This is a genomic window from Pseudomonas khorasanensis, from assembly GCF_014268505.2.
Taxonomy (GTDB): domain Bacteria; phylum Pseudomonadota; class Gammaproteobacteria; order Pseudomonadales; family Pseudomonadaceae; genus Aquipseudomonas; species Aquipseudomonas khorasanensis.
Map to the genome: position 1 here is coordinate 1 of NZ_JABWQP020000019.1, position 55,776 is coordinate 55,776.

General features: G+C 59.9%; 54 protein-coding genes, 2 tRNA genes and 3 pseudogenes (1 of these 59 only partly in view). 25 read left to right on the top strand and 34 right to left on the bottom strand.

Going from position 1 to position 55,776, the window contains the following annotated elements; translation table 11 throughout:
• Positions 1–95: 95 nt before the first annotated feature.
• From HU727_RS24375 to HU727_RS24385, 3 genes are read left to right on the top strand one after another with little or no spacing between them, the layout of a single operon-like run.
• Entirely contained in the window at positions 96–755 is a 660-nt protein-coding gene (locus HU727_RS24375; RefSeq protein ID WP_186534377.1) for a paraquat-inducible protein A, read from the top strand.
• Positions 742–1,365 carry a paraquat-inducible protein A gene (locus HU727_RS24380; protein WP_186534376.1) on the top strand — a complete coding sequence of 208 codons (624 nt, stop codon included), beginning with the start codon at positions 742–744 and terminating at the stop codon, positions 1,363–1,365. The genes HU727_RS24375 and HU727_RS24380 overlap by 14 nt, the downstream gene beginning before the upstream one ends.
• Positions 1,358–3,661 carry a PqiB family protein gene (locus tag HU727_RS24385; RefSeq protein ID WP_186534375.1) on the top strand — a complete coding sequence of 768 codons (2,304 nt, stop codon included), beginning with the start codon at positions 1,358–1,360 and terminating at the stop codon, positions 3,659–3,661. Before HU727_RS24380 ends, HU727_RS24385 begins: the two co-directional genes overlap by 8 nt.
• Positions 3,662–3,850: 189 nt before the next feature.
• Here the strand turns inward: HU727_RS24385 and mksF are convergent, their stop codons facing one another.
• Genes mksF through mksB form a run of 3 tightly spaced genes read right to left on the bottom strand, consistent with a single transcriptional unit; the run spans position 3,851 to position 8,659 of the window.
• Entirely contained in the window at positions 3,851–6,691 is a 2,841-nt protein-coding gene (mksF, locus tag HU727_RS24390) for an Mks condensin complex protein MksF (RefSeq protein WP_186534374.1), read from the bottom strand.
• Complete coding sequence (mksE, locus tag HU727_RS24395) at positions 6,688–7,389, bottom strand: Mks condensin complex protein MksE (RefSeq protein WP_102356814.1); 702 nt, start codon at positions 7,387–7,389, stop codon at positions 6,688–6,690. The genes mksF and mksE overlap by 4 nt, the downstream gene beginning before the upstream one ends.
• Positions 7,379–8,659 carry an Mks condensin complex protein MksB gene (gene mksB, locus HU727_RS24400; protein WP_186534373.1) on the bottom strand — a complete coding sequence of 427 codons (1,281 nt, stop codon included), beginning with the start codon at positions 8,657–8,659 and terminating at the stop codon, positions 7,379–7,381. The genes mksE and mksB overlap by 11 nt, the downstream gene beginning before the upstream one ends.
• A 230-nt stretch (positions 8,660–8,889) precedes the next feature.
• Between mksB and HU727_RS24405 the strand changes: the two genes are divergently transcribed.
• Together HU727_RS24405 and rimI are read left to right on the top strand one after the other, a co-directional pair.
• Positions 8,890–9,642 (top strand): SPOR domain-containing protein, encoded by a 753-nt coding sequence (locus tag HU727_RS24405; RefSeq protein WP_186534378.1) that lies wholly within the window; start codon positions 8,890–8,892, stop codon positions 9,640–9,642.
• Positions 9,635–10,087: a ribosomal protein S18-alanine N-acetyltransferase gene (gene rimI, locus HU727_RS24410; protein WP_076564123.1), complete on the top strand. Its 453-nt coding sequence runs from the start codon at positions 9,635–9,637 to the stop codon at positions 10,085–10,087. The genes HU727_RS24405 and rimI overlap by 8 nt, the downstream gene beginning before the upstream one ends.
• 125 nt (positions 10,088–10,212) lie before the next feature.
• Here rimI and HU727_RS24415 read toward each other — a convergent pair whose 3' ends face one another.
• Positions 10,213–10,614: a serine kinase/phosphatase gene (locus tag HU727_RS24415; protein WP_186534372.1), complete on the bottom strand. Its 402-nt coding sequence runs from the start codon at positions 10,612–10,614 to the stop codon at positions 10,213–10,215.
• Positions 10,615–10,754: 140 nt separating this feature from the next.
• Between HU727_RS24415 and can the strand changes: the two genes are divergently transcribed.
• A complete protein-coding gene (gene can, locus HU727_RS24420; RefSeq protein WP_186534371.1) occupies positions 10,755–11,399 on the top strand; it encodes a carbonate dehydratase in 645 nt (214 codons plus the stop codon).
• Between the two features lie 21 nt (positions 11,400–11,420).
• Here can and HU727_RS24425 read toward each other — a convergent pair whose 3' ends face one another.
• The 3 genes from HU727_RS24425 to HU727_RS24435 form a co-directional block, all read right to left on the bottom strand.
• Positions 11,421–11,945, bottom strand: a complete 525-nt coding sequence (locus tag HU727_RS24425; RefSeq protein WP_186534370.1) for an SET domain-containing protein — start codon at positions 11,943–11,945, stop codon at positions 11,421–11,423.
• Positions 11,946–12,121: 176 nt separating this feature from the next.
• Entirely contained in the window at positions 12,122–13,294 is a 1,173-nt protein-coding gene (locus HU727_RS24430; protein ID WP_186534369.1) for a hypothetical protein, read from the bottom strand.
• Between the two features lie 196 nt (positions 13,295–13,490).
• Positions 13,491–14,909, bottom strand: a complete 1,419-nt coding sequence (locus HU727_RS24435; RefSeq protein WP_186534368.1) for a short-chain fatty acid transporter — start codon at positions 14,907–14,909, stop codon at positions 13,491–13,493.
• A gap of 349 nt (positions 14,910–15,258) precedes the next feature.
• On the opposite strand from HU727_RS24435, the gene HU727_RS24440 reads away from it, so the two are divergent.
• The 5 genes and pseudogenes from HU727_RS24440 to HU727_RS24455 all read left to right on the top strand — a co-directional run bounded on the left by HU727_RS24440 (position 15,259) and on the right by HU727_RS24455 (position 19,474).
• A complete protein-coding gene (locus HU727_RS24440; protein WP_186534367.1) occupies positions 15,259–16,572 on the top strand; it encodes an MFS transporter in 1,314 nt (437 codons plus the stop codon).
• Between the two features lie 199 nt (positions 16,573–16,771).
• Positions 16,772–17,410 (top strand): annotated as a pseudogene (locus HU727_RS26205) (PAS domain-containing protein); the annotation flags it as partial.
• 150 nt (positions 17,411–17,560) lie between these two features.
• A pseudogene (locus HU727_RS26210) lies at positions 17,561–17,998 on the top strand (methyl-accepting chemotaxis protein); the annotation flags it as partial.
• 170 nt (positions 17,999–18,168) lie between these two features.
• Positions 18,169–18,768, top strand: coding sequence for a flavin reductase family protein (locus HU727_RS24450; RefSeq protein ID WP_186534365.1), 600 nt, complete (start codon positions 18,169–18,171; stop codon positions 18,766–18,768).
• A gap of 73 nt (positions 18,769–18,841) precedes the next feature.
• Complete coding sequence (locus tag HU727_RS24455) at positions 18,842–19,474, top strand: LysE family translocator (RefSeq protein ID WP_186534364.1); 633 nt, start codon at positions 18,842–18,844, stop codon at positions 19,472–19,474.
• 10 nt (positions 19,475–19,484) lie between these two features.
• Here the strand turns inward: HU727_RS24455 and HU727_RS25810 are convergent.
• Together HU727_RS25810 and ggt are read right to left on the bottom strand one after the other, a co-directional pair.
• A pseudogene (locus HU727_RS25810) lies at positions 19,485–19,598 on the bottom strand (transcriptional regulator); the annotation flags it as partial.
• An 84-nt stretch (positions 19,599–19,682) separates the two neighbouring features.
• On the bottom strand, positions 19,683–21,515 hold the full coding sequence (gene ggt, locus HU727_RS24460) for a gamma-glutamyltransferase (RefSeq protein ID WP_186534363.1): 1,833 nt from the start codon (positions 21,513–21,515) through the stop codon (positions 19,683–19,685).
• Positions 21,516–22,065: 550 nt separating this feature from the next.
• On the opposite strand from ggt, the gene HU727_RS24465 reads away from it, so the two are divergent.
• Together HU727_RS24465 and HU727_RS24470 are read left to right on the top strand one after the other, a co-directional pair.
• Positions 22,066–22,371 (top strand): type II toxin-antitoxin system RelE/ParE family toxin, encoded by a 306-nt coding sequence (locus HU727_RS24465; RefSeq protein ID WP_186530550.1) that lies wholly within the window; start codon positions 22,066–22,068, stop codon positions 22,369–22,371.
• A 12-nt stretch (positions 22,372–22,383) separates the two neighbouring features.
• Positions 22,384–22,722 carry a helix-turn-helix domain-containing transcriptional regulator gene (locus HU727_RS24470; protein WP_186530548.1) on the top strand — a complete coding sequence of 113 codons (339 nt, stop codon included), beginning with the start codon at positions 22,384–22,386 and terminating at the stop codon, positions 22,720–22,722.
• A 185-nt stretch (positions 22,723–22,907) separates the two neighbouring features.
• Here the strand turns inward: HU727_RS24470 and HU727_RS24475 are convergent.
• Together HU727_RS24475 and HU727_RS24480 are read right to left on the bottom strand one after the other, a co-directional pair.
• Positions 22,908–22,984: transfer RNA gene (locus HU727_RS24475), tRNA-Met, on the bottom strand.
• 115 nt (positions 22,985–23,099) lie between these two features.
• A complete protein-coding gene (locus HU727_RS24480) occupies positions 23,100–25,157 on the bottom strand; it encodes a methyl-accepting chemotaxis protein (RefSeq protein WP_186530546.1) in 2,058 nt (685 codons plus the stop codon).
• A 332-nt stretch (positions 25,158–25,489) separates the two neighbouring features.
• Between HU727_RS24480 and HU727_RS24485 the strand changes: the two genes are divergently transcribed.
• Complete coding sequence (locus tag HU727_RS24485; RefSeq protein ID WP_186530545.1) at positions 25,490–26,707, top strand: MFS transporter; 1,218 nt, start codon at positions 25,490–25,492, stop codon at positions 26,705–26,707.
• A gap of 88 nt (positions 26,708–26,795) precedes the next feature.
• On the opposite strand, the gene ychF is transcribed toward HU727_RS24485, so the two are convergent.
• The 8 genes from ychF to HU727_RS24525 all read right to left on the bottom strand — a co-directional run bounded on the left by ychF (position 26,796) and on the right by HU727_RS24525 (position 33,718).
• Entirely contained in the window at positions 26,796–27,896 is a 1,101-nt protein-coding gene (gene ychF / locus HU727_RS24490) for a redox-regulated ATPase YchF (protein ID WP_186530543.1), read from the bottom strand.
• Positions 27,897–27,918: 22 nt separating this feature from the next.
• Positions 27,919–28,503: an aminoacyl-tRNA hydrolase gene (pth, locus tag HU727_RS24495; RefSeq protein ID WP_186530541.1), complete on the bottom strand. Its 585-nt coding sequence runs from the start codon at positions 28,501–28,503 to the stop codon at positions 27,919–27,921.
• Positions 28,504–28,674: 171 nt separating this feature from the next.
• The gene (locus tag HU727_RS24500; protein WP_186530539.1) at positions 28,675–29,277 is read right to left on the bottom strand and encodes a 50S ribosomal protein L25/general stress protein Ctc; all 603 of its coding nucleotides are present in this window, start codon (positions 29,275–29,277) and stop codon (positions 28,675–28,677) included.
• 141 nt (positions 29,278–29,418) lie between these two features.
• On the bottom strand, positions 29,419–30,360 hold the full coding sequence (locus tag HU727_RS24505; RefSeq protein ID WP_003171603.1) for a ribose-phosphate pyrophosphokinase: 942 nt from the start codon (positions 30,358–30,360) through the stop codon (positions 29,419–29,421).
• 45 nt (positions 30,361–30,405) lie between these two features.
• Positions 30,406–30,480 (bottom strand) — tRNA-Gln (locus tag HU727_RS24510).
• A 37-nt stretch (positions 30,481–30,517) separates the two neighbouring features.
• Positions 30,518–31,369: a 4-(cytidine 5'-diphospho)-2-C-methyl-D-erythritol kinase gene (ispE, locus tag HU727_RS24515; protein ID WP_186530537.1), complete on the bottom strand. Its 852-nt coding sequence runs from the start codon at positions 31,367–31,369 to the stop codon at positions 30,518–30,520.
• Between the two features lie 3 nt (positions 31,370–31,372).
• Positions 31,373–31,990, bottom strand: a complete 618-nt coding sequence (gene lolB / locus HU727_RS24520) for a lipoprotein insertase outer membrane protein LolB (RefSeq protein ID WP_186530535.1) — start codon at positions 31,988–31,990, stop codon at positions 31,373–31,375.
• A gap of 3 nt (positions 31,991–31,993) precedes the next feature.
• Positions 31,994–33,718 carry a tetratricopeptide repeat protein gene (locus HU727_RS24525; RefSeq protein WP_186530533.1) on the bottom strand — a complete coding sequence of 575 codons (1,725 nt, stop codon included), beginning with the start codon at positions 33,716–33,718 and terminating at the stop codon, positions 31,994–31,996.
• A 182-nt stretch (positions 33,719–33,900) separates the two neighbouring features.
• On the opposite strand from HU727_RS24525, the gene hemA reads away from it, so the two are divergent.
• The 6 genes from hemA to HU727_RS24555 all read left to right on the top strand — a co-directional run bounded on the left by hemA (position 33,901) and on the right by HU727_RS24555 (position 39,263).
• Complete coding sequence (gene hemA / locus HU727_RS24530; protein ID WP_016773209.1) at positions 33,901–35,187, top strand: glutamyl-tRNA reductase; 1,287 nt, start codon at positions 33,901–33,903, stop codon at positions 35,185–35,187.
• Positions 35,184–36,266 carry a peptide chain release factor 1 gene (gene prfA / locus HU727_RS24535; protein WP_186530531.1) on the top strand — a complete coding sequence of 361 codons (1,083 nt, stop codon included), beginning with the start codon at positions 35,184–35,186 and terminating at the stop codon, positions 36,264–36,266. Before hemA ends, prfA begins: the two co-directional genes overlap by 4 nt.
• A gap of 4 nt (positions 36,267–36,270) precedes the next feature.
• Positions 36,271–37,101 carry a peptide chain release factor N(5)-glutamine methyltransferase gene (gene prmC, locus HU727_RS24540; RefSeq protein WP_186530529.1) on the top strand — a complete coding sequence of 277 codons (831 nt, stop codon included), beginning with the start codon at positions 36,271–36,273 and terminating at the stop codon, positions 37,099–37,101.
• On the top strand, positions 37,095–37,850 hold the full coding sequence (locus tag HU727_RS24545; RefSeq protein WP_186530527.1) for a molybdopterin-synthase adenylyltransferase MoeB: 756 nt from the start codon (positions 37,095–37,097) through the stop codon (positions 37,848–37,850). The genes prmC and HU727_RS24545 overlap by 7 nt, the downstream gene beginning before the upstream one ends.
• Positions 37,843–38,634: a glutamate racemase gene (gene murI / locus HU727_RS24550; protein ID WP_186530525.1), complete on the top strand. Its 792-nt coding sequence runs from the start codon at positions 37,843–37,845 to the stop codon at positions 38,632–38,634. The genes HU727_RS24545 and murI overlap by 8 nt, the downstream gene beginning before the upstream one ends.
• Before the next feature lie 110 nt (positions 38,635–38,744).
• The gene (locus HU727_RS24555) at positions 38,745–39,263 is read left to right on the top strand and encodes an acyloxyacyl hydrolase (RefSeq protein WP_186530523.1); all 519 of its coding nucleotides are present in this window, start codon (positions 38,745–38,747) and stop codon (positions 39,261–39,263) included.
• A gap of 135 nt (positions 39,264–39,398) precedes the next feature.
• Here the strand turns inward: HU727_RS24555 and HU727_RS24560 are convergent, their stop codons facing one another.
• The 12 genes from HU727_RS24560 to HU727_RS24615 form a co-directional block, all read right to left on the bottom strand.
• On the bottom strand, positions 39,399–39,704 hold the full coding sequence (locus HU727_RS24560; protein ID WP_186530521.1) for a YkgJ family cysteine cluster protein: 306 nt from the start codon (positions 39,702–39,704) through the stop codon (positions 39,399–39,401).
• Between the two features lie 51 nt (positions 39,705–39,755).
• Positions 39,756–40,247, bottom strand: coding sequence for a DUF2878 domain-containing protein (locus HU727_RS24565; protein WP_186530520.1), 492 nt, complete (start codon positions 40,245–40,247; stop codon positions 39,756–39,758).
• Positions 40,240–41,505, bottom strand: coding sequence for an SAM-dependent methyltransferase (locus tag HU727_RS24570; RefSeq protein ID WP_186530518.1), 1,266 nt, complete (start codon positions 41,503–41,505; stop codon positions 40,240–40,242). The genes HU727_RS24565 and HU727_RS24570 overlap by 8 nt, the downstream gene beginning before the upstream one ends.
• Positions 41,492–42,307 carry a DUF1365 domain-containing protein gene (locus HU727_RS24575; RefSeq protein ID WP_186530516.1) on the bottom strand — a complete coding sequence of 272 codons (816 nt, stop codon included), beginning with the start codon at positions 42,305–42,307 and terminating at the stop codon, positions 41,492–41,494. The genes HU727_RS24570 and HU727_RS24575 overlap by 14 nt, the downstream gene beginning before the upstream one ends.
• Entirely contained in the window at positions 42,304–43,551 is a 1,248-nt protein-coding gene (locus HU727_RS24580) for an NAD(P)/FAD-dependent oxidoreductase (protein ID WP_186530514.1), read from the bottom strand. Before HU727_RS24580 ends, HU727_RS24575 begins: the two co-directional genes overlap by 4 nt.
• Positions 43,548–44,330: an SDR family NAD(P)-dependent oxidoreductase gene (locus tag HU727_RS24585; RefSeq protein ID WP_186530512.1), complete on the bottom strand. Its 783-nt coding sequence runs from the start codon at positions 44,328–44,330 to the stop codon at positions 43,548–43,550. The genes HU727_RS24580 and HU727_RS24585 overlap by 4 nt, the downstream gene beginning before the upstream one ends.
• Entirely contained in the window at positions 44,327–44,749 is a 423-nt protein-coding gene (locus HU727_RS24590; protein WP_186530510.1) for a nuclear transport factor 2 family protein, read from the bottom strand. Before HU727_RS24590 ends, HU727_RS24585 begins: the two co-directional genes overlap by 4 nt.
• Positions 44,742–46,187, bottom strand: a complete 1,446-nt coding sequence (phrB, locus tag HU727_RS24595) for a deoxyribodipyrimidine photo-lyase (RefSeq protein WP_186530509.1) — start codon at positions 46,185–46,187, stop codon at positions 44,742–44,744. The genes HU727_RS24590 and phrB overlap by 8 nt, the downstream gene beginning before the upstream one ends.
• A gap of 16 nt (positions 46,188–46,203) precedes the next feature.
• The gene (locus HU727_RS24600; protein WP_186530507.1) at positions 46,204–47,145 is read right to left on the bottom strand and encodes a MerR family transcriptional regulator; all 942 of its coding nucleotides are present in this window, start codon (positions 47,143–47,145) and stop codon (positions 46,204–46,206) included.
• Positions 47,145–48,107, bottom strand: a complete 963-nt coding sequence (locus HU727_RS24605; protein ID WP_186530505.1) for a YbgA family protein — start codon at positions 48,105–48,107, stop codon at positions 47,145–47,147. The genes HU727_RS24600 and HU727_RS24605 overlap by 1 nt, the downstream gene beginning before the upstream one ends.
• 215 nt (positions 48,108–48,322) lie before the next feature.
• A complete protein-coding gene (locus tag HU727_RS24610; RefSeq protein WP_186530503.1) occupies positions 48,323–48,538 on the bottom strand; it encodes a TIGR02450 family Trp-rich protein in 216 nt (71 codons plus the stop codon).
• Entirely contained in the window at positions 48,535–49,521 is a 987-nt protein-coding gene (locus HU727_RS24615) for an NAD(P)/FAD-dependent oxidoreductase (RefSeq protein WP_186530501.1), read from the bottom strand. Before HU727_RS24615 ends, HU727_RS24610 begins: the two co-directional genes overlap by 4 nt.
• 197 nt (positions 49,522–49,718) lie before the next feature.
• Here HU727_RS24615 and HU727_RS24620 point away from each other — a divergent pair, with 197 nt between their 5' ends.
• Both HU727_RS24620 and hemH read left to right on the top strand, forming a co-directional pair.
• Positions 49,719–50,621, top strand: a complete 903-nt coding sequence (locus HU727_RS24620; RefSeq protein ID WP_186530499.1) for a TIGR01777 family oxidoreductase — start codon at positions 49,719–49,721, stop codon at positions 50,619–50,621.
• A 13-nt stretch (positions 50,622–50,634) separates the two neighbouring features.
• Positions 50,635–51,660: a ferrochelatase gene (gene hemH, locus HU727_RS24625; protein ID WP_186530497.1), complete on the top strand. Its 1,026-nt coding sequence runs from the start codon at positions 50,635–50,637 to the stop codon at positions 51,658–51,660.
• 122 nt (positions 51,661–51,782) lie between these two features.
• On the opposite strand, the gene HU727_RS24630 is transcribed toward hemH, so the two are convergent.
• Positions 51,783–53,057: a uracil-xanthine permease family protein gene (locus HU727_RS24630; protein WP_186530496.1), complete on the bottom strand. Its 1,275-nt coding sequence runs from the start codon at positions 53,055–53,057 to the stop codon at positions 51,783–51,785.
• Positions 53,058–53,059: 2 nt separating this feature from the next.
• Complete coding sequence (upp, locus tag HU727_RS24635) at positions 53,060–53,698, bottom strand: uracil phosphoribosyltransferase (RefSeq protein WP_090286199.1); 639 nt, start codon at positions 53,696–53,698, stop codon at positions 53,060–53,062.
• A gap of 166 nt (positions 53,699–53,864) precedes the next feature.
• Here upp and HU727_RS24640 point away from each other — a divergent pair, with 166 nt between their 5' ends.
• From HU727_RS24640 to HU727_RS24650, 3 genes are all read left to right on the top strand, one after another.
• Positions 53,865–54,422 carry a hypoxanthine-guanine phosphoribosyltransferase gene (locus tag HU727_RS24640; RefSeq protein ID WP_016773231.1) on the top strand — a complete coding sequence of 186 codons (558 nt, stop codon included), beginning with the start codon at positions 53,865–53,867 and terminating at the stop codon, positions 54,420–54,422.
• 179 nt (positions 54,423–54,601) lie between these two features.
• A complete protein-coding gene (locus HU727_RS24645) occupies positions 54,602–55,081 on the top strand; it encodes a hypothetical protein (RefSeq protein WP_186530494.1) in 480 nt (159 codons plus the stop codon).
• A gap of 63 nt (positions 55,082–55,144) precedes the next feature.
• Positions 55,145–55,432 carry a PA4642 family protein gene (locus tag HU727_RS24650; RefSeq protein WP_186530492.1) on the top strand — a complete coding sequence of 96 codons (288 nt, stop codon included), beginning with the start codon at positions 55,145–55,147 and terminating at the stop codon, positions 55,430–55,432.
• A 185-nt stretch (positions 55,433–55,617) separates the two neighbouring features.
• On the opposite strand, the gene mqo is transcribed toward HU727_RS24650, so the two are convergent.
• On the bottom strand, positions 55,618–55,776 hold the final stretch of the coding sequence (mqo, locus tag HU727_RS24655; RefSeq protein WP_186530490.1) for a malate dehydrogenase (quinone). Its footprint extends 1,350 nt past the window's final position; only the last 159 of its 1,509 coding nucleotides appear in the window; its start codon lies beyond the right edge, outside the window; the stop codon is at positions 55,618–55,620.

Below are 55,776 nucleotides of genomic sequence, written 5' to 3' on the forward strand. Positions count from 1 at the left end.
GAGAAAGTATTACTCGCCGCTGCGAACAAAATTGCACAGTTATTTTTGAATCAGAACACTAGAATAGCCCGATCTTATTTGGAGTCAGAGCCTGTATGTCAGAATCGGTTGACGCCCCCGGGCTGTCAGATTTACCGCTCGAAGACCTGGTCGCCTGTCACGAGTGCGACTTGCTGATGCGCAAGCCGACACTTGCCCATGGCGAGAAAGCTCTGTGTCCACGCTGCGGTTACGAGCTTTACGCCCACCGCCATAACGTAGTGCAGCGCAGCCTGGCCTTGGTAATCGCGGCGTTATTGCTGTATGTGCCTGCAAACTTTTTACCCATCATGCAACTCAACATCCTCGGGCAATCTTCGCAGGATACAGTCTGGAGTGGCGTTGTCGGTCTGTTCAATACGGACATGCAAGGTGTGTCAATTGTCGTATTCCTTTGCAGCATGGCCATACCGTTGCTCAAGTTGCTGTGCCAGTTGTTTGTATTACTGACGATTCGCTTCAATGTCGGCCGCAGTTACGGTTTGCTGCTCTATCGCATTTACCACCACCTCAGAGACTGGGGAATGCTCGAGGTTTACCTGATGGGCGTCCTCGTCGCGATTGTCAAACTGGCGGATATGGCAGCAATCGCCATTGGCCTTGGGCTGGCATGCTTCATCGGCTTGTTGTTAGTACAAGTCTGGCTGGAAGTCGTGATGTCACCGCATCAGATCTGGCAGGCATTATCAGGAGAGGATGCCCATGCGGGCGATTGATGCGGGCATTCTGGTGTGCACCGAATGCCATGAGTTGAACAGGCGGGAAGCAGACGTCGACGAGCAAACCTGCACCCGCTGCGGTGCGCAGGTTCACGCTCGCCGGCCCAATAGCCTGACGCGAACCTGGGCGCTGCTGATCACGGCGGCCATCATCTATATCCCGGCCAATGTGTTGCCGATCATGACGGTCAGTTCTTTGGGCCAGGGGGATCCGAGCACCATCATGTCCGGCGTAATTCAACTGGTGCAGCACGGGATGATTCCGATCGCCGCCGTGGTGTTCATCGCCAGTATTCTTGTGCCGACTTTCAAACTGGTCGGCATCGCGCTGCTGCTGTTTTCGGTGCAACGACGGCAGCCTCTTTCGGCTCGTCAACGCATCTGGATGTACCGCTTCATCGAGTTCATCGGACGCTGGTCGATGCTCGATATATTTGTGATCGCCATTCTCGTGGCGGTCGTCAACTTCGGCCGGCTTGCCAGTGTCGAAGCCAATCTTGGTGCCATCGCCTTCGCCACTGTGGTGATTCTGACGATGCTCGCCGCAGTAACTTTCGATCCCCGGCTGATTTGGGATAACACGGAGTCGGATGACGACCATGACTGATTTGCCCGTAGCGAAAACCCGACCGGCCTCGAACTGGTCCGCCATCTGGGTGCTTCCATTGATAGCGCTGATCATCGGGGGCTGGCTCGGCTGGCGTGCCTACTCCGAAACCGGCATCGAAATTCAGGTGCGTTTCGAAAGTGGCGAAGGCATCCAGGCCAACAAGACTGAAGTCGTCTACAAAGGCATGTCGGTCGGTAAGGTCAAAACCCTGAAGCTTGACGATGAAGGCAACTCCAAAGGAGTGATTGCCACCATCGAAATGAACAAGGACGTCGAACAGTACCTGAAGACCAGCACGCGCTTCTGGCTGGTCAAGCCGAGCGTAACCCTGGCGGGTATTACCGGTCTGGAAACGCTGGTGTCGGGCAACTACGTTGCGATCAGTCCCGGTGAAGGGGAGCCTGTTCGCAAGTTCAAGGCATTGGCCGAAGAGCCACCGCTGTCTGACGCCAAGCCCGGCCTGCACCTGACCATCAAGGCTGATCGCCTTGGCTCGTTGAATCGCGGCAGCCCGGTGTTCTATAAGCAGATCAAGGTTGGCCAGGTCAAAAGCTATCTGCTTTCGGAAGATCAGAGCACCGTTGAGCTCAAGGTTTTCATCGAACCGACGTACGCCAAACTGGTGCGCAAACACACGCGTTTCTGGAACGCCAGCGGCATCAGCATCGACGCCAACCTGTCCGGTGTGAAGGTGCGCAGCGAATCCCTGGCCAGCATCGTTGCCGGCGGTATTGCGTTCGCGACTCCAGAAAACCGCAAAGACAGTCCTGCGACCGATCCGAGCCTGCCGTTCCGTCTGTATGAGGACTTCGACGCCGCTGCTGCGGGCATCCGGGTCAAGGTCAAACTCAGCGATTTCGAAGGCCTGCAGTCCGGCCGCACACCGGTGATGTACAAAGGTATTCAGGTCGGCAATCTGAAAGCACTGAAGGTCGACCCGGATCTCAACAGTGCAACAGCCGAGCTGACCCTCGATCCGCTGGCCGAAGACTATCTGGTCGACGGCACGCAGTTCTGGGTGGTCAAACCATCGATCTCCCTGGCCGGTATCACGGGCCTCGAAGCGCTCGTCAAAGGTAATTACATCGCGGTGCGCCCAGGCGATAAAGGTGCCGCGCCGAAACGTGAGTTCGAGGCGCGACCCAAGGCACCGCCGCTGGATCTGCGATCCCCGGGTTTGCATTTGGTGTTGTTCACCGATTCGCTGGGTTCGATCGAGGTCGGCAGTCCGATCCTCTACAAGCAGGTCAAGGTGGGTTCTGTACAGAGTTACCAGTTCTCCAGAACCCGGAAGCAAGTGGTCATCGGTGTGCACATCGAGAAGGAATACGAAAACCTGGTCAACGCTTCGACACGGTTCTGGAACGTCAGCGGGATTACCCTGACCGGCGGCCTGACCGGCGGGATCCAGGTGAAGAGCGAGTCGCTGCAAACTTTGATGGCCGGCGGTATCGCTTTTGAAACACCGCAAACCAACGCACCGTTGAAGAAGCGCATCCCTCGCTTCCGTTTGTTCGACAGTCATGATGAGGCCAACCAGAAAGGCGCCGTGGTGACGATCAAGGTTGATCGCGCCGATGGTTTGAGCAGCGGCACGCCGGTGCGCTTCAAGGGGCTGGATGTCGGCAAGATTGAAAGTGTTGATCTGACCGACGATATGCAAGGCGTCATCCTTACCGCGCGCATCACCGAGGTGCCCGAAAAGATCGCGCGGGTTGGCAGTCAGTTCTGGGTGGTCAAGCCGGAGCTGGGCCTGATCAAGACTCAGAATCTGGAAACGCTGGTCACCGGTAAATACATCGAAGTCCAGCCAGCGGTGAAAAATCTGGGGCCGCAGAAAAACTTTGTCGCCTTGGCGCAAGCACCGGAAGTTACAAAACAGGAGGCTGGCTTGAGCCTGGTGTTGAGCGCTGCGCGTCGCGGCTCGCTGAAGCCTGGCGTACCGGTGACGTACCGTGAAATTACCGTGGGCAAAGTTACCGGTTATGAGCTGGGCCAGACTGCTGACCGTGTACTTGTGCACATCCTGATCGAGCCGAAATACGCGCCCTTGGTGCGCAGCGGCAGCCGCTTCTGGAACACCAGTGGCGTAGGCTTTGACTACGGTTTGTTCAAGGGCGTGACGGTGAGGACCGAGTCGCTGGAAACACTGATTCAGGGCGGCATTGCCTTCGCTACGCCAGACGGTGAGCGCATGGGTAATCCAGCGCGGGCCGAGCAGACATTCCCGTTGTTCGACAAATTTGAGGATGAGTGGCTGACGTGGGCACCGAAGATTCAGCTCGGTAAATAACCCGATTTTCAACGGCGTCCGGGAGGGCGCCTTCGCGAGCAGGCTCGCTCCCACAGGGGAACGCATTCCAACTGCAGGCGTGAGCCTGCTCGCGATAGGCCTTCACCGTCAGCACAAAACCCAAGCCGTAAAAAAGGGCCGCGATCCCATCAGATCGCGGCCCTTTTTATTGCCTTCAGCTAAAGCCGGTCAAACCGCATCCAGCTCCGGCTCATCCGCTTCGACATTGAGCGTGGCCTTCACCGCATCATGGCGACGGATGTACTTCCAGTCGGCTTCATCGATGTAGATCCCCGCCGGGCCGCTGCCACCTTCCAGGTCGATTGCGACGCTGGCGCAAACCTGCGGCTTGACGCTCGCCAGAATCGGCACGAAGCCCAGTTGCAGGCTGGTTTCCAGCAATGCGGCCTGGTTCTTCTCGTCGATGTCCGCCGCCTCGTCGAGGTAATACGGCAGGCGTACCCGGCCGGCGAGGTCGCGATCCATCAAGTGCAGCAACAAGTACATGTTGGTCAGCGCCTTGATGGTCATCGTGGTGCCGTTGGACGCCGCGCCGTCGATGTCGGTGTGAATGACCGGTTGGCCGTTGACCTTGGTGATCTCGAACGCCAGTTCGAACAAATCCTTGAGACCGAGCTGGTTGTGGTTCGCCGCCACCAGCCGCGCCAGGTATTCCTTGGCCTCTTCGTTCTTGTTGTCCTGCTCGGCGCTCTGGCTCAGATCGAACACCGACAGGGTTTCGCCTTCTTCGTACTGGCCGGCGCTGTGGATGATCTGGTCGATGTGCTTGAGCGCTTCCTTGTTGGGCGCAAGAACGATGCGGAAGCTCTGCAAGTTGGAGACCTGTCGCTTGTTGATCTCACGGTTGAACAGCGCCAACTGATGCTCAAGGCTGTCGTAGTCACTGCGAATATTGCGCAGTGTCCGGGCGATGTCAGTGACCGCCGCACGACGCGCTTTGCCCAGCGTCAGGGCTTCATCGGTGCGGTGCGCGTAGGCATTGATCAGCAGCGAGAGACGGCGTTCCATGTCGTCTTCGCTGTCGAACTTGGCCACACCCTTGAGGCGCACTTGCGCGTACAGCGCTTCGATTTGCCCATCGGCGCGCTGCAGGCCTTGCCAGCTGTCCTGATAGTCGTTGAGCAGCGGCAGCAGGTTGTCCATCGAATCGTCAACCGGATCCATGAACGGCGTGCCGAACGGCAGGTCTGCCGGCAACAACTGGCGGCGGCGCAAAGCATCGTCGAGCGTGCGCTGCTTGGCTTCCATGTCGGCGATCTGCCGGCCGACCAGTTGCAGCTTGGCCGACAATTGCTGAACGCGTTCGGTGAACGCATCGCTGGAGCGTTTGAGTTCGTCCTGAGCGGCTTCCATTTGCGCCAGCTGCTCGAGCTTGTCGCCTTCTTCTGCGCTCAATGTTTGCGTGCGGCGGAAGTCTTCCAGGGCTTTCTGCGCGTCCAGTACTTGCTGGTACAGCGCTTCGGTCTGGGTCTTGCTCGCAGCACGGTCGGCGGCCACGGCTTGCTGGGTTTTGAGCTGCTTGAGCTCTTTTTCCAGACGCTCTTTCTGGTCGCGCAAAGCAGCGCGGTCGGCCAGCGCTTGCAGGGCAGGCGGCTCGATGTGCGAGATGTCGATGGACAGGCCGGGCACTTCGAAGCGCTCACCTTTGAAACCATCGAGAATCAGCTCAACGGATTTGACCCACTGGCCATCTTCGTCGAGGGTGATGCCGTGTTCGCCCAGCGGCAGACTGAACAGCGCGCTGTTGAACAGACGCATCAGACGCTCGACGTCCTGCTGCGAGAACTCTTCGCGCAAGCGCGCATAGCTGTTGTTGTCGGCGTGATCGAGTTGCTGCTTCACCGACTTCAGGCGTTTTTCCAGATCGCGCAAACGCTCTTCCAGATCTTCGGCGCTGAACTGACGCGATTGCGCCAAGGCACCTGCCAGTTCGTCGTGGGCATCTTTGGCGGCGAGCAATTGCTGCTCCAGCACTTTGACGTCATCGACCAGGGCAAAGCGATTCTTCAATACCGACAACTCGCCCAGCCAGCGCTGGATACCGGAAATTTCCCGCTCCAGACGCATCAGCTCTTGAGTGCCGCCGCGCTGATCATTTTGCAGATCGTCCTGCTCGCGGCGGTAGTGTTCGGCCTGAATCGTGAGTTCTTCCTTGCGCGCCGTGGCGTAGTCCGACCAGGTACCGAGCAACGAGTCGAGCAGCGGCGACAGGCGATGCAACTTGCCGCGCAGCACGTCGCGCTGTTTTACGCCGTTGGCCAAGGCTTCAACCAACGGGCCGGCAGCCACCAGCGAGTTGTAATCCTGCTCCATACGGCGCACGTCGCGGAAGGCTTCTTCGCACGCGGCGATGTAATCGACACTGCCCGAACGCAGGCTGTGTTCGAAGGCATCGAGGAACAGTTGCTTGAGTTTGGCCGCGGTGATTTCGCGCATGTGCAGCAGGTTGATGAACAGTGCGCGGAAGGTCTTCAGGCTCTGTTCGCTCGTGGAGCGCAGCGGGATCAGCGTCAGGTCGAGCGGAATCGAGGTGTGGCCGCCGACCAGCAAACGGCGCAGTTCATCAGGCTTGAGTTCGTAGGCTTTGAGGCCTTCCTTCTCAAGGTTGCTGAACAGCTCTTTCTGGCGCAGACAGGTGTCGTCTTTCTGGTAATGCGCCAGATCGAGCTTGCCGGCGTAGGCGAAGAACTGGTGACCGAAACCACCGCCCGGGCCGCGGCCGACCACGCCGATCACGTGCGGGCCGTGGGGCAGATTGACTTCGACGAGAATGTAGCTGGTATCGGAAGCGAAGTAGAAGCGCCGCGATTGTTCCAGGCTGTACTTGCCGAAACTCATGTCCGACATGCGCGCCAGAATCGGGAATTGCAGCGCGTTGATCGACGCCGATTTACCGAGGTTGTTCGCACCGTAAACCGACAGCGGTTCTTCCAGCGGGAACAGGCCGAGGCTGTAACCGGCGGTGTTCAAAAGGGCAAAGCGGCGGATGCCGTAGCGTTCCTGGCTCATGCGTCGGACTCCTGTTCTTCGGCAATGGCGCGGGCCAGTGCGTCTTCTTCGCTTTCTTCGGCAAACTCGGAAAGATCGAGCGGATCGTCGGTTTCGAGGAATTTCGCCTCGGCTTCTTCATCGATCAGCACGGGCGCCGGCAATGGCAGAACGCTGTGCACACTGGCTGCCAGATCGCGGTCTTGCTGGACCGAGAGGCACACGTCGAGGAAGCGGTGCATCGGCGGCAGGAAGCGGTAAACGCCGTTTTCCTCACCTGCGAAACCGAGCTGGGTCATGCGGCGCATGATTTTCTCTTCGAGCTCTTCAACGGTCTGCACCTCGGCCTGAATGAACAGGTCGCGGTATTTTTCCAGCAGCGATGGCAACTCTTCGCGGCCGAGGCTGCCGCCGTCGAGCACGGCGATGGGATCGCGGCCCTGATCGGCCAGATGCTCGACGAGGATAAAGGTGAACAGCGCCAGACGCTGTGCGGTCTTGTTCACTGCCGCAGCGGCCATGTCCGGCACGAAGTAATAGAAACCACGGGTGTCGCAAACCAGTTCAAAGCCCAGCGCCTTGAACAGCGTGCGGTACTGGTCCTGGAAGTTCGACAGTTGCGCGTACAACTCAGGGTCGCGACGGCTGACGTGGTAACCCTTGAACAGCTCGCGAAAGATCGGCGCCAGTTGGGACAGTTCGGATAGATCAAGATGCATTGGGGATGCTCGCAGAATCCTCGGCGGCGGTATCGCGGGCCGAGAGCAGGGCGAAGGAGCGCAGGCTGACCTGATGCTCGTGAGTATGGTATTCGCGGCGTTCCAGACGCTCGCGCTTGAAGCGTTTTTCCCGCGACAGGCGCGAGAACCAATAAAGCAATTCGTCGGTGGCGCCGTCCGGTTCCTGCTCGAGCAGCCAGGTCATCAGATCCGGCATCGGCAGGGATTCTTCGCAACGGTCGACCATTTCCCGCACGGTGCGTGGCGCACGTGGGGCATCGCCAGTCTTTTGCGTCTTGTGCGCCTTGGGGAAGCGCGCCGGTTTCGGCTCGAAGCGGGCGAGGGCATAAACATAGGCCTCGACCTGACTGGCGCTGCCGAGGAAGGTACTTTGCGGCCGGGTGAACAGCGGCATCGCGGCTTGCGGCACCGCGTCGATGCCTTTACGACGGATCGCCGCCAGCGCCAGTGCGGCGCCACGGGTCACAGCGTTGTGACGGCGGGCTTCTTCGCGCAGGGGCAGCAGCAGTTCGCGGGCGTGACGCAAGGTCAGCTGAGCGCTGGTTTGCATTTCAAGGATGCGCGCGTGGGTGCGCAGCAACATGTCGTCATCGACCAGATGGCCGAGGCGCTGCTGTTCGCTGAGCATCTTCAGCAGCACGGTTTCAACCTTGCGCACGCCTTGTTCGAAGGCGCCGTCGGCGTTGACCAGATCGATCATCGGCTCGACGTATTCGTCCCAGGTCGCCAATACTTCGGCATAGCGCTGACGTAGCGGAATCTGCCGGTCGCTGGTCTTCGCGCGCTCGGCGACGGCGACCAGCGCCTGCTCGTCGTTATCAAGTTTCTTCAGTACGTCACGCACGCGCATGTCGAGCAAACGCAACTGGCGGGCAAGGTCGTTGCCGTCGCGCACATCGAATGCGTCCTGGATATAACCGGCCAGACGCTCGAGGTGGCGCAGATAGGCTTCGATCTCCAGGCACAGGCCCAGTCGGTGTTCACGACGCAGGTAGGCGAGGAAGTCATGGATCTGCGCGTTGAGCTCGAAACGGTTCGGGCTTTTCGCCACCGGAACCAGAATATCGAGGCGGATCCACACATCGAGCAGGCTGGTGATGTCCTGCGGCGTGCTGTCAAGTTGTTGGGCGGCCAGTTGCGTGCGCAGTTCGTTGAGGCTCAGGGTGCCCTGGTCGAAGTGCTCGCACAATGGCTCCAGAAGTGCCCAGTGTTCAGCGAGGGCGCGCAAGACGCGCTTGGGTTCGATCATCGGAATGGCCGGCTGGTTGGCGTTAAAAGCGGCGATTGTACTGCATCGGGGCCGATGCGATTCACTCTCGGGACAGGCTGTCGCATTCTTTGGATAAAGAGCGTCGGTAAAGAGTGTCGATCAACAACGGGCGATCTTGAGCGAAGGGCGGTAGAATCGGCGCACTTCAGTTATCCACAAGTGGCCGACCCTTGCTTATCGAGTCCCGCCGCCGCGCCTATTTGAACGCCATGCAGGTGGTCAATTGGCTGCCGCGCACCGAATTGCCCTTCGCCGCGCCTTCACGGCCCGAGCTGCTGGAGACGCCTGAGCCCGAGCCCGAGGTTGCGCTGGTGCAGGCGCCGTCGGCTGCAGCGCCGCCGCAACAGCAGCCTGTCGCGCGTCCTGCCGATCGGCCGAAAGTCGAAGTGCCGCGCCCGTCACTGGCCAGTACCCGAAACGGCGCCAAGCCAGTGGAAGAGGTCGATGACACACCTGTTGTCGCCAAACCGCCCCCGGTGCCGCCACCGCGTTTCGCCCTGCAATTGCTGCGCGCCGGGCGTTGCCTGCTGCTGGTCGAGTTACCCACAGGTGAAGCGTTCCAGAGCCGCGACCCGGCCTATCTGCTGCTTAAAGACATCTTGCGCGCCGCCGGTTTGCCGGATGCGCCGCAAATTGTCGGCGAGCCAGTGCGCTGGCCATGGCTCAATCGCGGCACGATGGATCAGGGGCCGGAAGCGGCGCGCGATTTCGTGCAAGGTTTCCTCTCGGTACAAATGGAAGCGGCGCCCTGCGCCTGTCTTTGGTTGATCGGTTTGCCGGCGGTGAAATTCGCCGGTGAAGCGGACGCCGAAGCCTTCAATCGTGAATTGCAGATCGAAGGACTGGGTTCGGCCTGGGCCATTCCCGGTCTGGAACTGTTAATGGAAGAGCCACAGCGCAAAGCCGCCGTGTGGCAAGCCATGCGTCGGCTGATGGCGCGCTGGAAAGAATCAGATGAGTGAGGCTGTAACCTTTCGCCCGATGACCGAGGCGGATCTGGACGCTGTGCTGAAGATCGAATACGCCGCTTACAGCCATCCGTGGACGCGGGGGATTTTTCTTGATGGCCTCGGCAAATACCAGATATGGCTGATGTTTGAAGGTCAGCAACAGGTTGGGCACGGGGTGGTGCAGATCATTCTTGATGAGGCGCACCTGCTCAATATCACCGTCAAGCCGGAAAATCAGGGGCGCGGATTAGGCCTGACATTGCTTGAACACTTGATGTCGCGCGCTTATGCGGCCGAGGCTCGGGAGTGTTTTCTCGAAGTACGTGACAGCAATACGGCCGCTTTTCGGTTGTATGAGCGTTATGGCTTCAACGAGATTGGTCGGCGTCGGGATTATTATCCGGCGGTGGGCGGGCGTGAAGATGCGGTGGTCATGGCCTGTACCCTTGTTGACTAGGCCTTGAAAGCATCGCGAGCAGACGCGCTCCCACATTCAATTCGTGGCGTACACATTTTTGTGATCAGCCCTGAACCCTGTGGGAGCGAGCCTGCTCGCGAAGGCGTCCTGTCAGGCAGTGCAAATCAGCGGTTGCCATCCAGCGGATCCCGCCGTGCGAGTTCCTCTTCATCCAGACCATTGCCCCCACCAATGTCGTCTTCATCGACCACACTCAAATCCCAATCCGCCTGTTCGCCCGTACCGATTTCGCTGGCATCCCGGGCGCCGTCGTCGCGAATCAGCGTTTCCGGACTCAGGTCATCATCGGTTGGCTGACGGTCATCCATCGACGCGCCCGTCAGGCCCGCTTCACGTTCACGCTCCTCTGGCATCAATTGCTCGCGTTCGCGCTCCGGCAACTCATCGCCAATCTTCGCGGTCTCTTCGTCGTCAAAGTCCAATTCGCGCATCGACCCCATACGGTCTTCGTTATCATCGATGGGCTCAGGTTGCGCCGCATCGTAAGGACGTCGTGAATCAGTCATGGCAATTCCTCGTACTGTGGGCCTTACTAGGTGGACTCGCCGGGCGCGCGAGAATTCCAACGGAAACACTTTGCGCTGGCGGCGTGACCCCGACGGGCGGTTGTGTGTCATACCAGCGCATCTTTCTTGAGGCCTTAAACATGCACGATCTACAAGACCTGATTGATAACAACGAGCGTTGGGCTGACGCGATCACCAAGGAAGACCCGGATTTCTTCGCCAAACTGGCGCGCCAGCAAACCCCGGAATACCTGTGGATCGGCTGCTCCGACGCGCGAGTGCCGGCCAATGAAATCGTCGGTATGTTGCCGGGCGATCTGTTCGTGCACCGCAACGTCGCCAACGTCGTGCTGCACACAGACCTCAATTGCCTGTCGGTGATTCAGTACGCGGTCGATGTACTGAAGGTCAAACATATTCTCGTCACTGGCCACTACGGTTGCGGCGGCGTCCGTGCGTCGATGCAGGATCGTCAGTTCGGCCTGATTGACGGCTGGCTGCGTTCGATTCGTGATTTGTACTACGAAAAACGCGAAGAGCTGGCCAAGTTGCCGACCGAAGAAGAGCAGGTCGATCGTCTGTGTGAACTGAACGTGATCCAGCAAGTGGCCAATGTCGCTCACACCAGCATCATCCAGAACGCCTGGCATCGTGGGCAGAGCCTGTCGATTCACGGTTGCATCTACGGCATCAAGGACGGCCGCTGGAAAAGTCTGGACACGACCATCAGCGGTTTCGAGCAACTCCCGCCGCAATATCGTTTGCGTCCCGTCGGCGCGCCGTAATCCAGTCGATGCCTGCGCTGTTCAGCGCAGGCATCGCGCGCGCCAGTGCTGTAAAAACTGCCGGCCCTCGCTATCGGGTGGTTCGTTGTTCCCGGTGATCCAGCCCCGGCATCGTGCAGAGCCGCAATCGCAGGCAAACTGCTTCAGCAGTTTGTCCTCTGTCGCTGCGTAATCAATAGTCAGCCGTTCGCCGCCGAGGACATCCCTCACCGCCCACAGCCAGAGTTCGCTCATATCAAGAAACGCGTTCGGGTCGCAGGCGTGTTCGAGAACCCCACAGAAGCGCGGATCGTAGACGTGGATGCCCTCCAACATCTGCAGCGTCTGTCGGCAGCGGTACGGCAGCAATTGCCCCGATACCCTGCACATCCGGCTGGCACGCCGAAAATCACGAAGCGCCGCTACCCCGGAGGGGGTGCCATGCTCATCGTGGATGACTTCGAAATCGGCGCAGGAGGGAAAACCCAGACGCACCGGCAGGCCGACGAAGGGATAGATGCCTTCGGTATCACAGGTGCCAGGTCCGACACCGGCATGGGTATTCATGGCAGTCCTTGTCGCAAGGGGGGCGACTTCCTGGTTGACGTCCTGTCAGCTCGGTCATGAAATTGTTGGATCCAATATAGTCTTATAGGTATAGCTGGTCTACTGCCGGATCTGACAGGCGATATAGACCTTTCCCCGCGTCAGTCATCACCGACACGGGAACGAAGCATCCCTTCTCAGAGGTGTGGAGCAGGCACAGCGGCGCTTGGCAGAGGGGACTTCAATTGCTGCAGCTGCGCCTTGACGGGTGGGGTCGCGCACTTGGCGGCAGCCTCTTGCGGCTGCAGATCGCGGATCGTTATGTAGAACAGTTCGCAGGTTTTGGCTTTCTGCGTGACCTGCCAGGTCTGCGTGCAGCCAGTGAGCGTGGACTGCGCATTACTGCCCGGTTTGCTGCCCATTCCGGCCTGCCAGCAAGCAGCGCTCAAATCCTGTCCCATGACTTTCAGGCCGGCGGCGTCAGCCTTGGCCTGCGCATCATCGCCGGTGTAGCTCTTCGGGTCGGCCGCGTACCAGATGTAACTCGGATGGTTGGAGCCCAGCACCGGCACGTTCACCCCTTCGCTCGGACTGATGGTCGCCAGGCCCAGCACATTCACAGTTGGGCCATATTGTTGCTTGATCCAGCCACGCACCGGCGCGCCGAACGCGACCATCGGCAGCGTCGTGCCGCTGGCGGTCTGGCTGAACTGTTTGACCAGCGTGGTCTGGTAGTCGGTGAAGTAGCCATAGACATCCTCCAGGTCGCTGCCGGCATTGGAGGGCGCGGCGATCGGTGCGATATCGATGATGGTCTGATAAGCCGGCGTTTGCTCGGCGGCAATGCCATTGACCGTTAACAGGGCGGCCCAGCGATCGGTGGTATTTGAGCGCAGGTAATCCTGAGCCTGAGTCAGCGAATAATCGGGCGGAAAGTGCAGCAACTCGACGCTTTTACGATTCTCCAAAGCCATGCCCAGCGGCAGGAACAGGTACCAGCTATAGGCCCATTTGCCATCGGCATTGAGCTTGCTGGCGCCGGCATAGGCCAGATCCCCGGCATCCAGCAATGCCGAAAGTGGTTTGTCGTAACCCTCGGGCACGCCCGAAATTTGCGCGTAGAGCTGGTCGTTGTCGGTTTTCACCAACACCTTCGCATCCGCATAACCGTCGCGCTGCACGCTTTGCGACAGGTAATGGGCGACAGTCTGCTCCAGCGTCCAGTTGCGAAAGCAGATCACGCTGCAATTGTTGGGGAAGGCAAAGAGGCGCGTGACGCGCTCGGTGCTGCCCAGTTTCAGATCGACATCGGCGTGGGCGGCTGCGCTCAGCGTGAGCGCAGCGAGGGTAAGTCCTGCGAGTTTGAACATGCTCAGATCCTTTTCAGCTTGGGTTCCCCGCGAGGGTCGGAGGGCGCTTCATAGTGGATCAGCGGTGTTTGACAGGAAAGCGCTTGGTTGCGGATTCTGGTCTGAGTGCTGTTTTGCTCCGGCAGTGCACACGTAACGCCCTCCCCACTGATCAGGGTTGAATGCACCTGCCGTAAGCAGATGCATTCATATCAGCCTACGGCATCACCGGCGGCGTATACGCCAATGTCGTCCCCAGCGCCCACAGCAACAGCAGCACCAGCGGCGTGTGCACCAGCAATTGCACGAACGAGAAACCGATCAGGTCGCGGGCCTTCAGGCCCAGCACGCCGAGCAGCGGCAGCATGTAGAACGGGTTGATCAGGTTCGGCAGCGCTTCGGCGGCGTTGTAGATCTGGACGGCCCAGCCGAGGTGGTATTGCAGATCGTTGGCGACTTGCATCACGTATGGCGCTTCGATGATCCACTTGCCGCCGCCGGACGGAATGAAGAAGCCAAGAATCGCCGAGTACACACCCATCAGCAGCGCGTAGGTGTCGTGTGAAGCGATGCTGACGAAGAAGGTAGAAATGTGGTGCGCCAGGGTTTGCGCGTCAGCACCTTTTACGGTCGTCATCAGCGCGGCAATCGAGCCATACAACGGAAACTGAATCAGCACGCCCGTGGTGGTCGGCACCGCGCGAGCCACTGCATCAAGAAAGCTGCGCGGGCGCCAGTGCAGCAGCGCGCCGAGCATGATGAACAGGAAGTTGTAGGTGTTCAGGCCTGAAATAGCGGTGATCGCCGGTTTGGTCGAGAACTCGTGGAACAGCCATCCCGCCGCCAGCAGCACCAGCACAATGATCAGCAACGGGCTGTGTTCCAGCCATTCGCCGGGCCGGGTGCGCGGTTGCAGCGGTGGCAGGTTGAAGGCCGGGTCGATGCCGCAGGCCTCGGCGTCCCGCGCGGAGTTTGGCCCGGGCGCGGTGGCGTAGGCGATGATGATTGAAATCACCATCAGCGCCAGCAGCATGACGCCTGACTGCCAGAGGAAGATGGTTTCGGTGAACGGAATCACCCCCGTGATCGACAGGATCGACGGCGGCAGGCTGCCGGGGTTGGCCTGCAACTGCGCGGCCGATGACGACAGGCCCAGCGCCCACACCGCGCCGAGGCCCAGATAAGCGGCGGCACCGGCGGCGCGATAATCCATTTTCAGGTCAGTGCGGCGGGCGAGGGCGCGCACCAGCAAACCACCGAATACCAGCGACAGGCCCCAGTTGAGCAGCGAGGCAACCATCGAGATCAATGCTACCCAGGCCACGGCAGAGCGGCCGTTTTTCGGGAGACGCGCCAGTTTGTCGATCAGTTTGACGGCGGGCGGTGAGCTGGCGACGACGTAGCCGCCGATCACCACGAACGCCATCTGCATGGTGAACGGAATCAGACTCCAGAAGCCGTCACCGAACGCCATCGCCGCAGCGGTGGGTTTGGCGCCCATGGCCAGGGTCGCCAGCGCGACGATGATTACGGCCAGCGCGGCGAATACCCAGGAGTCGGGGAACCAGCGTTCGGCGAAACTTGAACAGCGCAGGGCAAAGCGTGCGGAGCGGCTATCTTCGATATCAACGGCCACGGGATTTACCTCGGATTTTTATGGTTATTTTGGTCCATGGGAGCCGCCGTCCATGTCGACAGCGCAAAGATCCCCTGTGGGAGCGAGCCTGCTCGCGAAGAGATCGGTACATTCAGCATCATGTTGTCTTAACTGACGTATTCGCGAGCAGGCTCGCTCCCACAAGGGGTTCACTGGGGCTGGTCGCAGTTGGCGTGATCCCTTGGACAGGCACTCACATTAAATCAAGCGCCGCCCTTTTGTTGAGCAGGTTTTCGCAAACCGGAACTATGGTCTAACGGGTTGTCGATCAGCGCATTTGCGTAGACCATGGGCGCCTTGGTTTTTGCCTATGCCTGAGTTCTTTGTCATGACTGCCAACTCCACAGCCCGCCCGGCGCCCTTCAGCCGTTCCGACTACAAGACCCTCGGCCTTGCGGCGCTCGGCGGGGCGCTGGAAATCTATGATTTCATCATTTTTGTTTTCTTTGCGTTGACCCTCAGCCAACTGTTCTTCCCCCCGGAAATGCCCGAGTGGCTGCGTCTGCTGCAAAGCTTCGGCATTTTTGTCACCGGTTATCTGGCGCGACCATTGGGCGGAATCCTGATGGCGCATTTCGCCGACCGTCTGGGCCGCAAGAAAGTCTTCAGCCTGAGCATCTTGATGATGGCGCTGCCGTGCCTGCTGATCGGGATCATGCCGACCTACGCACAGATCGGCTATTTCGCACCGCTTCTGCTGCTTGCGCTGCGCATCCTGCAAGGAGCAGCGGTGGGCGGCGAAGTGCCGAGCGCCTGGGTGTTCGTCGCCGAACATGCGCCGACCGGCCATCGCGGTTACGCCTTGGGCTTTCTCCAGGCCGGCCTGACCTTCGGTTATTTGATCGGCGCATTGACCGCGACTTTTCTGGCACAAGTGTTCACGCCTGCGGAGATTCTCGACTACGCGTGGCGCTATCCGTTTCTGCTGGGTGGTGTGTTCGGCGTGGTGGGTGTTTATCTGCGCCGCTGGCTCAGCGAAACCCCGGTGTTCATGGCCATGGAGGCGCAGCGCGAGGCGCGGGTCGAGCTGCCTCTGCGCACGGTGTTGCGTGAGCATCGGCTGGCCATGCTGCCGGCAATGTTGCTGACCTGCGTGCTGACCTCTGCAGTGGTGGTGTTCGTTGTGATCACCCCGACGATGATGCAGAAAACCTTCGGCATGACGGCCAGTCACACTTTCGCCCTCAGTGCCTTTGGCATTGTGTTTCTCAACATCGGCTGCGTGATCGCCGGGCTGCTGGTCGACCGCATCGGCGCCTGGCGTACGGTCATGCTGTACAGCCTGTTGCTGCCGCTGGGCATCGGCGTGCTGTATGGCTGTCTGATCCTGGGCGCTCAGTGGATTGGTCTGGCCTACGCCGTGGCCGGCCTCGCGTGTGGGGTGGTCGGTGCGGTGCCTTCAGTAATGGTGGGGCTGTTCCCGGCGCGGATTCGTGTGTCGGGCATTTCCTTCACCTACAACATTGCGTATGCAGCGTGGGCGAGTATCACGCCGCTGCTGTTGATTGGTCTGATGCCGTGGAGCCCATGGATCTGCGTGATGTTTTGCGCGGTGATGGGCGTGGTGGGCATTCTGACGGCTGCGTATTTCGGCGCGCGCATGCCTCGCACGGGCACTTGCCAGGTCGCGGGTACTGTCTGACCAACACGCGCTATTTTCGACTGACGGTATCGAGGCCGCTTCAGAAAAGCTTCCCAAGGCCGATGGCTAGGTTGTACGCCGCTTTCAACCCTGCCATCGGTGCTTTCCCATGTTCAATAAACGCTTGAAGCAAGAGCTGGCCGCTCTCCGTGAAGAACTCTCCAGCCTTGTGCAAGTGAAGGAAAGCCTGGAAAGCGAAATGCTGGCGCTGACCCTTGAGCCCGACGGGCGCATTCGTTCGGTTAACCAGAACTTCCTCAGCGAGATGTTCTATAAAAGCCAGGACCTGATCGGTCGGGCGATTGAAGACATCGTGCCGGCCCACGTCAAAACCAACGACTTCCACCTGCGCTTCAAGAACGCGATGAACCGTGGCGAGCATTTCGCCGGTGCCGTGCGCTTGCTGCGCGGCAATGGCGACGAGGCATGGCTACGTTCGATTGTGCAGCCTGTTCGCTCTTCCGACGGCCGGATCAGACATATTTCGCTCTACGCCAGCGATCTGACCCGCACCATTGAAGCTTCTCGCGAGCATGAAAACCTGATCGGTGCGCTGGTCCGCTCTACCGCCGTGATCGAGTTTGATCTCAATGGCAACGTGCTCACCGCCAATGACCGCTTCCTCAACGGCATGGGTTACAGCCTGGCGCAAATCAAGGGCAAACATCACCGCACCTTCTGCTTGCCAGAGGAGTACAACAGCGCTGAGTACCAGAATTTCTGGCGTCGCCTGAACAACGGCGAATTTGTCGCGGACCGTTTCAAGCGTGTCGACAGTCATGGTCGTACGGTCTGGCTGGAAGCGTCCTATAACCCGGTGGTCGATGCCAACGACAAACTGTACAAAGTGGTGAAGTTCGCCACGGTGATTACTGACCAGGTCAACCGCGAACAAGCCGTTGCCGAGGCGGCCAGCATTGCTTACAGCACCTCGCAACAAACCGACAGCACCGCGCAGCGCGGTACGACCGTGGTCACCGAAGCAGTGAATGTGATGCGTGATTTGTCGCTTCATATGCAAGCGGCCGGTGAAGGCATCGAAGCGCTGAACGAGCAGTCGCTCGTCATCGGCACCATCGTCAAAACCATCAGCGGCATTGCCGAACAGACCAACCTGCTGGCGCTCAACGCGGCGATCGAAGCCGCTCGTGCAGGCGAGCAGGGCCGTGGTTTCGCCGTGGTAGCGGATGAGGTGAGGCAACTGGCCTCGCGCACCAGCCAGGCGACGGATGAAATCGTCAGCGTGGTGCGGCAGAACCAGGAAATGGCGCGCAACGCAGTGACGTTGATGACCGATGGCAAGCTCCAGGCTGAACAAGGTCTGGCGCTGGCGGCGGAGGCGGGGACGGTGATTGTCGAAATTCAGGACGGTGCGCAGAAAGTGGTGAACGCAGTGGGGCAGTTCGCCAATCAACTTTCACACTGACGTCGCACTGATCTTACGTGGGAGCGAGCCTGCTCGCGAAAGCGTCAGCCCATGCAAAACTTCAGGTGACTGACACACCGATTTCGCGAGCAGGCTCGCTCCCACAGGTTCCTGCGCTCTGCCAACCGATGGCGCTACAATCGGCTCCTTTTTCCCCGGAGCAGATCCCCATGAGCGATTCCCACCGCCGTCCGGTGCCCCTGAACAAAGCCTATCGCCTGCTCAACCACGGGCCGACCGTTCTGGTTAGCGCCGCCCATGACGGCCAGCGCAACATCATGGCTGCCGCCTGGGCCATGCCGCTGGATTTCGAACCGCCGAAAGTCGCGGTCGTCCTCGACAAATCCACCTGGACCCGCCAGTTGCTCGAAGCCTCCGGCACCTTTGTGCTCAACGTGCCCTGCGTCAATCAGGCCGATATCGTGCAGACCGTTGGCAACACATCCGGCCTGGAAATCACCCGCAACCAGGGTCAGGACAAATTTCAGGCGTACGGCCTGCAGACCTTCGCTGGCGAACAGATTGAAGCGCCGTTGCTGGAGGGCTGCGTCGCCTGGCTCGAATGCCGTCTGCTGCCTGAGCCGCGCAATCACGAGCAATACGACCTGTTCCTCGCCGAAGTCATCGCTGCGCAGGCCGACGAGCGCGTGTTCAGCGAAGGGCGCTGGCATTTCGAAGGGCGTGATGGTTTGCGCACCTTGCACCACGTGGCGGGTGGGCATTTCCTGAAGATTGGTGACGGCGTGGACGGCAAGACGCTTGCGGTTTAACTGGTGTTGATGGAAAACCGGCAGCGGATGTAGCAAGGTAGGCGTCTCATTTCACCTGTCAGGCGCAACGCTCATGGACGTTTCTGCTGCCGGTTATCTTGCCCCTTTGCTGTCGCTGGCGCTGTTGTGGACAGTGGCGGTGGTCACACCCGGGCCGAATTTCTTCAACATCGCGCAACTCGCGGCCAGTCACTCGCGCCGACATGGCGTGGTAGCTGCGCTGGGCGTGGCCACCGGCACGGTGCTGTGGGGCCTTGCCGGCGGGCTTGGAATCAAGACCTTGTTCAGCGCCGCGCCAACGCTCTATCTGGGGTTCAAGATTGCTGGCGGTTGCTACCTGATTTATCTGGGGCTGAAGCAATTCAAGCGCAAGGCTGCGATTGTCTCCGGTGCGCCGGTTGCGCCCCGGCAGACTTATTTCGGCGTCTACGCTCGCGGTTTCCTCGGCAATATGACCAACCCGAAATCGGCACTGTTCGTCGCCACCATCTTTGCCACTGCCATGCCGGCCCATGTGCCACCGCTTCTGCTGGCGCTGGCCGTGCTGACCATGGCCACGTTGTCGTTCAGCTGGTATTGCAGCGTTGCCCTGTTCTTCGCCAGCCGCCGGGTTGCCGGTGTCTACGAGCGGTCGCGCCAGTGGCTGGACCGCTTGGCGGGTGGGTGTTACTTGTTGTTTGGGGTGCATTTGGTGGCGAATCGCTGAGTCTCCAGCCTCAACAGTGTTTCATCGGTTTGATCAGGCTTTCGGCAGGAATCCCAAATAACTCATGAAGCTTCCAGATCATTGGCAAGGTCAGTGCTCGCTTGCCGGTCAAGACCTCATAGATCGACGAGGCGTATATGAACAAAGCCTATCGCCGACAAAAAAAGGCCTACCTCCCGGTAAGCCTTTTCTGCCCACTTCGTAATACTCAGTCCCCCAACGCCTCTCCCTCACGCCGAGGATCGGCACCACCTGTCAACATCGCTTTACCCTGCGTATCCTTGACTCGCACGATCGCCTGAGTGCCGCTGGTCATGTCGATTTCGCTGATCGCGTGGCCCTTGTCCTTCAATGCCTCAATCAGGGCCGGGCTGAATTGTCCCTGTTCCAGTTCAGTCGGGCCGTTGCGGCTACCGAAGTTGGGCAGGTTGATTGCGCTTTGTGCATCGAGGTTCCAGTCGAGCAGGCCGATGGTGGTTTTGGCCACGTACTCGATGATTTGCGAACCGCCAGGCGAGCCGACCGTTGCGACGAATTCGCCGCTGTTGCGATCGAAGATCAACGTCGGCGCCATCGACGAGCGGGGGCGTTTGCCCGGTTCGACGCGGTTTGCGACTTTCTGGCCGTTCTCTTCGGGGATGAACGAGAAGTCGGTCATCTGGTTATTCAGCAGAAACCCCTGAACCATCAGGTGCGAGCCGAACGCGGCTTCGATGGTAGTGGTCATCGACACGGCGCCGCCGAGGTCATCCACCGCCACCACTTGCGAAGTCGAGATTCGCAACGGCGAACGGTCCGGAGCGTAGGCCACTTGCACGCCCGGCGGTGTGCCTGGTTTGGCGCTGCCCATGCTGCGTTCGCCAATCAGGCTGGCGCGGCCGGCCAGATAGTCCGGATCGAGCAGCCCTTTGACCGGAACCGGGACGAAGTCAGTGTCGGCCACGTAAAGCGCCCGGTCGGCATAGGCCAGACGCTCGGCCTCGGCGATGAGGTGAACGGCTTGTGGCGCCGGTTCGAGGCCGGCGGGCTTGTCGGTCTTGACCGGTTTGAGCGGAGTCAGCGACAGGCGCGGATCGCGAGTCTCCAGCGCCTGCAGCGTGCCGAGAATCTGCGCCACGGCGATCCCGCCCGACGACGGTGGCGGCATGCCGCAAACCTGCCAGCGCTTGTAATCGGTGCACAGCGGCGCGCGCTCCCTGGCCTGATATCGCTGTAAATCGTTCAGCGAAAGGCTGCCAGGGTTGGCGTGGTTTTGAACCTTGGCGACGATCTCCTCGGCAATCGGGCCTTTGTACAACGCGTCCGCACCCTCAGTGGCGATGCGTTTGAAAACCGCGGCCAACTGTGGATTCTGTAGACGAGTGCCGACGGCTTTGACGCTGCCATCGTCATTCAGGAAATACGCCGCCATGTCGGGCGACTGACGTATCACCGGGTCGGCAACCAGCAGCGAATGCAGGCGCGGGGAGATCGCGAAGCCCTGCTCGGCCAGTTTGATCGCCGGCTCAAACAACGTGGCCCAGGGCAGACGACCGTGTTGCCGATGCGCCAGTTCCAGCGCGCGCAATACGCCCGGGGTGCCGACAGAGCGCCCGCCAATCTGCGCTTGCGTGAAGGCCATCGGTTTACCGTCAGCATTCAAGAACAACTTTTCAGTGGCCCCGGCCGGCGCCGTTTCGCGGCCGTCATAGGTGCGCACCTGCTTGCCGTCCCACAACACAATCATCGCCCCGCCACCGATCCCGGAGGACTGCGGCTCCACCAGCGTCAGCACCGCCTGCATCGCTATCGCGGCATCAATCGCCGAACCACCCTCACGCAGCATCTCCCGCCCGGCTTCGGCTGCAAGCGGATTGGCGGCGGCCGCCATGTGTTTACTGGCGGGACGGGTTTGCAGGTCGGTGCGATAACCCGACGCGGCTTCCGGTGCTAGTGGCGAGGAAGAAGAGGGCGGGGCGTTGCATGCGGTAAGGGTCAGAGCGCTGATAAGCAGTGTCAGGGCTGGCAGGCGAAAGTGCTTCAAGGGCGAGGTTGGAAACACGCGGGCTCTCCGTCCGTGGGGGTAGAAGTCTTGGGGGACTTTATCGAGCGGGCGGGCGGGGCGCAAATCGGGGTGAGGATTACTGCCCGGCCCGGCCCGGCCCGCCCAGCGACTGCGTCAATCGATCGGCCGAAAACGATGTGCTTGTGTTAGCGCGCCTGCTATTGAACTGGTTTGCTCTAGTAGATGGTCCCGACTGTGAGCAAAGCCTGCTTCCTACAGCGCTGTCCCGGTGCGTCGGTTTTGCGACTGGTTCAGGCGAAACCATCGGTCGGTCGCGCCTGTAGTCTTTTCGTTTGGATGGCTGATGACGCCGGATTTCTCTTACAGATTATTCAGGTCGACAACCCACGCGGTGCTGGCTGAGGATGGTTCTGTACGGTTCCCAGGACGGGGCTTCAAAAGAAGGATGAGTCTGTTGTTTTCTATTCTGATTTCAGTCGCACCCGGCATCACCCAGACTTGAGGTGCGCGTCCATCGAGGCCTATCGACCCAGTCCGCACGATCAACGTTATCAGCTGATAGTTTGTCCCTTTAAAGGTACACTGCATGTATGAAGTGCAGCATGCTCATACGGACAACGGTGTCGATGTGTACCAGTGCTGGCTTGACTCGCTTCGAGACTCCAGGGCCAAAGCGCGTATCACCACAAGAGTGGATCGGGCCGCTCTTGGCAATTTTGGTGATCATGCTCCTGTAGGCGATTCAGGCTATGAGTTGCGTATCGATCATGGCCCCGGGTATCGGGTGTATTACGTCATTTGCGGCACGTTTGTTTTACTTTTGCTGGGTGGTGGAACAAAGCAAAGGCAGCAATATGACATCGATCAATCAAAAGAATCTGGAAGGCGCTGAAGAGGTAGCTCAATGAAAAGCGTAAGCAATCACGAGGCCAGTGTTCTCGAAATGCTGCGCACGGACGAGAATTTCGCTCTCGAATATCTCGTTGCAGCATTGGAAGAAATTGATGAAGAGGGCGGTGAGTCTGTGTTTCTCACCGCGGTGAGACGTGTGGTTGAAGCAAGAGGTGGTTTTGCCGCTGTCTCCAACGCAACCGGACTCAATAGAGGCAATCTCTACAGACAATTTTCAGCAGATGGCAATCCAGGCCTTTCCACGCTACTGAAGGTGCTGTCCGCTGTGGGGCTTGGTCTGTCGAAGGTGGTCGCTCATAGTCAGGATGACCAGGAACACACAGCAGCGTGATCAAACGTGGGAATCAGAGGCCCGGCTCGGTGTCGGGCTCCCTGATTTTCCCCAGCGGCGTTTTCCTGATGGGATGCGTGACATTGATCCGCTGGCGTAAGCGGTAGATTGCGAGTGAAGCAGAGCGCAACTTTTCTCAAGGCATAAAAAAACGGCCTACCTTTCGGTAAGCCGTTTTTAGTACTTGGTGGCTACACAGGGACTTGAACCCCGGACCCCAGCATTATGAATGCTATGCTCTAACCAACTGAGCTATGTAGCCAAGTGGCGCGCATTATTCACCTGTACTGGAAAAGCGTCAAGCGTAAATCCAAAATATTTCTTCTTATTTTCAACCGCTTATCCTCCGACCCCGAAAATCGGGGTCGGGGAGGGCATCAGCGCAGCTGGAATCTGGCGGTATTGGCGCTCAGGGCCTCGCTTCCTTGACTTAACGTATCCGCCGCGCGATTTACCGCCCGTGCGCCTTCGAGCAAACGCACCGCCGCCTGATCGACTTGCTGGATATTGCCGCTGACTTCATCGGCGGTGCTCGCCTGCTCTTCAACCGCCGTGGCGATCTGCGCCAGAGTGTCGGTGACGCTCTGGACTGCGCTAGCGATTTCCCCCAGGCGTTCGCCGAGACCGGTGACCGCTTCGGCATCCGATTGCGCCTGGCCGCACGCTGCTTCCATCAGGCTTACGGCTTCATTGACCGTGGCGCGCAGACTGTCGACGGTGCCGGCAATCTGTGCGGTGGACGACTGCGTGCGCTGTGACAGGCTACGCACCTCATCGGCAACCACGGCAAAGCCGCGACCCTGTTCGCCGGCGCGGGCCGCCTCGATGGCGGCGTTGAGTGCGAGCAAATTAGTCTGCTCAGCGACGCCGCGAATGGTGTCGACCACCAGCTGAATCTGCTGGCCCTGCTCGCTGACCCGGCCGAGCGCGGCGGCGGTGTCGTTCAGGCGCTGATTGAGCTGCTGGATGCTCGCCGTGGTGCGTTGGCTGTCGCGGCTGCTGTCAGCGGCGATGCGTTGGGTGTGCTGGGCGCTACCGGACGCTTGTTCGCAACTTTGCGCCACGCCTTGCGAGGTGGCAGCCAATTGCGTGGCGGCGGCGGCGATCTGGCTGATCTGCAATTGCTGCGCCTCGACTTCACCGAGGGCGCCACTGGAATGCTCGTTGAGGCTGCGCACCGCGTTGCTCAGTTGCGAGGTCTCATGGTCGACGCCGAGCATGCTGCTGCGCAGTTGCACCACGGCCACGTTCAGCGCGGTGCTGATCGCCGCCAGCTCATCGCGGCCCACAACCGGCACCTGCAGGCTCAGGTTGCCATCGCGCAAAGCCTCGGCGAGGAGGGTAATGCCGCTGGCGCTGCGGCGGATCGAGGCTTGCAGGCAGACGAACAGATACAACGCCGCCAGCAACAAACAACCGAAGATCGCAGCGACGAGAATGAACTGGCGTATTGCCGAGCCGTGATAGGCCAGGAGCCGCTGATCCAGCGCCACCAGCGATTGCTGGCGCAGGGCGGCGAGGTCGGAGAGCAATGCGTCGAGACTGCGTTCGAAGTCGTCCGGTTTCAGGCTGATGCTGCCGCCGAACACGCCGTCGTCGAGCACTTTCAGGCCGCTGTCCAGATGCTTGAGGCTGTCATGGTATTGACCGGCCCAGGATTGCAGATCGGCTGGCAGACGCGCTTCAAGCAGGCCCGCGGTTTTCACCAACTGCTCGCGGGCATCGCCGATGCGGCTGCGTAGGTCGCGCAACTGTAAGCGGCTCTGCAAGGTGAATTGTCCGGAAACGACCGAGGCCTGACCGACCGCCGCGAGACGGCCGACCCGTTCGATCAGATCTGGCGCGTGCTGGGTGGAGATTTGCGTCAGCAGATACGTTTCCAGCCATGGTGCGAGCGTCAGGCGATTGTCCATGACGATCTGCTCGCGCAAGGCTTGCAGAGCGGTCAAGGCTTTGGTGAAACGGTCGTAACCGTCCGGCCACCAGCCGACACCGCTCAGGCTTTTCGAGTCCAGGCCATTGAGCGCGGTTTGCAGCGCTTGATAACGCGTGAAGGTTTCTCCCTCGGCGCCTTCCTGGTTCAGCGCATTGCCCAGATCCGTAGAAGCTTGCAGCACCGCCGGCTGCACGCCGTCGAACGCAGCCATGGCAGCGAGGGTGGCCGGTGTCGGCTGACGATTGGTTTCCGTGGCGCGCCAGCGAGCAGCACGATCTCGCTGGGCGGCGAGCAGATTGTCCAGCGCATCCAGCGCCAGCAACTGCCGCACGCCGGCACGTTCGCCGGAGATCAGACTGAGCTTCTCGCGATAGTCATGGCCGATCATCAACAGGCTGCCCGCCAGCGGCAGAATGAACAGCAGAAACAACAACTGGAATTTACCTGCGAAGCCAAACCGCCCCAGCAATTTGATCCCCGGTGAAAGGAAAGCCTGCATGCCTCATGACTCCTCTGGACACCACGCACCATTGGCGTGCATCGCGACCCTTTCGATCGTGACCCGTGCCCGCTAAAAGGCCTCGAAAGTTCACTCATGCCCGCTCTGTGGGCCGGCTCTGTAGCGAAACTTCCCATTGTCGAGCGCCTTTGTAAGGCGATCGTGTTCAAGGGGAGAAGCAAGGCAAGATTCAGACCATGGCGTTGCGCTATCATCTTGTTGGCGACGACCAGTCCGTTAGTTAGCTGGCTAAGGGGATAGCGCGAGCGCACCGAAAAATGGCACATTGACGAACCTGCCTGCGGGCACCCCTCTGCTGTCCGGAAATTTTCATGGCTATCAGCAACGTTCAGACCGCCGCTGCCTCGGCGACCGCTGCTCCCCAAAGCAGTCCTCTGGTGATGCGCATCATCGGCGCGGTGGCGCTGGCGCACTTGATCAATGACCTGATCCAGTCGGTGTTACCGTCGATCTACCCGATGCTCAAGGCCAACTATGGCCTGACGTTTACCCAGGTCGGGCTGATCACCTTGACCTTTCAACTGACCGCATCGCTGTTGCAGCCTTGGGTCGGTTATCACACCGATCGGCACCCCAAACCCTGGCTGCTGCCGGCGGGCACGGTGTGTACCTTGATCGGTATTCTGATGATGTCGGTGGTCGGCAGCTTCCCGCTGATTCTGCTGGCGGCGGGACTCATCGGCATCGGCTCCTCGACGTTCCATCCGGAAGCCTCGCGCGTGGCGCGACTGGCTTCGGGCGGGCGCTTTGGTCTGGCGCAATCAACGTTTCAGGTCGGTGGTAACGCTGGCTCCGCTTTCGGCCCGTTGCTGGCGGCGGCGATCATCATCCCGTTCGGCCAGGGCAATGTGGCGTGGTTTGGTCTGTTCGCGGTGTTTGCCCTGTTTGTGCTGTATCGCATCAGCCGCTGGTACGCCAATCACCTCAACCTGTTCAAGCTCAAGGCCGGCCAGGCGGCGACCCACGGCCTGTCGAAGGGCCGGGTGACCAGTGCACTGGTGGTGCTCGGTCTGCTGGTGTTCTCCAAGTATTTCTACATGGCCAGTTTCACCAGCTATTTCACCTTCTACCTGATCGAGAAGTTCGACCTGTCAGTGGCCAGTTCGCAGTTGCACCTGTTCCTGTTTCTGGGCGCGGTGGCGGCGGGCACGTTCTTCGGCGGGCCGATTGGCGACAAGATCGGGCGTAAGGCGGTGATCTGGTTTTCGATCCTTGGCGTGGCGCCTTTCACGCTGATCCTGCCGCATGTCGATCTGTTCTGGACGAGCATCCTCAGCGTGGTGATCGGCTTCATCCTGGCTTCGGCGTTTTCGGCGATTGTGGTGTATGCCCAGGAACTGGTGCCAGGCAACGTCGGGATGATTGCCGGGATCTTCTTCGGCTTGATGTTTGGTTTTGGCGGCATTGGTGCCGCGTTGCTGGGGCATCTGGCGGATGTGCACGGGATTGAGTATGTGTATTTCTTGTGTTCGTTCTTGCCATTGTTTGGCGTGTTGGCGGTTTTCTTGCCGCGTACGAAAAAGGCCTGAGATCAAAAGGGTCGGAGGATCTTTTAACAACCCTTCAGGCACAAAAAAGCCGCGTATCAAACGCGGCTTTTTCTTGTGCGGGTGGTGCTTAGACGTTGAAGCGGAAGTGCATCACGTCGCCGTCCTTGACGATGTAATCCTTGCCTTCCAGACGCCATTTGCCGGCTTCCTTGGTACCCGCTTCGCCCTTGTATTGAATGAAGTCGTTGTAGGCGATGACTTCGGCGCGAATGAAGCCTTTTTCGAAGTCGGTGTGGATCACGCCAGCGGCTTGCGGTGCGGTGGCTCCGACCTTGACGGTCCAGGCGCGGACTTCTTCGACACCGGCGGTGAAGTAGGTCTGCAGGTGCAGCATTTCGTAGCCGGCGCGGATCACGCGGTTCAGGCCAGGTTCTTCCAGGCCCAGGGCCTCGAGGAACATGTCCTTCTCTTCACCGTCATCAAGCTCGGCGATTTCCGCTTCGATCTTGTTGCAGACCGGAACCACCATGGCGCCTTCTTCTTCGGCGATCGCGCGAACCACGTCCAGGTGCGGGTTGTTCTCGAAACCGTCTTCAGCGACGTTGGCGATGTACATGACCGGTTTGGTGGTCAGCAGGTGGAAGCCCTTGATCACGGCTTTCTCATCGCTGCTCATGTTCTTCATCAGGCTGCGCGCAGGCTTGCCTTCGGTGAAGTGAGCAATCAGCTGCTCAAGCAGGGCTTTCTGAACGACAGCGTCCTTGTCACCACCCTTGGCGTTGCGCGCTACTTTCTGCAGTTGCTTCTCGCAGCTGTCGAGGTCGGCGAAGATCAGCTCAAGGTCGATGATTTCGATGTCGCGTTTCGGATCGACGCTGTTGGATACGTGGATCACGTTGTCGTCTTCGAAGCAGCGCACCACGTGAGCGATGGCGTCGGTCTCACGGATGTTGGCGAGGAACTTGTTGCCCAGGCCTTCACCTTTCGAAGCGCCGGCAACCAAGCCTGCGATGTCGACGAATTCCATGGTGGTCGGCAGGATGCGCTTGGGATTGACGATGGCCGCCAGTGCTTCCAGGCGCGGATCCGGCATCGGCACGATGCCGCTGTTCGGCTCGATGGTGCAGAAGGGAAAGTTCTCGGCCGCGATACCGGATTTGGTCAGGGCGTTGAACAGGGTGGACTTGCCGACGTTAGGCAGGCCGACGATGCCGCAATTGAATCCCATGGTGTTTCCCCTCGGAGTAGAGTCAGGCCTTCTGGCTGTGCAGGTTTTTCATCGCGCGGTTCCATTCACCGGCGAGGATATCCGGCAGCACGCCGAGGGCAAAGTCGATGCTGGCATCGAGTTTTTCCTGTTCGGCGCGTGGCGCACGACCCAGGACGAAATTTGAAACCATACTGGCGACGCCCGGGTGGCCGATGCCAAGCCGCAGGCGGTAGAACGTATTCTGATTGCCCAGTTGCGCAATGATGTCGCGCAGCCCGTTGTGACCGCCATGGCCGCCGCCCTGCTTGAGCTTGGCAACGCCCGGAGGCAGATCGAGTTCGTCATGCGCCACGAGGATTTCTTCAGGCTGGATGCGGAAGAAACCGGCGAGTGCCGCCACGGCCTGGCCGCTGCGGTTCATGTAGGTGGTGGGAATCAGCAGACGAACATCCTGACCCTGATGCGAATAGCGCCCGGTCAGGCCGAAATATTTGCGATCGGCCACAAGATTCACATTCTGTGCGTGGGCGATGCGCTCAACAAAAAGGGCCCCTGCGTTATGCCGGGTCTGTTCGTATTCAGCGCCTGGATTTCCCAAGCCAACGATCAGTTTGATGGCAGTCACGATAGGGGCCCTTCCTTGGAGTGGTGGATAACATCGCCGCGATCAGGGAAGGCGGCGAAAGTGGACGAAAAATGCTCATTTACCATGGATGTAAACTCCGCGTTCTCGCCCGCTTTCTCGCTACGTTCCAGTCCGCGATGTTACTTGATCACTCCGGCTTCACAGAGTGAATTACTCTGCTGCGCCTTCTTCGGTAGCTTCTGGAGCAACACGTGGAGCGTGGACGTTGGCTACAGCCTTGTCATCGCCGTGTGCCAGAGCAACGAACTCGACACCTTTAGGAGCTTTGAGGTCCGACAGGTGAACGATGGTGCCGATTTCAGCGTCAGCCAGGTCGACTTCGATGAATTCCGGCAGGTCTTTCGGCAGGCAGGAAACTTCGATCTCGGCGATAACGTGCGAGATTTCGCCGCCTTTCTTGACCGGAGCAGCTTCGTTGATGAAGTGCACTGGAACAACGGCAGTCAGCTTCTGACCGGCAACAACGCGGACGAAGTCAGCGTGCATCACGTGGCCTTTGGCCGGGTGACGTTGCAGAGCCTTGATGATGACGTTCTGCTTCTTGCCACCAACGTTCAGCTCGATGATGTGGCTGTAAGCCGCTTCGTTTTCGAGCAGTTTGGCAACTTCTTTGGCCAGCATGCTGATGGATTCAGGGGCTTTTTCGCCACCGTAAACAACAGCTGGAACCAGGGCGGCGAGACGACGCAGGCGGCGGCTCGCACCTTTCCCCAGGTCGGAACGCACTTCAGCATTCAGAGTAAAATCGTTCATTTTGTATCTCCAAAATAGCCATGACCGAGTGGCGTTTGCGACCAGCGCCGAACACGGTATGGGCAAAAAAGCCCCGCCCCGACAGGAATGCCGGGGCGGGGCGCTTTTCGTCAACGAGACATTTCGAGAAGGGCAGGGCCCTTAACGGAACATCGCACTGATCGATTCTTCATTGCTGATGCGGCGAACCGCCTCGGCAACAACCGGCGCGATATCCAGTTGACGGATACGCGCACAGGCTTGTGCTGCAGCGGACAGCGGGATCGTGTTAGTGACCACCAGCTCGTCCAGCACGGAATTTTCGATATTCTCGATGGCCCGACCCGACAGCACAGGGTGTGTGCAGTAGGCGAAGACCTTGGCTGCGCCATGCTCTTTCAGGGCCTTGGCCGCATGGCACAGAGTGCCGGCGGTATCGACCATGTCATCGACTAGAATGCAGGTACGCCCTTCGACATCACCAATGATATGCATCACTTCAGAGTGATTGGCTTTCTCACGGCGTTTGTCGATGATCCCGAGATCCACGCCCAGGGACTTGGCAACGGCACGTGCACGCACGACGCCACCAATGTCAGGGGAAACAATCATCAGGTTTTCGAAGCGCTGGTCTTCGATATCGTCCACCAGAACCGGCGAACCGTAGATGTTATCTACCGGGATATCGAAGAAACCCTGAATCTGGTCAGCATGCAGATCAACCGTGAGAACACGGTCGATGCCGACTACGGTGAGCATGTCAGCAACGACTTTCGCGCTGATAGCCACACGTGCGGAACGCGGACGGCGATCCTGACGGGCATAACCAAAATAAGGAATAACAGCAGTGATACGAGTAGCCGAGGAGCGGCGGAAGGCATCAGCCATCACCACCAGTTCCATCAGGTTATCGTTCGTCGGAGCGCAGGTCGGCTGAATAATGAAGACGTCTTTACCACGAACGTTTTCATTGATCTCGGCTGTAATTTCGCCGTCGGAAAACTTGCCGACAGAGATGTCACCGAGAGGGATATGCAGCTGACGTACAACACGCCGAGCCAGATCGGGGTTAGCGTTCCCCGTAAAGACCATCATCTTGGACACGCGCAGTACCTAGAGGCTGAGGGTAACCTGGATGAGTATGGAAAATGGCAGGGGCGGCTGGATTCGAACCAACGCATGGCAGGATCAAAACCTGCTGCCTTACCGCTTGGCGACGCCCCTGTATCTGTTGCTTTCAAGTGCCGGGCACTTGATTCCTTTAGAGCAGACTTTGCAGCTTGCGATGCAACATCGAAACGTTGCTTCCTTTTGCTACAAACCCTGTAAGGGTCTCTGTCAGAAGGGCCGAGACTTTATCAGCTTCAGCTTTGCTTGGGAAGCCCCCAAACACACAACTTCCAGTTCCGGTGAGTTTTGCTTCGGTAAATTTACCTAACAAATTCAACGCGTTACGTACTTCTGGATAACGCCTTGCAACCACCGGCAAGCAGTCATTTCGACTGTTTCCCTCGGGAACGGGGCGCACTTTAATGGGCGGGGTGTTACGTGTCAACAAAGGATCGGAAAAAATTTCTGTCGTACTTACAGAGACTTGCGGCACGAGCACCAGATACCAGGGTTCTTCGGGATCCACCGGGGTCAGTTTCTCGCCAACGCCCTCGGCAAACGCCGCGTGGCCACGGACGAAAACCGGGACGTCAGCGCCGAGCGACAAGCCCAGTGCCGCCAGGCGATCTTCGTCCCAACCCAGCTGCCAGAGGTGGTTGAGACCCAACAAGGTAGTGGCGGCGTTCGAACTGCCGCCGCCAATGCCGCCGCCCATTGGCAGAACTTTGTCGATCCAGATATCAATGCCCAGCGAACAGCCGGATTGCGCTTGCAGCATTTTCGCCGCGCGCACGATCAGGTTGTCGTCATGGGGTACGCCTGCAAATTCGGTGTGCAGTTGAATGACGCCGTCGTCGCGCAAGGCGAAGGTGATTTCATCGCCGTAGTCGAGAAATTGAAACAGCGTCTGCAACTCGTGATAACCGTCTTCACGGCGACCGAGGATGTGCAGCATCAGGTTGAGTTTGGCGGGCGAGGGCAGGGTAAGGCGTGCAGCGGTCATGCGTTATTGCCCCAACTTGCGCGGTTGCCAGGTCTTGATCACCAGCGTTACGTCGAGATCGGTGCCGTGCAGTTTGATGCGTTCGGGCAGCCAATAGCCGTTCTGCTCGGTGTAGGCGGTGTATTCGACTTTCCAGCCATCCTGCTCAAGGCTGGCGAGGCGGCTGTTGGCGTCCAGATTCAAACGGCTTTTGCTCTCTGGCGCCGGCAGGCCCCGAACCCACCAAGCCAGATTCGACACCGGCAGTTTCCAGCCCAGCTGTTCTTCGAGCAGCGCTTCCGGGGACTGCGATTCGTAGCGACCCTGGTTGGCCACTTCCAGTGACACTTTGCCCGGACGCCCGGTCAGGCGTGCCGCGCCGCGACCCAGTGGGCCCGACAGGCGAATATCGTAGTAGTCCTGGCGTTGCAGCCAGAACAGCGTGCCGCTGCCGGAGTCCTTCGGCGCGCGGATGCCAATCTTGCCGTCGATTTGCCAGCCGTCGAGGCCGGTCAACTGCTGTTTATTCGCCGCCCATTGGGCCGGGCTGCCGTGACCTTCGACTGATTCGCGAGCGCCGAAACCCGCGCAACCGGCGAGCAGGGCGATGAAGCTGAAAACAATAACGTGGCGCAAAAACATGGTTTAGAGAGTCTCGGATCCGGTCAGGCGCTTGATGGTGCTGCGCAAAATGGTGCTGTCGGGCTGATCCTTGAGGAATTTGCCCCAGATTTGTCTGGCTTCTCGCTGGTTGCCCTTGGCCCACAAAACCTCGCCCAGGTGTGCGGCGACTTCGTGGTCGGGGAAACGCTCGAGCGCCTGGCGCAGATATTTCTCCGCCTCGTCCAGATTGCCAAGGCGGTAATTCACCCAGCCAAGGCTGTCGAGCACGGCCGGGTCTTCCGGATTGATCTGGTGCGCCTGCTCGATCAGTGTCTTGGCTTCCGCATAGCGAGTCGTGCGGTCGGACAAGGTGTAGCCCAGCGCGTTCAGCGCCATGGCGTTGTCCGGGTCGCGCTTGATGATCAGGCGCAGGTCTTTTTCCATTTGCGCCAGATCATTACGTTTCTCGGCGAGCATGGCCCGGGTGTACAGCAGATTCAGATCGTCCGGGTATTTCTGCAGGGCTTGCTGCAAGACTTTCCAGGCCTTGTCGTCCTGTTTGTTGGCCGACAGGGTTTCCGATTCGATCAGGTAGAGCTGAATGGCGTAATCCGGCTGCTCATCACGTTCGGCCGCCAGTTTGCTTTGCGCTTCGGCGGTCTTGCCGTTGTTCATCAGAATATCGGCCTGACGCAGTTGCGCTGGCAGGTAATCGTTGCCCGGGCCGACTTGCGCGTACTCGATGAGTGCGCCTTGCGGATCGTTGCGTTCTTCGGCGATGCGCCCAAGGTTCAGGTGCGCCGAATCAACATGGCTTTCGCGGGCGATCAGGTCTTCCAGATAGCCCTTGGCTTCTTCCCAGGCCTTGGCTTCCAGGCAAACCAGCGCCAGGGAATAACGCAGTTCGTCGTCTTCCGGGTATTGCTGAACGAGGGTGGAGAACTCGGCCTTGGCGTCGTCCATCCGGTCCTGTTCGACGAGCATGCGGGCATAAGTCAGGCGCAGGCGTTTGTCGTCCGGGTACTTCTTGATGTTCTTTTGCAGCAGCGGCAGTGCTTCATCGCCCCGGTTCAACACTTGAAGCAGGCGAGCGCGCAGCAGGATCGGAGCAACCTCGCCATCTTCCGGCGGATTGTCCTCGAGCAGGGTCAGTGCGCCTTGATTGTCGCCGTCCTGCTGCAACAGCAAGGCCTTGCCGAAAATCAGCTGATTATTGTTCGGATGGCGCTGCAACAGACGGTCGAAGCTCTTCATCAGACCGTTGCGGGTTTCCTGATCGGTGTCGGCCGCCGACAGCGCGAGGAAGTCGAAATGGGTGTCGCCCTTACCCTGCAGGACTTTTTCCATGTAGACCATAGAGTCGTCATAGCGCCCGGCGCGGGCCAGTTGCACGGCGGCGGCGCGTTGCGCTTCGAGGTCGTCAGGGGCGTTTTTTGCCCAGATCAATGCCGTATCCAGCGCTGGTTGATCGGCGCCCAGGTATTCGGCGATGCGGAAGGCGCGTTCGGAGACGCCCGGGTCCTGGGTGTTGATGGCCTGGGTCACGTAGTTGTCCAGGGCAATGTCGAAACGATTGCGCTGGCCGGCAAGCTCGGCGCTCAGCAGGCTGAACACGGTTTCCTCGCTGAACGAGCTGTAAACCTTGGGCTTTTCAGGCGCGGGCGTGGTGTCTTCGACTGGCGGGGTGCTGCCCGGCGCAACGGGCGCCATGGCCTGGCAGCCGCCGAGAAAGACAAAAGCGAGGAGCAACGCGGAGGATCTATTCATATAGGAAGAGGACGACTAACCTGCGGTCGGATCATCATGACACAAGCTTTCGGTCAAACATAACCGAGACTCAATTGTGCCCATCATAGGGGCTGACAATTGGGACAATAGTCAGCGGTAGTTGTTCTGAATCTTTCGAAGTAGGACAATTGCCGGCTTCACGTCACCATCAGCGACCTTGAATGGCCTTCCTCGCACTCGGTATTAACCACAAGACTGCTTCAGTAGACGTCCGCGAGCGCGTGGCCTTTACCCCTGAGCAGCTGGTTGAGGCGTTGCAGCAGCTCTGCCGACTGACCGACAGCCGCGAAGCCGCGATCCTCTCCACCTGCAATCGCAGTGAACTTTATATAGAACAGGATCAGCTGTCGGCGGATGTCGTGCTGCGCTGGCTGGCCGATTATCACCATTTGAGCCTGGATGAGCTGCGCGCCAGTGCCTATGTGCACGAAGACGATGCGGCCGTTCGTCACATGATGCGTGTCGCCTCCGGGCTGGATTCGCTGGTGCTGGGTGAGCCGCAGATTCTCGGCCAGATGAAATCAGCCTACGCCGTGGCGCGTGAGGCCGGCACCATCGGTCCTTTGCTGGGGCGTCTGTTTCAGGCAACGTTCAATGCCGCCAAACAGGTGCGCACCGATACCGCCATCGGTGAAAACCCTGTGTCGGTGGCGTTTGCCGCCGTCAGCCTGGCCAAACAGATTTTCAGTGACCTGCAACGCAGTCAGGCGCTGCTGATCGGCGCCGGCGAGACGATTACTTTGGTCGCTCGCCATTTGCACGAGCTGGGGGTCAAGCGCATCGTCGTCGCCAACCGCACGCTGGAGCGCGCCAGTCAGTTGGCCGAGCAGTTTGGCGCACACGCGGTGCTGCTTTCGGACATTCCGGCAGAGCTGGTGCGCAGCGACATCGTCATCAGTTCGACCGCCAGTCAGCTGCCGATCCTCGGCAAGGGCGCGGTGGAAAGCGCGCTGAAGTTGCGCAAGCACAAGCCGATTTTCATGGTCGACATCGCCGTGCCCCGGGATATCGAGCCGGAAGTCGGCGAGCTGGATGACGTTTACCTCTACAGTGTCGACGATCTACACGAAGTGGTCGCCGAAAACCTCAAGAGCCGTCAGGGCGCTGCCCAAGCAGCGGAAGAAATGGTCTCGGTCGGCGCCGACGATTTCATGGTGCGCCTGCGCGAACTGGCGGCGGTCGATGTGCTCAAGGCTTATCGTCAACAGAGCGAACGCCTGCGCGACGAGGAATTGCAAAAAGCCCTGCGGCTGCTGGCCAACGGCGGCAACGCAGAAGACGTGCTCGGGCAACTGGCCCGTGGTCTGACCAACAAACTCTTGCATGCGCCCAGCGTGCAGTTGAAAAAGCTGTCTGCCGAAGGCCGCCTCGATGCGCTGGCCATGGCCCAGGAACTCTTTGCCCTTGAGGGCTCACCGGATAGTTTTTCGGATAAAAAACCGCAATGAAAGCGTCACTGCTCAACAAGCTGGACATCCTCCAGGACCGTTTCGAGGAACTGACCGCGTTGCTCGGCGACGGCGAAGTCATTGCCGATCAGGCCAAATTCCGCGCCTATTCAAAGGAATACGCCGAACTTGAGCCGGTCGTGCAAGCCTATAAAAAGCTGCTCGGGGTACAAAGCGATCTTGAAGGCGCACAGGCGCTGCTCAAGGACAACGACCCTGACATGCGTGAAATGGCTGTGGAAGAAGTCCGCGAAGCCAAAGAATCGCTGATCACGCTGGAAGCCGACCTGCAACGCATGTTGCTGCCCAAGGATCCCAACGATGGGCGTAACGTGTTCCTCGAAATTCGCGCCGGCACCGGCGGCGACGAGGCTGCGATCTTCTCTGGCGATTTGTTCCGCATGTACTCGCGTTACGCCGAGCGACGTGGCTGGCGTGTGGAGATCCTGTCGGCAAACGAAGGCGAGCACGGTGGCTATAAAGAAGTCATCGCCCGCATTGAAGGTGACAACGTTTACGGCAAACTGAAATTCGAATCCGGCGCGCACCGCGTACAGCGTGTACCCGCCACCGAATCCCAGGGCCGGATCCACACCTCGGCCTGCACCGTTGCGGTGTTGCCCGAGCCTGACGAGCAGGAAACCATCGAGATCAACCCGGCGGATTTGCGCGTCGACACTTACCGCTCCTCCGGGTCCGGTGGTCAGCATGTCAACACGACCGACTCGGCGATCCGCATCACGCACTTGCCAACCGGCACTGTCGTCGAGTGCCAGGAAGAACGTTCCCAGCACAAGAACCGTGCGCGGGCGATGGCGTGGCTGTCGGCCAAGCTCAACGATCAGCAAACCGCAGCGGCGGCCAACGCCATTGCCAGCGAGCGCAAGTTGCTGGTCGGTTCCGGTGATCGCTCCGAACGCATCCGTACATACAACTTTGCCCAGGGCCGGGTCACCGACCACCGCGTCAACCTGACCCTGTATTCGCTGGATGAAATTCTTGCCGGTGGCGTTGATGCGGTCATCGAGCCGTTGCTGGCCGAATATCAGGCCGACCAGCTCGCGGCGATAGGTGAATAAATAAATGACCATCATCGCCAGCCTGTTGCGCGCCGCCGAGTTGCCGGACTCGCCCACTGCGCGTCTGGACGCTGAATTGCTGTTGGCCGCCGCATTGGGCAAGTCGCGCAGTTTCCTGCACACCTGGCCCGAGCGCATCGTGCCGAGCGAAGCGGCGCTGACGTTTGCCAGCTATCTGCAACGCCGACGTGGCGGCGAGCCTGTGGCGTACATTCTCGGTCAGCAAGGCTTCTGGAAGCTGGATCTGGAAGTCGCGCCGCACACGCTGATCCCGCGCCCGGACACCGAATTGCTGGTGGAAGCCGCGCTCGAATTGCTCCCGGCGACGCCGGCCAAAGTCCTCGATCTGGGCACCGGCAGCGGCGCGATTGCCCTGGCCCTGGCCAGCGAACGTCCGACGTGGAAGGTCACGGCGGTGGATCGTGTATTGGAAGCCGTCGCATTGGCCGAACGCAATCGCCAGCGCCTGCATTTGCATAACGCCACCGTGCTGAGCAGCCACTGGTTCAGCGCGCTGGCCGGGCAGCGTTTTCAACTGATCATCAGTAATCCTCCGTACATTGCCGCCGCCGATCCGCATCTGATCGAGGGCGATGTACGTTTCGAGCCGGCCAGCGCCTTGGTCGCAGGTGAAGACGGCCTCGACGACCTGCGGCTGATCGTGGCCCAGGCGCCGGAACATCTTGAAGCCGGTGGCTGGCTGATGCTCGAACACGGCTATGATCAGGCAGACGCCGTGCGTGATCTGTTGCTGAGTCGCGGTTTCGACGACGTCCATAGCCGCACCGATCTGGGCGGTCATCAACGCATCAGTCTGGGGCGCCTGCCGTGCTGAATGATCAGGAATTGCTGCGTTACAGTCGGCAGATTCTGCTGCAACACATCGACATCGACGGGCAATTGAAACTCAAGGCCAGTCGCGTATTGATCGTCGGCCTCGGCGGTCTTGGTGCGCCGGTGGCGCTGTACCTGGCGGCGGCGGGCGTGGGCGAGTTGCATCTGGCGGATTTCGACACGGTCGATCTGACCAACCTGCAGCGCCAGATCATTCACGACACCGACAGCGTCGGCCTGAGCAAGGTCGATTCGGCGCTCAAGCGTCTGGGCGCGATCAATCCGCAGATTCAACTGATCGCCCATCGTCAGGCGCTGGACGAAGATTCTCTGGTCGCAGCGGTGGCGGCGGTGGATCTGGTCCTCGACTGCTCGGATAATTTTGCCACCCGCGAGGCGGTCAATGCGGCGTGTGTGCTGGCGCGCAAACCGCTGGTCAGCGGTGCGGCGATTCGTCTGGAAGGGCAGTTGTCGGTGTTTGATCCACGGCGTGCCGAAAGCCCTTGTTACCACTGCCTGTACGGCCACGGTAGCGAAGCCGAGCTGACCTGCAGCGAAGCCGGTGTGGTCGGGCCACTGGTGGGTCTGGTGGGCAGTCTCCAGGCGCTGGAAGCCTTGAAGATGCTGGTCGGCTTCGGCGAACCGCTGGTGGGTCGGCTTTTGCTGATTGATGCCCTCGGTTCGCGCTTCCGGGAGTTGCGCGTCAAGCGTGATCCGGCGTGCAGCGTCTGTGGCCCGCACCATGCGTGAAGCGCCGATCGGCGTGTTCGATTCCGGTGTCGGTGGCTTGTCGGTACTGGCGGAAATCCAGCGCTTGCTGCCCAACGAATCACTGCTGTACGTCGCCGACTGCGGCCATATTCCCTATGGCGAGAAAACCCCGGAATTCATCCGCCAGCGCTGCAGCGTGATGGCCGGGTTTTTCCGCGAACAGGGCGCGAAGGCCCTGGTGCTGGCGTGCAACACGGCAACCGTGGCAGGCGTTGCCGATCTGCGTCGCGACTTTCCCGGCTGGCCGATCGTAGGCATGGAGCCGGCAGTCAAACCGGCTGCGGCGGCGACGCGCAGCGGCGTGGTCGGCGTGCTCGCCACCACGGGCACTTTGCAGAGCGCCAAGTTTGCCGCGTTGCTCGATCGTTTTGCGGTGGATGTGAAGGTCATCACTCAGCCGTGTCCGGGGCTGGTCGAGCTGATTGAAAGCGGTGACCTGCACAGCCCGGAACTGCGCGCGTTATTGCACGGTTATGTGACACCGTTGCTGGCTCAGGGCTGCGACACGATCATTCTGGGCTGCACGCATTACCCGTTCCTCAAGCCGCTGCTAAAGTCGATGATCGCCGATGATATCAGCCTGATCGATACAGGCGCCGCCGTGGCCCGGCAGCTGCAACGGCTGCTCGGCGAACGCGATCTGCTCGCTCACGGCCCAAACCTGCCTGTGAAATTCTGGACCAGCGCAAATCCGCTATCCTTCAGAAAAATCCTACCGTTGCTGGGCCAAACTGCGTCGAATGTGCAAAACTTCGACTTGTAAAAAAAATGTGAAATAACTAAAAAAACGCTGAACTTCTGACCAAGCGCAGATTTCTATAGCGACAGCAGCACTAAAAACCAAACGATCGTTCCGGAAAAGGAAGTTTCAAAGTGAAGCGACTATTCTGCTTGGCCGCGATTGCGGCCGCACTGATGGGGCAAAGCATTTCTGCACAAGCCGCTGGCGTTGAATTCGCCGTCGGCGGTACCAGCGATTCGACAATGACGTATCGCCTGGGCATGAATTTCGACTGGGACAAGAGCTGGCTGCAGAGCGACGTCGGTCGCCTGACCGGCTACTGGAGCGGTGCTTACACCTATTGGGAAGGCGACAAGACTTCGAGCGATAACAGCCTGTCGTTCTCGCCTGTCTTCGTTTACGAGTTTGCCGGTCAGTCGGTCAAACCGTACGTTGAAGCCGGCATCGGCGTGGCGCTGTTCTCCAATACCGAATACGAAGACAACAAACTGGGCGGCTCTTTTCAGTTCGAAGACCGCATCGGTTTTGGCCTGCGCTTCAACGGCGGCCACGAAGTCGGCATCCGCGCGACGCACTACTCCAACGCCGGCCTGTCCAGCGACAACGACGGTGTGGAAAGCTACGCGCTGCATTACTCGATGCCGCTGTAACACGCCGCTACGGGGAACCAACGTGGGAGCGAGCCTGCTCGCGAAAGCTGAGTGTCAGTCAATTCAAATGGTGGCTGACACACCGCCTTCGCGAGCAGGCTCGCTCCCACAATTGTTTCTGCGTTGTCAAAGAAATCAGCGGTAGGCTGTCGCAATACCCTGGCGCTCTTCAATACATTCCGGCGCGCCCATTTCAAACTCGCGGCAAATCAGCGGGCGCCGTTCGTAGATCGTGCACATCATGCTGTCGCGATCCAGCGCCGCGCACCAGCCGTCGTCCAGGCGCAGCATCACTTCGCCGCCCCATTCATCAGTATCGATAAAGCGATCAGGCACGCCAGTGTCAGTGATCAGCATCACTTCGAGCTGGCAGCAGCACGCCGCGCACGTCGAGCAGGTGACGGCCGGTTCGTCGATTTGCGTATGAGGAATGGTTTTCATGGCGCCAGTGTAAGGCAGTGACTGCTGTGGGTGTGAACGCGCAGACGGACGCTACCGCGACAGGCGCCGCGCCATGACGTGCAGCAGCGGAAAGAGCAGCGCCCAAAGCAAACCAATGACGATCAGCGTCGGGACTTCACCGTAAGGAAATTGCACCCCGGCCAATTGTCCGCCGCCGTAATACGACAATGCCCCGCCCACCGCGCCGAGCCCGCTGGCCAGCCACCACGGTCTGGCGCTCCACGCCAGGCAGTGGCGCAACGTTGTCGCCAGCAATGCCCAGAGCAGCATCAGCCACAGTGGGATCAGCGGGGAAAGATCTTCGAACCGGAACACACCGAGGTGACGCAAGACACTGTCCACCGCCGTGCCGACGATGACCACGCACAGTATCAAACGACCTTCCACCGCCCAGCTGCTGATCCAGCGCAAATGAATCACCAGTGCTGCCAGCGCAAGCAGCAGCCACAGGCTGTTGCCACCGAGTACGCAAGCCAGCCAGCCGAGTTGAAACAACACGGCATTGGCGACACGCTTACGCATCAAAACGCCCGAGCAGCGGCGCGGGCATTGCCGCCGGTTTGGCGAGCAGCAATTGTGCGGTGCCGATGGTGCGCTCCAGAAATCCGCCTTCGCAGTAGCACAGGTAAAATTCCCACAACCGCAGGAAATAATCGTCGTAACCCAGTTCGTTCAAGCGACCATGGGCGAGGCGAAAGTTTTCGTGCCACAGGCGAAGAGTCTTGGCGTAGTGGAGGCCGAAATCCTCCATGTGCAACAGGTTCATGTCGGTCTCGCGACTGACCACGTCGAGCATCTTGTGCACCGAGGGCAGGGCGCCACCGGGGAAAATATAGCGCTGGATAAAATCGACGCTGCGCCTGGCCTGCTCATAGCGTTGCTCGCGGATCGTGATCGCCTGCAACAGCATCAAGCCGTTGCTCTTGAGCAAGTGGGCGCATTGTTTGAAGTAAGTCGGCAGGAAGCGATGGCCGACCGCTTCGATCATTTCGATCGACACCAGTTTGTCGTACTCGCCGCTGAGGTCACGGTAATCCTTGAGCAGCAGGGTGACGCGATCCTGCAAGCCAAGTTGTTCGATACGCTTGGCGGTGAATGCGTATTGCTCTTTGGACAGGGTCGTGGTGGTCACGCGGCAGCCGTAATGCTGCGCGGCGTAAAGCGCCATGCTGCCCCAGCCGGTGCCAATTTCCAGCAAATGATCGCTGGGCTTGAGCGCGAGCTTCTGGCAGATCCGCTGCAGTTTGTTCAGTTGCGCCTGCTCCAGCGTATCTGTGGGGGTCAGAAACTGGCCGGCGGAATACATCATGGTCGGGTCGAGGAACTGTTCGAACAGCTCATTGCCGAGGTCGTAGTGCGCGGCGATGTTTTTTTGCGAGCCCTTGCGCGTATTGCGGTTGAGCCAGTGCAAGCCTTGCACCATTGGCCGGCCGAGGCGCGCCAGACCACCTTCCATGGCGTCGAGCACATCAAGGTTGCTGACGAACACGCGGACCACGGCGGTGAGGTCCGGTGAACTCCAGTAACCGTGGATGAACGCCTCGCCGGCGCCGATCGAACCGTTGCTGGCGACCATCCCCCACAGCGCTGGATCAAGCACGTGGACTTCGCCGAGCAGGGGACTGCCGGGTGTCCCAAAAAGCATTTGTTCGCCGTCTTCGACGACCATCAATTGTCCGTGCTTGAGTTGCGCCAATTGGCGCAGCACGCCACGGCGCAAAAGCGAGCCGGTCAAACCGTTGGTGCTGAAGCGACTGAGCGGCAGGCTAGAGGATTTCATGGTGCGGCTCCTTCGGAGGCACAGAGGCGGTTTGAAAGCTGCCGTCGGCAGCCTGATGGGCGAAGATCGGGGCGCGCTTGAGCAGCAAGCGCAGCGCTTGCCAGTAGATCGCCAGGGCGGTTTTTGCAGTCATCCACGGGAAGCGCCGCAGATAACGGTGCAGGCTGCGACGGTCCAGGGATTCGCGGCGCAGATTGAGCGTGGCGTCGAACAATTTGTCGGTGCCCTGCCAGTCGGCCATGTGCACGCCGAGGGTCTGGGCGGCAGGGCTGAAGCTCATGCGGTATTCGAGGTCGCGTGGCAGGAACGGCGAAACGTGAAACGCCTTGGCCACGGCGAAATGCTGATGGAAATCGTGCAGGCTGGTTGGCACCTGCGCCGGCAGAACGTAGTGATAACGCTCACGCCAGGGCGTATTGGTCACTTCGCAGACAATTGCCGCGAGCTGCCCGTCGGCCTCGTGACAGTAGAAGAAACTCACCGGATTGAACGACAGCCCCCAACTGCGCGGTTGGGTCAGCAGGCAGACCGATCCCTGCGGCTCATGGCCGATGGCTGCGCCGACTTGCTGACGCACAGCGTCAATCAGGCGCATGCCGGTGCCTGTGAAGGCTTTCAGGTAATCGGTCTCGCGAAACGAGAACGGCGCAAAACGGCTGCGTCCCGCCAGCGGCGACAAGGCGAGTACCGCGTCCTGTTCGCTCAGATCGAGATAGAGCAGGCCGATGCGGTAACGGAACTCATGCCGGCGCGGAGAAAAGCGCCGATGGCCGATGATGCCGCTATAGAGTGCGCTGTTCACAGGGTTTCACCCAACGCGGCGGCCACGCGCAGACCACTGACCACGCCGTCCTCATGAAAACCGTTGGCCCAGTACGCGCCGCAATAATGCGTGTGCTGCTCGCCATCGAGTTCGCCCCAGCGGTTTTGCGCGGCCGCGGCGGCGAGGGTGTATTGCGGGTGGGCGTAGGTGTAGCGGGCAAGCACTTTGTCGGGAGCGATCCCGGCGGTTTGATTGAGGCTGACGCAAAACGTCGTGTCGCTCTCGATCCCTTGCAGGATGTTCATGTTGTAGGTGACCGCCGCGCGGGTGTGACCGGCGCCGCCGAGGCGATAGTTCCAGCTGGCCCAGGCCAGTTTGCGCGTCGGCAACAATTGCGTGTCGGTGTGCAGCACGACGTCGTTATCGGCGTAGAGCAGGGCCCCGAGTATCGAGCGCTCGGCCTCGCTCGGGTTGGCCAGCAGCTTTAGCGCCTGATCGCTGTGACAGGCAAACACCACTTTATCGAAGTGTTCCAGGCCGGCCGGGCTGTGGATAACCACGCCGTGCTCGTTGCGCTCGACACGGGTGACCGGGCAGTTCAGACGGATCCGGTCGCTGAATGACGCGGTCAGTGGCGCAATGTAAGCGCTGGAGCCGCCTTCGATGACTTGCCACTGCGGGCGATCACTGACCGACAGCAATCCATGGTTCTTGAAAAAGCGCAGGAAAAACTGCAGCGGGAAATTGAGCATTTCCGCCATCGGCATCGACCAGATCGCTGCGCCCATCGGCACGATGTAATGCAGGATGAAGCGCTCACCGTAGCCGCCGGCCTGGAGGTATTCGTTAAGGGTGGTATCGGCGGCGATGCGCAGTTCCATCAGGTCGCGCTGTGCTTCCTTATTGAACCGCAGAATGTCGCGCAGCATCCCCCAGAACCCCGGCGACAGCAGATTGCTGCGTTGGGCGAACAGGCTGTTGAGGTTGTTGCCGTTGTATTCCACACCGGTGTCCGGATCGGTCACCGAAAAACTCATTTCCGTCGGCTTGAACGCGACACCGAGCTGGTTGAGCAAACGAATGAAGTTGGGGTACGTCCAATCGTTGAACACGATAAAACCCGTGTCGATCGCGAACGATTGCCCACCGACCGTCACTGGCACCGTATGGGTATGGCCGCCGACCCAGTCGCTGGCCTCGAACACGGTAATGTCGTGGCGACGCTTGAGCAGATAGGCGCAGGTAAGCCCGGCAATACCGCTGCCGATCACCGCAATTTTCATAGCGTATCCCGCTGCGGAGGATTTTTGCGCACCATGCGTTTGCCGATGGCGAGCTGAGCGCGGGCAGGCAGTTTCGACAGCGGCCACAGCGCCGCCATGAACAGCGCCGGAAAGGCAATTTCCAGCGGCCGGTCCTTGAGTTTGGCGAATATATGGCGAGCCGCTTTATCCACAGGCCAGCTCAGCGGCATCGGGAAATCGTTCCTCTCGGTCAGTGGCGTTTCAACGAAACCCGGGCTGATGATGGTCACTTCAATACCTTCATCCGCCAGGTCGATGCGCAGCGATTCAAACAGATAACGCAGCCCGGCCTTCGACGCGCCGTAGGCTTCGGCCCGTGGTAAAGGCAGGTAAGTCACCGAGCTGGCCATGCCAACCAGATGCGGTGCCGTGCCTTTGCGCAGCAGGGGCAGGGCAGCTTCGATGCAGTAGCTGCTGGCGAGCAGATTGGTGCGCACCACGTGCTCGATGATCGACGAATCAAACTGGCGGGCATCAACATATTCACAGGTGCCCGCGTTGAGAATCACGCTGTCGAGCGAACCCCAGGCCTCGGTGATCTGCTCACCGATTTCGCGCACGGTCTGACTGTTGGTCAGATCTCCCGGCACTACCAGCACCTGCCCCGGATAACGTTGGGACAAGACTTTGAGCGGCGCAACTGAACGCGAACTGACGGCCAGGTGCGCACCGGTCTTCAGAATGTCCTCGCACAATGCGGCGCCGATGCCACTGCTGGCGCCGGTCAACCAATACCGCCGTGGGGGTGTACGACTCATCCCATTCTCCTTTTCAGCCAGGCGATCGCCCGGCCCAATATTGGCAAGTGTTCATACAGCAGCGCCCCGGCATCGAAATAATCCCGATGGCGATAAACCTTGTCCCGCCAGCGCAGGTGCGAACAGCCGCTGACCCTGATTTCCCGGCCGCTGGCCAGGCGCGGATGGCGGTAACTCATGACCCAGCGCAGGTAACCTTCACCTTCGCCGATCTGGTCGAAACCATGAAAATCGAAACGCAGATCGCTGACGTTGGCGTACAGCTCACTGAAGTAGCCGTGCAATTGCACCAATCCCTGAACTTCATGCAGCGGATCGGTGAACTGAATATCGTCGCTGTACAGCTCGCCCAAGCGATGCAGGTTGTCTTTGTTCAACCCGGAAAACTGCCGGGCGAAGCTGCGCAGGAATTCACTCATCGCTGCCGCCGGCAGGCTGGCGTGACGGCAGGTTTTTGAAGGCCGTCAGTGCGCGCTCGCGTGAAGCGCTGAGGTTAACGATCGGCGCCGGATAATCCGCCACGCCGAACAACCCTCCGGCGCTTGCCGGGTTGTGCACTTCTTTCTTGTTGAGCCCGGCCAGTTCCGGCAGCCACTGCTTGATGAACACACCTTCTGCGTCGAATTTTTCCGACTGGCTCACCGGGTTGAAAATGCGAAAGTAGGGCGCCGAATCCGTGCCGGTCGACGAACTCCACTGCCAGCCACCGTTGTTCGCTGCCAGATCACCATCGATCAGGTGACGCATGAAAAAGCGTTCGCCTTCACGCCAGTCGATCAGCAGGTTTTTGGTCAGGAACATTGCGACAACCATGCGCAGGCGATTGTGCATCCAGCCGGTTTCAAGCAATTGGCGCATCGCCGCGTCGATGATTGGCAAACCGGTGCGTGCTTCCTGCCAGGCCTTGAGATCGTCCGGCGCATGACGCCAGGCCAAGGCTTCGGTCTCCGGGCGAAAGGCGCGATTGCGCGAGACGCGCGGATAACCGACCAGAATGTGTTTGTAAAACTCGCGCCACAGCAGTTCGTTGATCCAGGTGACCGCGCCGACCTTGCCGCTTTCGAACTCACCCTGGTTGCTCTGCAATGCGGCGTGCAGGCACTGGCGTGGCGAGATCACGCCGGCGGCGAGGTATGCCGAAAGCTGACTGGTGCCGGGTTTGGCCGGGAAATCGCGTTCGCTGCGGTAGTAATCAATCTGCGCGTCAGTGAACGTATCGAGACGGCGCTGCGCTTCCTGTTCACCGGCCGGCCACAATTTGCGCAAGGATTCGCTCGGTGTGGCAAAGCCTTTAACCGCTTCGGGAATCTCATCGCTGTCGATGCTCAGCGGGGCCTGCTTGCCTGGCGCTTTGACCAGCGCCGGCATCGAGCGATACAGGCGTTCGTAGCAGACTTTGCGAAACTGGCTGAACACCTGAAACCAGGTGCCGGTCTTGGTCAGCACGGTGCCGGGTTTGAACAGCAACTGATCCAGATAACTGTGGAACTCGATGCCCTCGGCCCGCAATGTTTCGGCCACGGCTTCATCGCGGCGGCTTTCGTGAACGCCGTATTCCTCGTTCACGTGAACCGCCTCGATCTTCAATTGCCGACACAGCTTGAGCAGTTCTGCCGGGGCCTGATCCCAGTGGGGCGCGCTGCGAATCAACAGCGGAATGTTCAGCGCGCCCAGGCTTTTGCTCAGCTCGCGCAGATTGCGCAGCCAGAAATCCACCTTGCACGGCGCATCGTCATGTTCCAGCCATTGCTGCGGGCTCAACAGGTACACGGCCACGGTCGGGCCGCGCGCGGCGGCTGCCGCGAGGGCCGTGTTGTCATGTTGGCGCAGGTCGCTGCGCAGCCAGATCAGTTGCATGAGATTAAGCCCGTCATCAAATCAATCCGTGCTCGTTCAGTGCCTGATGCGCTGAAAGCGGATCTTCAGCCAGGAACACGTTGGCGATTTCTGAAGTGCGTTCGGACAATTCGGCGTGGTGGATGTGCACGGTGGGGCCGGCGATCAAAGTCGGGCAACTGACGTTCGCCAGCAGCTTCGGCAACTGCGCCACTTGCATGGCCTTGCTGGAGTACAGCAGCACGCCTCGGGCCTGCAGATGTTCCACGGTCAGCGCCAGTTCTCCGGCCGGCAGTGGCCAGTCGAACACCTGCACCGGGCAATCGGCGCTGCTGATCAGCCACGCGCACAGCCACAGATGAGGCTCCAGTGGCAGGTCGGAATGGTTGATCAACAGCAACGGCGCCGAATGCAGCTGGCGGTTGTTGTGGTAGATGCGTGCGCCGAATTTGCTGCGCAGCCAGGAATAGAAAAACGTTCGCTCCATCTGCGCGCCGAACTGGCCTTGCCAGCGCTGTTCGAGCTCGGCCAGCATCGGCATCAGCAATTGCTCGCACAAGGTGCGTGGCGGATACAGTGCGATGGCCTGGTTGACGCTGTCATCGAGCGTGCGTTCGTTAAGCGCGCTGACCGCCGAAAGCAAGGTCTGTTGCAAACGCTGCCAATCGTTTTCCACGGTTTCGCTGAACGTTTGCGGCGCATCGAGCAATGGCTTGACCTGGCCGACCGCGACGCCACGGTTGAGCCAGGTAAGGACAGCCATGATTCGCTGCACATGTTCGGCGTTATACAGCCGGTGGCCCTTGGGCGTGCGTTGTGGCACTACCAGCCCGTAGCGGCGCTCCCACGCACGCAAGGTGATGGCGTTGACGCCGGTCTGCCGCGCGACTTCGCGGATCGGCAGCCAGCCCTCGTCGAGGGCTTTCTTGAAGTCGGCGCCGAGGTCTTCCTGGGCGCTGCTGTCGGTTTTATCGTTCATTAGATCGCGTTTCGCAGACTGAGGTTTTCCGGATGCGGTTGCAGGTAGACCTGCTGCGCGATGTACGGGTCCGGATGGAGTCGGAAGTGATGCTTTAGCAGGGTCAGCGGTACCACCAGTGGCACGATGCCCTGGCGGTACTGGCCGATGACTTGCTGCATTTCCTGTTTGTCTTCGGTGCTCAACGATTGTTTCAAATATCCGCTGAGGTGCAGCAGCACGTTGCAATGGGTGCCGCGCGTGGCGCATTTCTTCAGGGCCGCCATCAGCTCGCTGAAGTAGCGGGGGCCGAGCTCGGCGGGATCGCTGTCAGCCATGTTGCCGAGCAATTTGCCCAGGGTTTTGTATTGCAGCGGGTTGTGCGCCATCAGCAGGTATTTGTAGCGCGAGTGAAATTCGGTGAGCGCGCGGCGGGTCAGCCCTTGGGCGAGTACTTGCTGCCAGGCGCTGTAGGCGAGCACGCGGGTGATAAAGTTTTCACGCAACACCGGATCGTTCAGGCGCCCGGCTTCTTCCACCGGCAAGTCCGGATGCCGCGCGCAAAACGCCTGCGCGTAGATACCGCGCCCGCCGCCGTTCACCGGCGCGCCGTTGGCGTGATAAACCTTGACGCGTTCCAGCCCGCAGGACGGCGATTGCTGCATGAAGATGTAACCGCAAAGGTCTTGCAGCTCGCCGGCCATTTTTTCGCCGTATTCGGCCAACGGCCGGGTGACGTTGATAGTCGGATTTACGGTACCGACCGCCTCGGGTTGCTCAGGGTCGCCAACCAGACGAATCGGCTCACGGGGAATGCCCATGCCAATGGCGACTTCCGGGCACAACGGCACAAAGTCGAAATATTCAGCGAGGGTACGGCTGCACAGCCGCGATTCCTTGTGCCCGCCGTTGTAGCGCACTTCTTCGCCCAACAGGCAGGCGCTGATGGCGATCTTCGGCTTGGACAGGGAAGCAGTAGACATGAGCACCTCGGAATCTATACCTGTACAGCGTGTTATCGCTGTACAACTTTTCCTAAGCATAGATCCGTGGATGTACAAGTCAAATGATTTGTATAAGATTTTCGTGCGGCGCTGGATCTGTGGGAGCGAACCTGCTCGCGAAGGCGGTGGGGCAGTCGACGAATTCGAATCTGATACAGCGCTTTCGCGAGCAGGCTCGCTCCCACAAGGGAAATCTATTTCCAGCCGAGTAACCAGTGCTCGTTGTTTTTCAGCACCTGCCAGTCCAATCGTTCGGTGCGCTGTGTCAGCACCGCCTGCAGCTCGACCTCGAGCACCGTGCCTTCTTCGTCGCGGATCAGCTCAGTGACCAGAAAATGTTTCTCGCGGTTTTGCGGCTGGGCTGCTGTCCATTTCGATAGCAGCAATTTGCGCGGGTTGATGCGATTCATTGCAGACTTTCGTGCAAGCGCCGTGCAGCCTCCTGACCGCTGAGCCAGGCACCTTCGACGCGACCCGACAGGCACCAGTCGCCACAGGCGTACAGGCCCAGATCAACGTCGGCCAGTGTGGTCCATTCATGGCCGGTGGCGGGGCGGGCGTAGAGCCAGCGATGGGCAAGACTGAACGTTGGCGCAGGCATGGCGCTGTGCAGCAGCTCGGCGAAAGCGCCGTGAAGATGCTCGATCACCGCTTCCTTTGACAGGTCGATGTGTTGCCGGCTCCACGCGCTGGTCGCATGCAGCACCCACGTGTCGAGGGTGGTGTCGCGCCCGGGTTTACTGCGGTTGCGCGCCAGCCAGTCGAGCGGGCTGTCCTGCACGAAGCAGCCTTCCATTGGCGTATCCAGCGGTTTTTCAAAGGCCAGGGCGACGGCCCAGGTCGGGTCCATTTTCACCCCGGCGGCGACGCCTGCGAGTTTCGGTGCGGCAGCGAGCAGCGCGGTGGCTTGCGGCGCTGGCGTGGCAATCACCACATGGCTGAAGGGGCCGTGGGTGCCACCTTCAGCGTCTTGCAGGTGCCAGTGTTGTTCACCGCGATAGACTTCGGTAATGCGGCAAGCAAAGTGCACGTCCATGCCATCGAGCAGGCCACGGGTGATGGCGCTCATGCGCGGCGCGCCGACCCAGCGGGTCTGCTCGTCGGGCGACATGTTCAATTGCCCGCCCTGAAAGGTGTAGAGCTGCGGCGTCCATTCGGCGGCCCAGCCGAGGCTTTGCCAGCGTTGCACCTCGGTCACGAAGCGCCGGTCGCGCGCGGTGAAATATTGCGCACCCAGGTCCAGCGAGCCAGCGTCGCTGCGCTTGCTCGACATGCGGCCGCCGCTGCCGCGGCTTTTATCGAACAGTTGAACGGTATGCCCGGTCTCTGTCAGAGCCTGGGCGGCGGAGAGCCCGGCGATGCCGGTGCCGATGATTGCGATAGGTACAGTCATAGGGGCCTCGTTTACCTTTCTGTACAGACTACGCCGTGGATGAAACCTGTACAATTATGTTTTTTCGTATAAGTTCTAACATTCTCGTTTTGACAGCTTGGCCTATTGTTAAACCATAGAGCCTGCCCGAGAGAAAAGATCCCTGCCTATAAAAATAGACTAGTGATCCGGGTAAAACTCCACGCGAGGAAGATGTCATGCACATATTGCTGACCGGCGGTACTGGTTTGATTGGACGCGAGCTCTGCCGGCACTGGGTGGAGCAGGGACATCGCCTGACGGTGTGGAGTCGCCGTGCGGAAAAAGTCGCGCAGATCTGCGGCGCGCAGGTGCGTGGGATTTCGCGTCTTGAAGACCTCGGCGACGAGCCGCTGGACGCGATCGTCAATCTTGCCGGCGCGCCGATTGCCGATCGGCCCTGGACCCATCGGCGCAAGGCGCTGCTGTGGGGCAGTCGCATCACGCTCACGGAAACGTTGTTGGCGTGGCTTGAAACCCGCGCACAGAAACCGGCGTTGCTGATCTCCGGTTCGGCAATCGGCTGGTACGGCGATGGCGGCGAGCGTGAGCTGACGGAAGAATCGCCGCCCGGCATCGACGATTTCGCCAGCCAGCTGTGCATCGCCTGGGAAGAAACCGCCCTGCGCGCCGAGAATCTGGGCATACGCGTGGTGCTGTTACGAACCGGTCTGGTGCTGTCGGCCGAGGGCGGCTTTTTGTCGCGGTTGCTGCTGCCGTTCAAGCTCGGGCTGGGTGGGCCGTTGGGCAATGGTCGGCAGTGGATGCCGTGGATTCACATTGACGATCAAATCGCCCTGATTGATTTTCTTCTGCAGCGTCCTCAGGCGAGCGGTCCTTATAATGCCTGCGCGCCTGCACCTGTGCGCAACCGCGAATTTGCCAAAACGCTGGGCAGTGTATTGCACCGCCCGGCGTTCATGCCGATGCCGACCCTGGCGCTCAAGGTCATGCTCGGCGAGCTGTCACTGTTATTGCTCGGCGGCCAGCGCGCCACGCCGGCACGCTTGCTGGAAGCGGGTTTCACCTTCCGCTTTACGGACTTACGCGCGGCTTTGGATGATCTCTCCAGCCGCCTCTGAGATAGGACGTTGCATGACCGATCACGCTTTGCTTCTGGTCAACCTGGGCTCTCCGGCCTCCACCTCGGTGGCCGATGTGCGCAGCTACCTCAATCAATTTTTAATGGACCCGTACGTGATCGACCTGCCGTGGCCGGTGCGGCGCCTGCTGGTGTCGCTGATCCTGATCAAGCGGCCCGAGCAGTCGGCTCACGCCTACGCTTCGATCTGGTGGGAGGAGGGTTCGCCGCTGGTGGTGCTCAGCCGTCGTCTGCAACAGCAGGTGAAGGCGCAGTGGAACCACGGCCCGGTCGAACTGGCGATGCGCTACGGCGAGCCGTCGGTTCAGACCCGGTTGCTGGAGCTGGTCGCGGCGGGGCACAAGCGCATCACGCTCGCGCCGCTTTATCCACAGTTCGCCGACAGCACCACGACCACGGTGATCGAAGAAGCCAAGCGGGTGATTCGCGAGAAGAAACTCGATGTGCAGCTCTCGATCCTGCAACCGTTCTACGATCAGCCGGAATACCTCGATGCGCTGGTGGCCAGCGCCAAGCCCCATTTGCAGCAGGATTACGACCACCTGCTGCTGAGTTTCCATGGATTGCCCGAGCGCCATCTGACCAAACTCGACCCGACTGGCAATCACTGTTTCAAGAACGAAGACTGCTGCAAGAATGCTTCGCCAGCGGTGTTGGCCACCTGCTATCGCGCGCAATGCCTGCGCACGGCAGCGCTGTTTGCGGAGCGCATGGGCCTGCCGGATGGAAAATGGTCGGTATCGTTTCAGTCGCGACTGGGCCGCGCGAAATGGATCGAGCCGTACACGGAGGCGCGGCTGGATGAGCTGGCCAAAAGTGGCGTGAAAAAGATTCTGGTGATGTGCCCGGCGTTTGTGGCCGATTGCATCGAGACGCTGGAAGAGATTGGCGATCGCGGCAAGGAGCAGTTCCGCGAAGCGGGGGGGGAGGAGTTGGTGCTGCTGCCCTGTCTCAATGATGACCCGCAATGGGCCAAGGCGTTGGCTACCTTGTGCGAACGAGCGCCGCTGGCCCTCTGAAAGCCAAGAGCTTCGCGAGCAGGCTCGCTCCCACAGGAGAAATACATTCAAACCTGTGGGAGCGAGCCTGCTCGCGAATTGATCGTTCCCCCGCAGAGCGTGGGAACGATCATTGTGCAGGGTTAGATCAGCGGCTCATCCGGCTTCTTGTTCTTCCAGCCGTCATTGCCCGGCAGAATCAGGTTCAGCGCAATCGCTACCACCGCGCACAGCGCGATGCCTTTGAGGCCGAAGTCGTCCGGGCCGGTGCCGGTGCCGACCAGCACACCGCCGATACCAAACACCAGCGTCACCGAGACGATCACCAGATTGCGCGCCTCGCCCAGATCGATCTTGTGGCGGATCAGCGTGTTCATGCCCACCGCCGCGATCGAACCGAACAACAGACACAGAATTCCGCCCATCACCGGCACCGGAATGCTTTGCAGCAGCGCGCCGAACTTGCCGATGAACGCCAGGGTGATGGCGAAAATCGCCGCCCAGGTCATGATTTTCGGGTTGTAGTTTTTGGTCAGCATCACCGCGCCAGTCACTTCGGCGTAGGTGGTGTTCGGCGGGCCACCGAACAGGCCAGCCGCCGTGGTGGCAATGCCATCACCGAGCAGGGTGCGATGCAGGCCTGGCTTTTTCAGATAGTCGCGACCGGTCACGCTACCCACCGCGATCACGCCACCGATGTGTTCAATGGCCGGCGCCAGTGCCACGGGCACGATGAACAGAATCGCCTGCCAGTTGAATTCCGGCGCGGTGAAATGCGGCAGCGCGAACCAGGGCGCGGCGGCAATTTTCGCGGTGTCGACCACACCGAAATAGAAGGCCATGGCGAAACCGACCAGCACACCGGAAATGATGGGCACCAGACGGAAAATGCCCTTGCCGAACACCGCCACGATCAACGTCGTCAGGAGTGCCGGCATCGAAATCATCATCGCGGTCTGATAGTGAATCAGCTCGGCACCGTCGCCAGACTTGCCCATCGCCATGTTGGCGGCAATCGGCGCCATCGCCAGACCAATCGAAATGATCACCGGGCCGATCACCACGGGTGGCAGCAGGCGATCGATGAAACCGGTGCCTTTGATCTTCACGGCCAGGCCGAGGAAGGTGTAGACGAAACCGGCGGCCATCACACCGCCCATGGTCGCGGCCAGGCCAAACTGGCCCTTGGCGAGAATGATCGGCGTAATGAATGCGAAGCTCGACGCGAGAAACACCGGCACCTGACGCCCGGTGACGATCTGGAACAGGATCGTCCCCAGACCTGCGGTAAACAGTGCCACGTTCGGGTCAAGACCCGTGATCAGCGGCATCAGCACCAGAGCGCCGAAAGCCACGAACAGCATCTGGGCGCCGGACAGCACCGTGCGCCAGAGCGGATCGTTGAACTCTTGCTGCATGGTTACGCGTCCTTCTGCTTGGTGCCGAAGATCTTGTCACCGGCGTCGCCAAGCCCAGGAATGATGTAGCCGTGCTCGTTCAAGCGTTCGTCGATGGACGCGGTGTAGATAGTCACGTCCGGGTGCGCCTTTTCTACAGCAGCGATCCCTTCCGGCGCAGCAACCAGCACCATGGCGCGGATGTCGCGGCAGCCGGCCTTTTTCAGCAGGTCGATGGTGGCAACCATGGAGCTGCCGGTGGCGAGCATCGGGTCGATGATCATCGCCAGGCGTTCGTCGATTTCCGGAACCAGTTTTTCCAGATAAGTGTGCGCTTGCAGGGTTTCTTCATTGCGGGCAACGCCCACAGCGGAGACCTTGGCACCCGGGATCAGGCTCAGCACGCCTTCGAGCATGCCGATGCCGGCGCGCAGGATCGGCACGACGGTGATCTTCTTGCCGGCGATCTTCTCGACCGACACGGTGCCGCACCAACCGGCAATATCGTAGGATTCCAGTGGCAGGTCTTTGGTGGCTTCATAGGTCAGCAACGCACCGACTTCCTGAGCGAGCTCGCGGAAATTCTTGGTGCTGATGTCTGCGCGGCGCATCAGGCCGAGTTTATGACGGATCAGCGGGTGGCGGATCTCGAGGATGGGCATGGGAAAGGCTCCGGCGGCGGGCAAAAAAACCGGCCTAGATTAATCTATCCGAGGGTGATGTCCTATAGGACATAGAGTACGTTAGTCCATAAAGGCTTGATTCGGCCTCGCCGGATGCGTACCTTTGCCCGCTTTTCCGATTCCGAAGCCCCCCCTGGAGAGCGCCATGTCCGCTGATCTCGAGCATATCCGTCAAATCATGCGAGAGGCTGACTGCCTGTACACCGAGTCTGAAGTCGAGGCGGCCATCGCCCGTGTCGGTGCGCAAATCAACGAACAACTTGCTGACAGCAACCCGGTGGTGTTCTGCGTGATGAACGGCGGCCTGATCTTCTCTGGCAAGCTGCTGACCCATCTGCAATTCCCGCTGGAAGCGTCTTACTTGCACGCGACCCGTTATCGCAACGAAACCAGCGGCGGCGACCTGTTCTGGAAAGCCAAGCCGGAAGTGTCGTTCATCGACCGCGACGTGCTTATCATCGACGACATCCTCGACGAAGGTCACACCCTGGGCGCGATCATCGACTTCTGCAAACACGCCGGCGCACGCAAAGTGCACACCGCCGTGCTGATCGACAAGGATCACGACCGCAAGGCGCGTCCTGACTTGAAAGCCGATTTCGTCGGCCTGCCGTGCATCGACCGCTACATCTTTGGTTACGGCATGGACTACAAAGGCTACTGGCGCAACGCCAACGGGATCTACGCCGTTAAAGGCATGTAAGAACCTGCATTGCCCCCTGTGGGAGCGAGCCTGCTCGCGAAGGCGTCGTGTCAGTCAGCATCATTGAAAACTGACACACCGCTTTCGCGAGCAGGCTCGCTCCCACAGTTGTTTTTGTGTGTGCTGATCCTTGCGCGACACCCATGCTAGAGTGCTGGGCCCCACCCCCGGAGCCTGTCATGCGCCTCTTGACCCGCAGTCTCGCCGCCCTGTTTCTCGTTTTCAGCCTGCCGCTGTCCGCCGCGCCGATGCACAGCCAGTTCCTGCCGCCGGACGATCTGACGGTGCGTGATGCCGAGCCTGAACAGCAGCAACTGATGCAAGTCAGTGAATATTCGGTGGTGGTCAGTGCGCAGCGTCAATCGAATCAGCAGCCGATTCCGGTGACCTCATCGCTGATGATCCGCCTCAAGGGCAAATCCCTGAACAAGGGCGCGACGATCAATCAGGTGCTGGTGAGTTTCGATGGCGAAAGCAAAAGCCTGAAGAAACCGGTTTATGACGACAAAAGCAAAATCCTGACGCTATTTTACCCGCTGGCCCAGTACCGCACGGTGATCGATCTGCTGCGTAACGAAACCGTGTATGTGCAGTTTCTCGGTTACGCCAACGGCCACATCTGGGCCGATTTGCACACCGGGACTGTTCGGGCGCGTTGAGCCCTGAGCCTGCGCAGGGGTAAACTGCCGGCCCCGTGTCATGTCTGCGAGCTGGAGTCGGCAATGCGTAAAGATAAGAAACAAGTGATTGGTGACGAGATCGGCGATGAGCAGATCAAACTGTTCCTCGATTTTGAGCCGGTCGACGCCACTTCGCCGTCGCTGCACAAACTGATCAAGGCCTATCGTGGGCTGCGCATCGATGATTTCGAGCGGTTCTTGGGCTTCTTTGTTGCGGCCGGGTATGACGTTGATGGCAAGGATGAGCAGGGCAAGACTTTCGTTGACCTGATCGCCGACCAGCGCAATGCGGCCGAGTACATCGAACTGATCGAAAAATACCGCGCTTAGCGCCATCGCTGTGGCGAGGGAGCTTGCTCCCGCTTGAGTGCGCAGCGCTCACAAGATGTTGGGGCCGCTGCGCAGCCCAGCGGGACGGTGCGACAAGCTCCCTCGCCACAGAAGCCCTGGCGATGTTCAGGCATAAAAAAACGCCCCGCACTCAATGAGTACGGGGCGTTTTTTATGCGGCGTGATCAAGCGAAGCTTGGGGTCTCGCTGCTTTCTTCAACCAGTTCCAGGGCGATGTTGTTCTGCGTGTTGATCTTGCGATACAGCGCAGCATCGGTCTCCAGGACTTTTTCACGGGCCGGGAAGATTTCCGCCAATTTGCCCGCCCACTCACCGGACGCCTT

Excerpts from the sequence above, each read along its gene's own strand:
- HU727_RS24375 (WP_186534377.1), top strand. The coding sequence starts at position 96 with ATGTCAGAATCGGTTGACGCCCCCGGGCTGTCAGATTTACCGCTCGAA.
- HU727_RS24380 (WP_186534376.1), top strand. The coding sequence starts at position 742 with ATGCGGGCGATTGATGCGGGCATTCTGGTGTGCACCGAATGCCATGAG.
- HU727_RS24385 (WP_186534375.1), top strand. The coding sequence starts at position 1,358 with ATGACTGATTTGCCCGTAGCGAAAACCCGACCGGCCTCGAACTGGTCC.
- mksF (WP_186534374.1), bottom strand. The coding sequence starts at position 6,691 with ATGAGCCAGGAACGCTACGGCATCCGCCGCTTTGCCCTTTTGAACACC.
- mksE (WP_102356814.1), bottom strand. The coding sequence starts at position 7,389 with ATGCATCTTGATCTATCCGAACTGTCCCAACTGGCGCCGATCTTTCGC.
- mksB (WP_186534373.1), bottom strand. The coding sequence starts at position 8,659 with ATGATCGAACCCAAGCGCGTCTTGCGCGCCCTCGCTGAACACTGGGCA.
- HU727_RS24405 (WP_186534378.1), top strand. The coding sequence starts at position 8,890 with ATGCAGGTGGTCAATTGGCTGCCGCGCACCGAATTGCCCTTCGCCGCG.
- rimI (WP_076564123.1), top strand. The coding sequence starts at position 9,635 with ATGAGTGAGGCTGTAACCTTTCGCCCGATGACCGAGGCGGATCTGGAC.
- HU727_RS24415 (WP_186534372.1), bottom strand. The coding sequence starts at position 10,614 with ATGACTGATTCACGACGTCCTTACGATGCGGCGCAACCTGAGCCCATC.
- can (WP_186534371.1), top strand. The coding sequence starts at position 10,755 with ATGCACGATCTACAAGACCTGATTGATAACAACGAGCGTTGGGCTGAC.
- HU727_RS24425 (WP_186534370.1), bottom strand. The coding sequence starts at position 11,945 with ATGAATACCCATGCCGGTGTCGGACCTGGCACCTGTGATACCGAAGGC.
- HU727_RS24430 (WP_186534369.1), bottom strand. The coding sequence starts at position 13,294 with ATGTTCAAACTCGCAGGACTTACCCTCGCTGCGCTCACGCTGAGCGCA.
- HU727_RS24440 (WP_186534367.1), top strand. The coding sequence starts at position 15,259 with ATGACTGCCAACTCCACAGCCCGCCCGGCGCCCTTCAGCCGTTCCGAC.
- HU727_RS24450 (WP_186534365.1), top strand. The coding sequence starts at position 18,169 with ATGAGCGATTCCCACCGCCGTCCGGTGCCCCTGAACAAAGCCTATCGC.
- HU727_RS24455 (WP_186534364.1), top strand. The coding sequence starts at position 18,842 with ATGGACGTTTCTGCTGCCGGTTATCTTGCCCCTTTGCTGTCGCTGGCG.
- HU727_RS24465 (WP_186530550.1), top strand. The coding sequence starts at position 22,066 with ATGTATGAAGTGCAGCATGCTCATACGGACAACGGTGTCGATGTGTAC.
- HU727_RS24470 (WP_186530548.1), top strand. The coding sequence starts at position 22,384 with ATGAAAAGCGTAAGCAATCACGAGGCCAGTGTTCTCGAAATGCTGCGC.
- HU727_RS24480 (WP_186530546.1), bottom strand. The coding sequence starts at position 25,157 with ATGCAGGCTTTCCTTTCACCGGGGATCAAATTGCTGGGGCGGTTTGGC.
- HU727_RS24485 (WP_186530545.1), top strand. The coding sequence starts at position 25,490 with ATGGCTATCAGCAACGTTCAGACCGCCGCTGCCTCGGCGACCGCTGCT.
- ychF (WP_186530543.1), bottom strand. The coding sequence starts at position 27,896 with ATGGGATTCAATTGCGGCATCGTCGGCCTGCCTAACGTCGGCAAGTCC.
- HU727_RS24500 (WP_186530539.1), bottom strand. The coding sequence starts at position 29,277 with ATGAACGATTTTACTCTGAATGCTGAAGTGCGTTCCGACCTGGGGAAA.
- ispE (WP_186530537.1), bottom strand. The coding sequence starts at position 31,369 with ATGACCGCTGCACGCCTTACCCTGCCCTCGCCCGCCAAACTCAACCTG.
- lolB (WP_186530535.1), bottom strand. The coding sequence starts at position 31,990 with ATGTTTTTGCGCCACGTTATTGTTTTCAGCTTCATCGCCCTGCTCGCC.
- HU727_RS24525 (WP_186530533.1), bottom strand. The coding sequence starts at position 33,718 with ATGAATAGATCCTCCGCGTTGCTCCTCGCTTTTGTCTTTCTCGGCGGC.
- hemA (WP_016773209.1), top strand. The coding sequence starts at position 33,901 with ATGGCCTTCCTCGCACTCGGTATTAACCACAAGACTGCTTCAGTAGAC.
- prfA (WP_186530531.1), top strand. The coding sequence starts at position 35,184 with ATGAAAGCGTCACTGCTCAACAAGCTGGACATCCTCCAGGACCGTTTC.
- prmC (WP_186530529.1), top strand. The coding sequence starts at position 36,271 with ATGACCATCATCGCCAGCCTGTTGCGCGCCGCCGAGTTGCCGGACTCG.
- murI (WP_186530525.1), top strand. The coding sequence starts at position 37,843 with ATGCGTGAAGCGCCGATCGGCGTGTTCGATTCCGGTGTCGGTGGCTTG.
- HU727_RS24560 (WP_186530521.1), bottom strand. The coding sequence starts at position 39,704 with ATGAAAACCATTCCTCATACGCAAATCGACGAACCGGCCGTCACCTGC.
- HU727_RS24565 (WP_186530520.1), bottom strand. The coding sequence starts at position 40,247 with ATGCGTAAGCGTGTCGCCAATGCCGTGTTGTTTCAACTCGGCTGGCTG.
- HU727_RS24570 (WP_186530518.1), bottom strand. The coding sequence starts at position 41,505 with ATGAAATCCTCTAGCCTGCCGCTCAGTCGCTTCAGCACCAACGGTTTG.
- HU727_RS24580 (WP_186530514.1), bottom strand. The coding sequence starts at position 43,551 with ATGAAAATTGCGGTGATCGGCAGCGGTATTGCCGGGCTTACCTGCGCC.
- HU727_RS24585 (WP_186530512.1), bottom strand. The coding sequence starts at position 44,330 with ATGAGTCGTACACCCCCACGGCGGTATTGGTTGACCGGCGCCAGCAGT.
- HU727_RS24590 (WP_186530510.1), bottom strand. The coding sequence starts at position 44,749 with ATGAGTGAATTCCTGCGCAGCTTCGCCCGGCAGTTTTCCGGGTTGAAC.
- phrB (WP_186530509.1), bottom strand. The coding sequence starts at position 46,187 with ATGCAACTGATCTGGCTGCGCAGCGACCTGCGCCAACATGACAACACG.
- HU727_RS24600 (WP_186530507.1), bottom strand. The coding sequence starts at position 47,145 with ATGAACGATAAAACCGACAGCAGCGCCCAGGAAGACCTCGGCGCCGAC.
- HU727_RS24605 (WP_186530505.1), bottom strand. The coding sequence starts at position 48,107 with ATGTCTACTGCTTCCCTGTCCAAGCCGAAGATCGCCATCAGCGCCTGC.
- HU727_RS24610 (WP_186530503.1), bottom strand. The coding sequence starts at position 48,538 with ATGAATCGCATCAACCCGCGCAAATTGCTGCTATCGAAATGGACAGCA.
- HU727_RS24615 (WP_186530501.1), bottom strand. The coding sequence starts at position 49,521 with ATGACTGTACCTATCGCAATCATCGGCACCGGCATCGCCGGGCTCTCC.
- HU727_RS24620 (WP_186530499.1), top strand. The coding sequence starts at position 49,719 with ATGCACATATTGCTGACCGGCGGTACTGGTTTGATTGGACGCGAGCTC.
- hemH (WP_186530497.1), top strand. The coding sequence starts at position 50,635 with ATGACCGATCACGCTTTGCTTCTGGTCAACCTGGGCTCTCCGGCCTCC.
- HU727_RS24630 (WP_186530496.1), bottom strand. The coding sequence starts at position 53,057 with ATGCAGCAAGAGTTCAACGATCCGCTCTGGCGCACGGTGCTGTCCGGC.
- upp (WP_090286199.1), bottom strand. The coding sequence starts at position 53,698 with ATGCCCATCCTCGAGATCCGCCACCCGCTGATCCGTCATAAACTCGGC.
- HU727_RS24640 (WP_016773231.1), top strand. The coding sequence starts at position 53,865 with ATGTCCGCTGATCTCGAGCATATCCGTCAAATCATGCGAGAGGCTGAC.
- HU727_RS24645 (WP_186530494.1), top strand. The coding sequence starts at position 54,602 with ATGCGCCTCTTGACCCGCAGTCTCGCCGCCCTGTTTCTCGTTTTCAGC.
- HU727_RS24650 (WP_186530492.1), top strand. The coding sequence starts at position 55,145 with ATGCGTAAAGATAAGAAACAAGTGATTGGTGACGAGATCGGCGATGAG.